The following is a 48,127-nucleotide window of genomic DNA, read 5'->3' as shown; positions in this document are numbered from 1 at the left end:
ACCTCACTGTTCGAACCCACCGGTGGTGGTCTCCTCGCTCGCCCTCAACTCAACGTTTCAAGAGTAGATCTTGCCTCTCATGATCTTGGCACAGAGGGGTTTGTGGGCTGTGGGCGACCGTAGGCGACGGCTGGGTTGGGTTGAGCCGTCGCGCATGGTTCGTCTGTGAGCCGAGGGCGACCCGGGGCGGCGGCTGAATCAGGGCTGGCTGTGGGGGCGTCGACGGTCGATCTCGGCCTGGACGTCCGGGTCCCAGCCGCCGCCCCAGTCCTCGGCCGCGACCGGAAGCGGCGCCGAGGCCCCCGCGACCGGATGAGGCGCCGAGGCCTCCGCCGCCGGATGAGGCGCCGAGGCCCCCGCCGCCGGATGAGGCGCCGAGGCCCCCGCCGCCGGGTGAGCCGTCGAGGTGGCTGCGGAGAGCACCGCGGAACGGCTGAGTGTCACCGCGCCGATCAGCGCTCCGATCCCGCCGAACCGCAGGACCATCTCGGCTGCCATTGCGGCTTCCAGGGGCGTCAGACGGTCGGGTACCAGGTACGACGTCACCATCAGCGCGACGCCGGCCACCAGGATCGCGTATCCGGCGAGCCCCGGTCCGGCGGCCCGCAGCCGGTGGGCGTTCACCAACCAGACGATCACCGAGATGAACAGGCCGACCACGCAGAACAGGACGGCCAGTCCGAGGAAGGCCGCCACCGCCGCGGCGATGGCCGGGATGTTCGGCCCGGTTGGTGACTGCGGTTCGCGCAGGGCCACCATCGCGGCGTAGCCGAGCACGCTGGCCAGCACGCCGAGGACGATGAAGGTCGTTCCGAAAGTGATCACCCGGCGTCCGGCCAGGTGGAAGGTGTCGTGCATGCGGTCTCCCCGTATCGATACGGGGGCATACGCTACTGCCTGCCCACCCGGCCGGATGCCCCTGACCGGAAGGGCCCGGCCGGACAAACGCGTACCCCGGAAGACGCGTACCCCGGAAGACGCGTACCCCGGAAAGGGTTTTCAGCGAAGCGGACCGACCGCGTCCTCGATCGCGCCCCGCAGAGCCGCCCCCGCGACCACCTCCCGGGTCTGTTCCAGAACCGGCGCCAGATAGAGGTCCGGCCCCGGCACTCCCGCGAACGGCTCCACCGCAGCCACCGCGGCCTGTCCCGCCGGCGACGGCTGCAGCGGCGCCCGTAGCTGGATGCCACGAACAGCCGACAGGAGTTCCACCGCGAGCAGGCTGGTCAGGTTGTCCAGGACGGTGCGGAGCTTCTTCGTCGCCGCCCAGCCCATCGACACATGGTCTTCCTGCATGCCGCTGGTCGGCAGCGAGTCGACCGAGGCCGGCGCGGCGAGGCGGCGGTTCTCCGCGACGATGCCGGCCGCCGTGTACTGGGCGATCATCAGGCCGGAGTTGACGCCGGCGTCCGGGGTGAGGAACGGCGGCAGGTCGCGGGAGCGGGTCACGTCGAGGAGCCGGTCGACGCGGCGTTCGGCGATGGCGCCCACTTCGGCGGCGGCGATCGCCAGGTAGTCGGCGGCGAATCCGAGGGGTGCCCCGTGGAAGTTGCCGGTGGATTCGACGCGGCCGTCCGGCAGGACCACCGGGTTGTCGACGACGGAGACGAGTTCGCGGTCGGCGACCTGGCGGACGAAGTCGAGGGTGTCGCGGGCCGCGCCGGCCACCTGCGGGGCGCAGCGCATCGAGTACGCGTCCTGCACCGCGTGTGCCAGGTCGTCCCGGTGCGAGTCCATGATCCTGGAGTTCTGCAGGAGCCGGTGGATGTTCGCCGCGGACGCGGTCTGGCCCGGGTGGGGGCGGATGCTGTGCAGTTCCGGCAGGAAGGGCCGTTCCGAGCCGAGCATCGCCTCGATGGCCAGGGCCGCGGTCACGTCGGCCATCGCGAACAGGTGGCCGGCGTCGGCGATGGCGAGCAGCAGCATGCCGAGCATGCCGTCGGTGCCGTTGATCAGGGCCAGGCCCTCTTTGGCGGCCAGTTCCAGGGGTTGCAGGCCGGCGCTGTGCAGGGCTTCGGCGCCGGAGGTGCGGGTGCCGTCCTTGCCGAGGACCGTTCCTTCGCCGAGTAGCACGATGGCGCAGTGGGCGAGCGGTGCCAGGTCACCGGATGCGCCGAGCGAGCCGTGTTCCGGCGCCCACGGGGTGATGTCGTGGTTGAGCAGGTCGACGAGGCCTTGGGCGAGGATCGGCCGGACTCCGGAGCGGCCCAGGGCGAGCGACCGGACCCGCAGCAGCATCATGGCCCGGACCACTTCGCGGGGCATCGGTGCGCCGATCCCGGCCGCGTGTGAGCGGATCAGGGCGTGTTGCAGTTCGGCGCGGCGTTCCGGGGCGATCGAGGTGTTGGCGAGCGCGCCGAAGCCGGTGGAGACGCCGTAGACGGGTTTGCCGGACGCTTCGATGCCGTCCACGATGGCGCGGCTGGTGGCCATGGCGTCGAGGGCGGCGGGGGAGATCTCGACGCGGGCGTTGTCGCGGGCGACGGCGATCACATCGGCGGGGGTGACGCCGGTGGGCTGGACGATGACGGTCACTGGAGCACTCCGTTGTGCACGACGGTGCGAACGAGGGGGACACCGGGCCGGTAGGCCAGGTGCAGGTGGGAGGGGGCGTCGAGCACGATCAGGTCGGCGCGGGCCCCGGGGGTGATCCGGCCGAGGTCGGGGCGGCGCAGGGCGGCGGCGGCACCGGCGGTTGCCGCGGCCACCGCTTCGGTCGGGGTCAGGTGCATTTCGCGTACGGCGAGCGCGATGCAGAACGGCATCGAGGAGGTGTACGACGATCCGGGGTTGCAGTCGGTGGCCAGGGCGACGGTGATGCCCGCGTCCAGCAGGCGCCGCCCGTCCGGGTACGGCGACCGGGTGGAGAATTCGGCGCCGGGCAGCAGGGTGGCCACGGTCTCCGACGAGGCGAGTGCGTCCACGTCGGCGTCGTCGAGGTGGGTGCAGTGGTCCACGCTGGCCGCGCCGAGTTCGACGGCCAGCCGGACGCCCGGTCCGGGTCCGAGCTGGTTGCCGTGCAGCCGGGCGCCGAGTCCCCGGGCCTGTCCGGCGGTGATGATCGCGCGGGTCTGGTCGGCGTCGAAGGCGCCCCGCTCACAGAAGACATCCACCCATTTCGCGTACGGTGCGACGGCGTCGAGCATCGGCCCGCAGACCAGGCTCACGTAGTCGTCCGGCCGGTCCCGGTATTCGGCGGGCACCACGTGCGCCCCGAGGAAGGTGGTCTCCGGTGTCAGGGTGGCGGCGATGCGCAACGACCGGGCCTCGTCGGCGACGTTCAGCCCGTACCCCGATTTGATCTCGATGGTGGTGGTGCCCTGCCGGAGGGCCTCACCGATCAGGCGCCGCGCGTTGTCGCGGAGGTCGTCGTCGCTCGCGGAGCGGGTGGCGGCGACCGTGGTCCGGATGCCGCCGCCGGTGTATGCCGCTCCTGCCATCCGCGCCCCGAATTCGGCCGCCCGGTCCCCGGCGAACATCAGGTGGGCGTGGCTGTCCACGAATCCGGGTAGGACCGCGGCGCCCCCGGCGTCGATCCGCTGGTCGGCGGCGGGCGCGCCGGCGGTGTCGCCGACCCAGACGATCCGGTCGCCGTCGATCGCCACCGCGGCGCCGGTGCGGATCTCGTCGCCGGTGAACAGCTCGCCGATGTCGGTGATCACCAGACTCACGACAGGACCTCCGTGATCGCGTTGTGCAGGGCGGCGGGCACGTCGATCGTCCGGTGCCGGCCGCCGGTGACCACCGGCCGTCCGTCCACGATCACGTCGGTGACGTCGGCCGCGGTGGCCGCGAAGAGGATCCCGCCGGGGTCGGTCCCGGCGGTGCGGACGCTGTCCAGGGCGACCGCGACCAGGTCGGCCCGCCGGCCGACGGCGATCTCCCCGGCGTCGGCCCAGCCGAGTGACGCCTGCCCGTCGGCGGTCGCCGCGGTGAGCAGTTCGGACGCGCTGAAGTGGCCGCGTTGCCGGGTCGCCAGCCGTTCGTCGAGTTCGGTGCCGCGCGCCTCCTCGAACATGTCGATCACCGCATGGCTGTCGCTGCCGAGGGTGAGCCGGGCGCCCGCGCCGGCCAGGGCCCGGCCCGGCCCGATGCCGTCGGCGAGGTCCCGTTCGGTCGTCGGGCAGAGGCAGACGAACCCGCCGCCGAGGGTCGTGATGTCAGTGTCGGACAGGTGGGTGGCGTGCACCGCGGTGGTCATCGGCCGCCAGAAGCCCGCGCCGTCCAGCAGTTCGGTGGGGGAGCAGCCGTGTACGGCCTGGCACGCCTCGTTCTCGGCCGGCTGTTCGGAGAGGTGGACGTGCACCGGCAGCCCGTCGGTCCGCTGGGCGAAGGCGGACATGCCGTCCACCGGGGCGGCCCGTACCGAGTGCAGGGCCGCGCCGATCCGCACGCCGTCGTCGTCGCGAAGCCGGTCGAACCGGCGGTGCCAGCCGTCGTAGTCGCCGTCGCCGAATCGCCGCTGCACGCCTTCCAGGGGTTTGCCGTCCACACTCGAGGTCAGGTAGACCGTGTCGAGCAGGGTGATCCGGATGCCGGCCTCGCGGGCGGCGGCGATCAGCGCGTTCCCCATCGCGTTCGGGTCGGCGTACGGTGTCCCGTCCGGCCCGTGGTGCAGGTAGTGGAACTCGCCGACGGCGGTGATCCCGGCCAGTGCCATCTCGCCGTAGACCGCGGTGGCCAGGGCGAAGTAGCTGTCCGGGTCGAGCCGGCCGGCGACCTTGTACATCAGTTCGCGCCAGGTCCAGAACGTGCCGCGGTCGCCGTGGGTACGCCCGCGCAGCGCCCGGTGGAAGGCGTGCGAGTGCGCGTTGGCGAAGCCGGGCAGGACGAGACCGTTGAGGGGATGGCCCTCGACCGGAGTGTCCGGGGTGACCTCGGTGATCAGTCCGGCTTCTTCTTTTATTCGGACATTTCTTTGGATCTTGCCGTTCATCACGGCGAGAGTCGCGTGGAAGACCGTCACCCCAGTTCCTCCAGGACCGTCGCCAGCGCCTCGATCCCCGCCTCGCAGTCCTCGTCGGACGCGTGCTCGGCCGGTGAATGCGACACCCCGGTCGGATTGCGGACGAACAGCATCGCCGTCGGGATGTGCGCGGACAGCACCCCGGCGTCGTGCCCGGCCCCGGTCGGCAGGATCGGCGCCCCGTCGAGCAGGTCCGACAGCCGCTTCGCCAGCGCCTCGTCGAACGCCACCTCGCCGGACACCGACTCCGGCGTCACGGCCAGCGCGGTGCCGTCCCGCCCGGCCCGCTCGGTAGCCTTCCGGACCACCTCGTCGACCAGCCGTTCCAGGGTGGCGGTGTCCGCGGCCCGGGCGTCCAGCCAGCCCCGGACCAGCGACGGGATGGCGTTGGTGGCGTTCGGTTCGACCTGTACCCGGCCCACGGTGGCGTGCGCCCCGGAGAGCCGGGCCTCCTTGTTCGCCGCGAGCACGGTGAACGCGAAGGTCAGCATCGGGTCGTGCCGGTCGGCCATCAGGGTGGTGCCGGCGTGGTCGCCGACGCCGGCGAAGTCCATCCGCCAGCGCCCGTGCGGCCAGATCGCGCTGGCCACACCGACCGGCACGGTCAGGGCCCGGCCCTGCTCGATGTGCAGTTCGACGAGGGCCGCGACGTTCGCGATCCGCGGGTCGTGTCCCCTCGGTGTGCCACCCAGGGCTTCGCCGAAGGTGATCCCGTCGCGGTCACGCAGGCTCGCCGCCTTCTCCGGTGTGATCGCGCCGGTGAGCAGCCGTGATCCGAGGCAGGGGACACCGAAGCGGCCGCCCTCCTCTTCGACGAACGCAGCGATCCCTATTTTTCTGGATTTATCAATCTTGTCGGCGGCGAGAAACGCGCTGACGATGCCGAGCGGACCGTCGTAGCCCCCGCCGTGCGGCACCGAGTCGAAGTGTGAACCGGTCAGCACCGTCCCCGGCGCCCACGGTTCGCCCCGCCACGCGAACAGGTTCCCGTTGCCGTCGTCGGTGACCCGCATGTCTCTTCGCGCGGCCTGCGTGCGGAACCAGTCGCGCAGCGTCAACTCGGGGGGTGTCAGCGCGTACCGCAGGTAACCGCCGCTCTCCGCCCGGCCGACCGGCGCGATCTCCGCCCAGAGTTCGGTGAAGTCGCTCATCGGGTCATCGGGATGTGCACGCCGGGCGCCGCCTGCGACTCGTAGCCCGCGTCGACGTGCCGCAGCACGCCCATCGCCGGGTCGTTGGTGAGCACCCGCTCGATCTTCTGGCCGGCCAGCGCGGTGCCGTCGGCGACGCAGACCTGACCGGCGTGGATGCTGCGGCCGATGCCGACGCCGCCACCGTGGTGGATGGACACCCAGCTCGCCCCGGACGCCGTGTTGACCAGGGCGTTCAGCAGCGGCCAGTCGGCGATCGCGTCCGAGCCGTCGAGCATCGCCTCGGTCTCGCGGTACGGCGACGCCACCGACCCCGCGTCCAGGTGGTCACGGCCGATCACCAGCGGCGCGCTGACCTCGCCCCGCGCGACCATGTCGTTGAACCGGACACCGGCCTTGTCCCGCTCGCCGTAGCCCAGCCAGCAGATCCGCGACGGCAGGCCCTGGAAGGCGACCTTCTCGCCGGCCATCCGGATCCACCGGGCCAGCGGGTCGTTGTCCGGGAACAGCTCCAGCACCGCCCGGTCGGTGGCCGCGATGTCGGCCGGGTCACCGGAGAGCGCCGCCCAGCGGAACGGGCCCTTGCCCTCGGCGAACAGCGGCCGGATGTACGCCGGGACGAACCCCGGGAAGTCGAACGCACGCTCGTAGCCGGCCAGCTTGGCCTCGCCGCGGATCGAGTTGCCGTAGTCGAACACCTCGGCGCCCGCGTCCTGGAAGCCGACCATCGCGGCGACCTGCTTCGCCATGCTCGCCCGGGACCGGTCGGTGAACTCCTCCGGCTTGGTCCGGGCGTACTCGGCCGCGTCCTCCAGCTCCACGCCGACCGGCAGGTAGCTGAGCGGGTCGTGCGCGCTGGTCTGGTCCGTGACGATGTCGATCTCGACGTTCTTGAGCAGCAGCTCGGGGAAGACGAGAGCGGCGTTGCCCACCACGCCGACGCTGAGTGCGCGCCGTTCCTTCTTGGCCTTCAGGGCGATCTGCACCGCCTCGTCGAGGCTGTCGGCGACGACGTCCAGGTAGCGGGTGTCGACCCGGCGCTGCAGGCGGGTGCGGTCCACGTCGACGACCAGGCAGACGCCGCCGTTCATGGTGACCGCGAGGGGCTGCGCGCCGCCCATGCCGCCGCAGCCGCCGGTCAGCGTCAACGTGCCGGCCAGGTCGCCGCCGTGCTTCTTGGCGGCCACGGCGGCGAACGTCTCGTACGTGCCCTGCAGGATGCCCTGGGTGCCGATGTAGATCCACGAGCCGGCGGTCATCTGGCCGTACATGGTCAGGCCCAGGTGCTCCAGCCGGCGGAACTCCGGCCAGGTCGCCCAGTCGCCGACCAGGTTCGAGTTGGCGATCAGCACCCGCGGAGCCCACTCGTGGGTGCGCAGCACACCGACCGGCTTGCCGGACTGCACCAGCAGCGTCTCGTCGCCCTTGAGCTCGTCCAGCTCACGGATGATCGCGTGATAGGACGGCCAGTTCCGGGCGGCGCGGCCGGTCCCGCCGTACACCACCAGGTCGTCCGGTCGCTCGGCCACGTCCGGGTCGAGGTTGTTCATCAGCATGCGCTTGGCGGCCTCCTGCGGCCATCCCTGCGCGGTGTACGCCGTACCTCTGGGCGCCCGGATCTCCGGCATGACTCTTCCTCCCCTTGCTGGTGTCACTCAAGCCATGAAGACGTGCCGACGTGCGGCCGTGGCCTCGAACTGCTCCAGACGCTGCTGCGCCAGGTCGGGTGCGGCGTCGCACATCGCCTGCAGCAGCACCATCGCCATCGCCATCGGCCCGGTGTGCAGGTCGAAGACGAGCTGGGTGCCGACCGCGGCGGGAAGCGTCACGTCGGCGGACTCGGCCACCGGGCTCACCGCCGAGTCGGTGATCGCGACCACCGCCAGGCCGGCCGCCTTCGCCTCCCGGACGGCCTCCACCGACTCACGCGGGTAGCGGGGGAGCACGATCGCCAGCATGGCACCGGCTCCGGCCGCGCGGGCCTGATCCAGCCGGTCCAGCAGGCCGGTGCCGCCGTCGTCGAGCACCCGCACGTCCGGGAAGACCTTGGCCGCGAAATACCCGAAGTACGCCGCCAGGGGCGCCGCCGCCCGCAGGCCGAGCACCGGCAGCACCGGGCTGCCGGCGAGCAGCGAGGCCGCGGTCTGGACGCTGTCCAGGTCGAGCAGCTGGTCGGCCAGGCGCCGCAGGTGCTCGGTCTCGGCGTGCACCGCGCGCTGCATCGCGTTCTGCTCGGTGGTCTCGCCGGGGCCGGCGCCGGCCAGCGCGCGCAACTCCCGGCGCAGCGCCGGGTAGCCGGAGTAGCCGAGCGCCATCGCGAACCGGGTCACCGACGGCTGGCTCACCCCGGCCAGCTCGGCGACCTCGGCGGCGGACAGGTAGGCGGCCTTCTCGGCATGCTCCACCAGGCAGTGCGCGATCCGCCGCTGGGTCGGCGTGAGGCGTGCGCCCTGGAAGAGGTCGAGTACCCGTCCAGCGGTCTTGACCACTCCGTCATTCACGCAAACAGCTTATGCATAAAAGATTTCAGAGAGCTAGACCCTTCACCCGGAGCAACGAGCCGGTGACACCGGCGGCAAGCCCCGTTCGGATTCGTTCGGAATTCGTCTACCAGCATGAATGCGCTGCCAGGCTGCACCGGAACCGAACGCAAGGAGAAGAACCCCATGAAGAAGCGCACGATCCAGGCGGTGCTCGTCGCCGGCGCCGCCCTCGCCTCGACCCTGACCGTCGCCGGCAGCGCGCAGGCCGTCCCGACCGGCTGCAAGCTCAACGTCACCCGCAACTGGGCTCAGGAGATCTGCACCGGGGGCAGCGGGTACCACTCGATCAACGTGCAGTGCAAGAAGATCTCCGGGCTGGGCACCACGACCTACTGGCGCAGCAGCGGCAAGATCCGCTACTACGACGACGCTCTGGTCTACTGCGACGGCATCACGCACTGGACCACCGGATCGGTGCAGCGGCTGCACACCAACAGCTGACGCGACCTCCCCGTGGACACGAAAAGGCCGGCGTTCACACGCCGGCCTTTGTCACGCGTACCAGAAGAGGCAGAGGAACAACGTCAGATCAGCAGCGGGACTCGCCCGCCGTCAGGTTGACCGGGGTGTCGGTGACCGGAGCGGCCTCGTCGAGGCTGGGGGCGATCGACGCGGGCGGGACCGGCGCGGCCGCCGCGGACGACGCCGCCGCGGCGGAGGAGGCCGCCGGGCTGGACGGAGTCGCCGACTTCGCCGACTTCGCGGCCGGGGAGGACGCCTTGGCCACGGATCCGGTGGACGACGAGCCGGACGAGGTGGCCGAACCGGACGAACTACCACCGGTCAGGCGGACGCTGGTCTTCTGGATCGAACCCGGGCTCATCTTGATGCCGGACAGGGTCGCCGTGTTGCCGTTCACGTCGGTGACCTTGAGCTTGTACGGGCCCGCGCCCGCCCCGGCGTCGATCAGCCAGTAGTTGTAATCGGTGCGGTAGGTGCTCTTGAAGACGCCGTTCGCGCCCGCCACCTTGACCGACTTCAGCAGGTTGCCGTGGTTGTCGATACGGGCCGCGAACCAGAAGTTCGACGCGCCCTCCTTGATCCGCACGGTCATGCCGGACGGCACCGACGGGTTGCTGACCAGCTTGTACTTGACGGCGATGATGCCGTCGATCTCCGCGCCGATCTTCTTGAAGGCGGTGCGGCTCAGGTCGATGTGGCCGGCCGGGCATTCGGGGCAGGAGTCGAACACCTTGACGCGGACCTTGCCCTTGGGGCCGCTGACGTCGAGATAGCTGCCGCAGGCCGCGCCCTCGGAGTACTCGGCCGGGCCGAGGGCGACGTAGAGGTCGTCGGCGGGCGTTTCGAACGAGCAGTTTCCGGAGCTGCCGGCCAGGTCGTAGAAGGTGGCCTTCCCGGATTTGGTGGTGGTGCTCGGGGGTGCGGCGCAGGCCGAGCCTCCGGTCTGCAGCAGCATGGCGACGCCGATGATTCCGGCGAGAACGGCGGCTCCGCCGGCGGCGAGCCATCGGGCGGGGAACGGGCGTCGATGAGCACTCACGATCAGGGATACTGCTCGGTGCCACCGGTATCGGCAAATTTCCTAAGGCTTTCGTAAGACAGTTACCTCGATAGGTATAAGTGGCCCCGAATGGGCTAGTCCAGAACGGTCAGGGAATCGCCGACCCGGACGAGCGCGATTTCGCCGGCGGCGAGGTCGGGGATGATGTTCACGGCGAACATCAGGCCGTTGCCGGATCGCCGGTGCTTCCCCAGGATCTTGAGAGGCTGCCGTCCGGTCTCGCCGGTCTCCTGGTCGATGGTGGTGACACGGCAGCGGTCGCAGGGTTTCGCCACCCGGAACGTGACGTCACCGATGCGGATCCGGCTGCCGAGCCACGCGTCCTCGGCCCACGCGGGCGCGTCGCTGACCTCGATGTTGGGGCGGAACCGGTGAATCGGGACGGGAGCGTCGCCCGCCTCGGCCAGCCAGCCGTTGAGGGCGTCGAGCGACGCGGTGTTGCCGAGCAGCACGGGGTACCCGTCGGCGAGGCTGACCCGGTCGCCGGGCTCGCCGAAGTCGGTGTCGACGGCACGGGTGGTGGGGTCGGACTGCCAGACGAGGCGGGCGTCGCGGCCCAGGAAGCCGCTGATCCACTCGCTCTCGGCGACCCGGGCCGGGACCGGGGTCTTGCTCTTGAAGACGCGCACGGCGATCTTGAGGCCGTCGGCGGGCTCGTCCAGATCCAGGCCGGGGAGTCCCGGTGCGGACAGCTGGAGGCCACCGGGCCGGGGCCGGGCGGTGAGCTGGGTGAGGCGGGCGGTGTCGCGCTGGGTGATGCCGACACCGTCGGCGTCGACGACCATCCAGCGGCGGTCGCCGGCGAGCCCGTGCGGTTCGACGCGGGCCTCGTCGTGGTCCAGGCGATGACAACCTTTGACGGGGTACGTGTGAAGCGCCGTGATCCGCATTTCCCCAGGTTCGCACAACGGCTGTGGCGGGCGCCGGGACACCGCCTCCGGTGACATTCGGATTGCTCGATCTAATCTGGTCGGATGATTGCACGGGTATGGCGGGGCTGGGTGGCGACGGAACGCGCCGGTGACTATGTGGCGTACATCGAGCGGACCGGTCTCGCGGCGTACCGGGGGACGCCGGGGAATCTGGGCGCGCAGATGTGGACCCGGGACCTGGGTGACGGCCGCAGCGAGGTGACCACGATCAGCTGGTGGAGGTCGCTGGAGGCGGTCCGCGGGTTCGCCGGTGACGACGTCGGGCGGGCGGTGTTCTTCCCGGACGACGACGGTTTCCTGCTGGGCCGGGAGGTCACCGTGACACACCACGAGGTCGCCCGCGACCTGGGTTAGCCCTCGTCGGGGTTGCGGGGCGTGCGGACCACCGCCACCGGGCAGGCGGCGTGGTGCACGAGGTGCTGGCTGACCGAGCCGAGCATCAGCCCGGCGAAGCCGCCGCGGCCCCGGCTGCCGACCACGATCAGCTGGGCCTCGCGGGACCGTTCGGTGAGCACCCGGCGGGCCGGTCCGGGGACGGTCTCGTGCCGGCCGGGCCCGGCCGTGGGGTCGTCGAGGGCACCGGAACCGGCGTGCACGGTGACGAGCTCGGCGCCGCGCAGCCGGGCCTGTTCGGCGGCGAAGGCGACGGTGGCGGCGGAGTGCGGGGAGCCGTCGACGCCGGCCACGACCGGACCGGTGTCGCGGGTCTCACCGCGGACCACCAGCACCGGGCAGGTCGCGTCGGTGACGACCTGGATGACGACGGATCCGGCGAGGAGCCCGGCGATGGCGCCCATGCCGCGGTCGCCGAGGACGATCAGGGCGTCGTCGCGGACCGGGTCCCGGGCAGCGTCCCGGGCTGCGGCCAGCAGCACCTGGGCGGGGGAGCCGGCGACCAGTTCGGTGGTGACCCGCAGGGCCGGCACGGCGGCGCGGGCGGCCCGTTCGGCGAGGACGAGTTCCTCCTCGGCCTGCTCGGCGAGGACGGACGTCGACGGGCGGGCGACACCGCCGGGACCGCCGATCTGCACGGTGGACCAGACGTCGGCGCGGACGATCCGTAGTGGACCGCCGCGCCGGGCGGCTTCGCCGGCGGCGACGACGACGGCGTCGAGGCTGCGGGGGGATCCGTCGATGCCGACGATCACGGGAGAGGTCATGGGGGTCACCTCCGGGTGCTCGGATCATCGATCCTGTCACGCCGGGGCCCGGGCGCGCGCCCCGGTGTCATCGGGTTCGACGCCCATCACACCGTTCACCGGTGTCGATGTCCAAAAACGACTCGGGTTTCGATCGGCGGGGCCGAGAACGGCTCCCCTGACTGCCCCCTGATACACCTCAGGCCCGATCGTGAGAACGGGCCTGAGAACACGTCTGGTGCGGAAGAGGGGACTCGAACCCCTATAGCCCCCCTGCTCAGGGGGTCAAGCTGCCTGTCGACCTGCCCATACGTCCCCGTCGTTCCCCGCTGATTCCCGTTGTTCCCCTACGGATTCCCCTACGGATTCCCCTACCAGAGACCCGAAGTCGACCATGGCCAGGGACTTCGACACCGCCACGATGATGTTCTCGCCGATCACCGGGAGCAGGTGTCCGTACATGTCGCTCGTGACCACGATCGAGCTGTGCCCGAGGCGACGCTGGATGCCCGTCAAGGGGACGTTGTCAGCGATCAGATGCGATGCGTGCGTGTGCCGCATGTCGTGGATTCTCACCCCCTCCAAGTCGGCCGCCGCGGTGGCTCGTAGCCAGACGCTCTTCCAGAACTTGCGCTGTCGAAGCTCGCGCCCATCCGGCGCGGTGAATAGCCATGCGTCCCGGTGGCGCATGGAAACCACCGGCACCAGCATGTCGGCGACCTCCTGAGGGAAGGTGACCGACCGGCGCGAGTGCTTCGTCTTCGGCGGCCCAACCACCAGAGGCGAGCCACCGGTCAACTCGTGGCGGGTCTGCTCGACTCGCAGCACGCGCGCCAGGACGTCGACGTCCTTCACCCGCAGCCCTGCCGCCTCCGACCATCGAAGACCGGTAGCGATCATCAAGACCGCCTGGGGCCGCCAGTGGGCAGGAAGTGCGGCGACCAGCCGGCCGATCTCAGCCTCGGTGAGGTACCGCTGCTCTCGGAGATTCACCCGTGGCAGACCGGTCCTATAGCACGGGTTCTGCCGGATCAGCTTGTCGTCGACTGCGGCCTGCATCAGCGCGTACAGCACGCCATGCGCGTTGCGGACCGTCTTTGCGGCCAACGGCTGGCGGACCGTTTCGTCGTCGGGTTCTGGCTCTTCCTCGCCAAGTCCCGCGCTGCCGGTGAGTATGCAGGTTACCCAGCTCCGGACAACCAGCCGGGTGATCTCCTCGAGGCGGTATTCGCCGAGAAGCGGGATGATGTGGTTCCTGAGCCGGGCTCCCTCACTCTTGACCGATCCTGGCTGGAGGCTGGTCTGGTGAGTTTGCCACCAAAGCGGAGCCCACTCGCCGAGTAGCATCCGGCCGCCGCGCGGGTCGACATAGGTGCCGGTGATCTGTTCAGCTTCGAGTACCTTTTTGACCTTGGTGGCCGCCGTCTTGGTCGGAAACCCGGCCTGGATGGTGGTCTTCTTGCCATGAACCAGGTCGCGGATGCGGTAGGTGGGTCCGTTCTTCTCGACCCACATGGTCAGCCCTCCGTGCGCTTCGGCGCGACGTCGATCATGTCCTGCCAGGTCTGCAACCGTCGCAGCTTGTCCTCTTCTCGACGCTGGCGAAGCTTCTGCAGCATCACCTGCTTGAGATCGTCATCGACGGGCGCTCGCATAATCAGCGCGACCTCCTCATCCTGCTCAACGGCAGTCGCGTCGTCGGTCTTGCTGCTGGCTGCACGCAGAGCGTTCTCGGGGTCGTCGCCGAGCGCCAGGGCGATGCGGCGGACGCTGTCGATCGTCACACCGACGTCACCCTTGATCCATCCGAAGATGGTGGCGCGGTGAATATTCGATTCTCGAGCGAGCTTCGCGACGCTCCAGCCGGGCCTCTTGGTCATGCGGCGGAGGTAGGCAGGCCAGTCTTCGGCCGGCACGGATGCGTCGCTCATAGGCGCACGGTATGCGGTATCTGAGCTGCATGAATAGTTTCGCGGGCGTCGCCTTTTGGCGTCGCTCTGATGCGTCGCCTGTCTACGACGGTGCTTCTGCGTGCTCGATAGAAAAGCCCCGGTCCTGCGTTGTGCCATGACTTCAACCCCCTTGAATAACGTCGCTCTAGTGCGACGGTACCGGCCCAAAGGTCGTGATCACATCTCATCCGTTCGGTCATAGACGTCGCCTTCAGGCGTCGCCCCTTGCGTCGCCTACAGGCGACGGTCTACGTTCGTGACCATGGAAGCGACGACAAAAAGCGACGCACCGTCGCCTGAGGGCGACGATGTGACCGCCCGGCTCCGCGTCGAGGAATACGACCGGCTCGCCGAGCAGAAGGGCATCACCACGATCGTCGCGGCCGCCAAGCTGCACGGACTCAACCGCGCCCTGCTGTTCGGTTACCGCTCCGGTCGCAAGAGTCCGCACCTGTCGACCGCAATGAAGATGGCCGCCGACCTGGACACCACGGTCGAGAAGATCTTCGAGCTGCGGCCGGACGGTGAGGACCGTGGCTGAGGGCCTGCGCAACGTCAAGGAGGCTGCGGCCTACCTGGGCATCTCGCCGAAGACTCTCTACGCGATGACCGCCGCTCGCTCGGTGCCGTTCACCCGGCCCGGCGGTGGGAAGCACATCCGCTTCAGCCAGGCGCACCTCGACGCGATCGTCGCGGCGGGTGAACAGCAGGTGATCCAGCCGCCGGCACTGCGCGTTGCCGGCACTGCGGCACGGCTTGTGGGCACGCACCCGCCGTCCGGGCCGCACACGCCCCCGCCGCCGAGCGGACCGAAAGTCCCCCGGCCTCAGCCGGGCTCGGCGAGCACCGACACGGTCCCGCCGACCTGCCCGACGCCGCCGTACCCGCGGCCCTCGGCCCGACGGCCGGTCACCTCGCCGACGGTGCCGCCACCCCTGCCGCCGATGTCGCCCGAGCGCCCCAAGGGCCGGCTCGCGGCTTCCTGAAATAGCTGCGCGCTCCCGGCTGCAACCGAGAGCGCGCTGATCACCGGATCACCAACCGCGAAGAAAGGCATCCGATGAACGACACGACTCTACCGACCCACAAGCCCGCAGCCGAGCTCACGCCCGGCACCTGGGCCGCCGAGATCCTGGACGGCGACCCGTGGGGCGGGCCGAAGCACGCCCGGGTCCTCAGCGCCCACCCGTACACCGACTCGATCGACACCAAGCGGGTGCTGCTGGTCGTCGCCGAGTCCGACACGGTCGCGCCCAAGTCGGTCCGGCTCGCGGCCGACACGCCGGTCCGACTGCTGACCGAGGCGGAGCGCGCCGAGGCACGCAGGCAGGCCGACCGGGACAGGTTCATCGACGGCCTGCGGGAGTTCGCCGATTGGCTGCAGGCGAACCCGTGGGCGCCGATCACGCGGGACAGCGGTTTCGTCCAGGAGGCCCGGCTGCAGATCGACCTGCACGGTGCAGACGAGGACGCCACCGCCGAGACTGTCGCCCGGGTTCGCGGGTTCGCCGACCGGCTCGGCGTGAAGATCCGCGAGAACCTGGACGACCGGACCGACGCGAGCGCCACGATCGGTTCCGTCGCGTACTCGGTGATCGCCTGGCACCGTGATGGCCGACCGGCCGAGCCGGAGCCGGAGCCGGAGCCGGAGCCGGAGCCGGAGCCGGAGCCGGAGCCGGAGCCGGAGCCGGAGCCGTCGCCGGAGCCGGAGCCGGAGCCGGAGCCGGAGCCGTCGCCCGAGGCGGTGGCCGACCTGGCCTCGATCCATGAGACGGCTGGCGAGATCCGCGACCTGGGCCTGACGTACTCCCGCGAGGACGACAACCCGCAGATTATCCGCCCGACTTCGCCCCGGGTGCCGGCACACTGGGCCGCGCAGGTCAGCGGCGGTGAATTCGTCGACGAGACCGAGAAGGCCCGGCACTTCAAGGCTCGTGGGTGGAAGGGCGAGGACCCCGGCACCTGCGGCGTGGAGTGCGCGTGCGGCGTCGGCTTCGACGGCTTCGACAGCCTCGCGGAGGCCGACGAGCTGCTGAAGGGCCACATCGCCAACCCGGTCGACGCGGGGCCGGTGACCGTCTACTTCAGCTTCGGCCACGGCCAGACCGACCCGGACACGGGCAAGGACCTGCTCAACCGCTACGTGACCATCATCGGCCCGTCGCACGAGGCCTGCCGCGAGGCGATGTTCGCCAGCCGGTTCGGCAACCGGTGGGCGTTCGACTACATCGCGGGCACGCCCGTGGCCGACGAGTGGATTCCGCGCTGGACCGAGCACGAGCGGATCGACCTGACCGCCGAGACGGTCGCGGCCGAGCTGGTCGACGACGGCCCGGTCTGCCTTGGCACGATCGACGGCTTCGAGGCGGACTGCGGCTCGGCCACCGCGCACGGCCGGCACTCGATGTCGGTGGGCGGTACCCGCTGATGACCCACCGCCGCCGTCACTCCCTGGTGCTGGAGCCGCCTGCACCGTTGGCCGCCTCGGGCCCGTGCAGGGCAAAGCGCCTGGCCGAGCTGACCCTGCCGCCGGACCCCCGGCGGGCGTACGCGCCGGAGTGCCCCTCGCTGGCCAGCCGGCGCGTCCAGGTCGGCCTGGACATCGTCGCCAACGTCTGCCTGTGGCACTCGCTGCGCGCGACCCAGCAGCTCGACGCCTACCTCGTCCGCGTCTCCACCTGATCTCCCCTCCGGCCGGGCCCCGCGAGGGGGTCGCGGTCCGGCCACCGCCCGGGGCGGGCGCGACTTCCCCGCCGCCCGCCCCGGCACCCCTCTTCCTTCTCCTTCTCACCCGGAGCTTCCAGTGCAGATCCGCATCCACGTCGACGGGCTCGACGGCATCGACCTCGCCACGGTGGTCAACACCGAGGCCTACTACGACGACGAGCGGGACGAACGCGTCCCGGCCGCTCGCACCCTCGGCGAGGTCGTCGCGGAGAAGATCTCCGCACGGCTGACCGCTGATGATCAGTGGCCGACTCTGCGTTCGCGGTTCCTGGAGCTGCGCGACGAGGCGATCCGCGAGGCCATCGTGCCGATCGTCCAACAGGCCATCGCGCAGCCGCTGACCAAGACCAACACGTACGGCGAGCAGACCGGCCAGACCATCACGATGACCGAGCTGATCATCGAGGAAACCACCAAGTACCTGAACAAGCCCGCCGACAGCTACAGCCGCAACGGCGAGACGACCCTGCAGAAGTGGCTGCGCGATCAGGTCGCCACCGTCCTCGGCAAGGAGCTGGCCGCGGTCATGGCCGCCGAGAAGGCCAAGGTCGTCGACGCCGTCCGAGCCAAGGCCGCCGACCTGATCGCCGAGGCGATCAAGCAGGGCCTCGGTGCCCGGTGACCACGACCGTCCGCCCCGCCGACACCGGCGAGATCGCCCGCGACATCGCCGAGATCCACCGGGTGGTCCACGAGGCCACCCAGGTACTGCCGACGGTCCCTCCGCGGACCACGCACCGGCGGCCGGCGCCGTACATCGGCCGGCACCGCGTCCAGGAGCCGCCGCGGGACCTCGTGACCGAGCGGCGGGCTCGCGGGTTCCACTCGGCGCTCGTCCGGTCGCGGTCCGCGCTGCAGGTGCTGCGCCGCGGTGGTGCCCAGTGAATAACTCCGACGAGCGCGACTTCCTCGAGGAGAACGCCAACCGGGCCGAGATGCAGGAGCCCGACCACTGCATCCCGGCCGACTGCATCCAGTGCTGGTGCTGCTGCCCCCGCATCCACGACGGTGCCGGCACCGTCCCGAACGCCGGGAGCGCGTCGTGATCACGATCGAACCGACGCCGGTGTACGTGTCCCGGTTCCCGACCTGGGACGCCACCAGAACGCGCCTCGGTCACTGGGACTGGCGGGTCACCGACGGCCACACCGGCCCGGTACTCGCCTCCGGCACCGCCCACACCCGGCGCGGCGCTGACCGGGCGATCGAGCAGGCGTTCCGCAGCTACCGGTTCGTCCGCGGCGACCACCGCGGTGACCGGCCGGTGCTGCGCCCGCTCGACCAGTTGGGCGCCTCCCTGCTGACCTGGCGGCTGCAGCTGCGCGGCGTGGCCGTGACGGTCCGGGTCGACGGCCCGGGGCACGTGGTGCTGTGGCCGGTGTTCGCGCTGACGCCCGAGCAGGAGGCGCTGACGCTGCACCTGGTGCTGCGGGCCACAGACGCACCGGTGCGCTGGGCGGGGGTGGCCTGATGATTCGCAGCCTGCTCTACGCCATCATCTGCGACCTCTGTGGCGCCGAGTTCAAGCAGCGCGGGGCCAACCAGTTTCTGCTCGAGGACACCGCACGTCAGAGCGGATGGTGGTTCCGCCGGCGAAAGGACGGCCAGTACGCCAGGCGCGGCGGCAAGGACTACTGCCCCAGCTGCGCCAGGACGGCCGGGTTCACGGTGGCGGGCGGTGACGCCCGATGAAGGCCAAGCACCAGGTCATCCGCTGGGAGAACCCGCCGCCCTCGAAGGTCACCGTGCCCGCGGGCCGTCAGCCGGGATCGCAGTACGACGACATCGCCTCACTGCTCCGGGACGAGCCGGGGCGGTGGGCCGTCATCCACGAGTACAAGGAGAAGGCCCGCGCCACCAGCGCCTCCACCACCGTCAAGCAGGCCCAGGTGCTGTGCTTCGCTCCGGCCGGCTCGTTCGAGGCCGTGGTCCGAAGCATCAACGGCGTCTCGGTGGTCTACGCCCGCTTCCTCGGGGGTGGTGGCCCGTGGTGATCTTCCCCGGCTGGCGGCTGGTGGGCCTCGCGCTGCGGTGGGCCCGGCGGCAGGCCGACATCCACCGCGAGGCGATCGACGACCAGGGCCACATCGACGAGTGGGTGTGGCGCCGTGAGGGCGTACTCGTCGCGCTGACCCGGCTCGACGACGACACCCTCACCCTGACGATCAACCTCGACCCGAGCGCCGAGATCACCACCGAGGACCTGACGGCCCTGCAGATGCTGCAGATCCTCGGCGGCCTCGCCCTGGTGCCCCGCGAGATCGCGCACGCCCCGGACGAGATCTACGCCCGGTGCGTGGTCTGCCGCGGCCTGGCCGTCTGGGCCGACGGTCACGAGTTCTGGCACGGCCGGTGGACCCATCTCGCCCACCCTGGCCCAGACCTGGCGGACTGGCACCTGGCCATCCCGGCGCAGGCCGACGGGTGCCGCTGCACCTGGCTCGGTGTCGGCACGCCGGCGCACGAGCGGTCCGGCCTGTGCCTGCCGGAGGTCGCGGCGTGACCGAGCAGAAGATCAGCGCACGGCGGGTCACCCCGACCGCCGTGCGCGTCCTGCCCGCCGACGCCAGCCGTGAGGCCTGGCTCGCCGCCCGGCGCGAGGGCATCGGCTCGAGCGACGTCGCCGCGATCCTCGGCGTGGCCGACCGCAACACCGCGGTACACGTCTACCGCGACAAGCGCAGCGAGCTGGTCGACGACGCGGGCGAGGCCGCGCTGTGGGGCCACCTCCTCGAGGAACCGGTGGCCCGGGAATGGGCGCGGCGCCAGCGCTCGGTCGTGCAGCGCGTCGGCCTGGTCGCCCACCAGGACGAGCCGTGGATGCGGGTCAGCCTGGACCGGCAGGTCCTGGAATGCCCGATGGACCGATCGGTGCGTACCCGGTGCGCGCTGGAGGTGAAGTGCCGCAGCGCGTTCAAGGCGCAGCGGTTCGCCAACGCCAGCGTCCCAGACGACGTGCTCGCCCAGACCGTGTGGCAGATGGCCGTAACCGGCTACGACCACATCCACGTAGCCGTGCTGATCGGCGGTAACGAGCTGCGGCTGACCACAGTCTTCCGCGAGGCCGAGCTGGAGGCGTTCGTGGTCGGCGAGGTGCGCCGCTTCCGCACGGAGAACCTGCTGGCCGATGTCGAGCCGGAGTGGGACCTGTCCAAGGCACAGGCGCTGATCGACATGGACTCGCTGATGCACCCGGCGCGGGTCGGCGAGCTCGACCTGTCGGAGATCGACGCGGTCATCGAGTACGCCGAGCGGTCCGCCGCGAAGGGCGCGGCCGAGAAGGCACTGAAGCAGTCCGCCGCCACGCTGCGGCGGCTCGCGGCCGGCGCCCAGCTCGTCAAGTTCGCCGACGAGCTGGCCTACGAGTACACGCCGGTCACCAAGCGCACCTGCGACCTCGACGAGCTGCGCGCCCGGTTCCCCGAGGCGTACGCGGCCTGCGTCACCGAGAAGACCCACGACCAGATCCGGATCTCGACTGAGTTCCGGCGACTCTCTGGAGGTGCCAAGTGAGCCTGCGCGAACGCGCGGCCTCTGCCGGCCACGACGACCAGCCGTCCGACACGGCACCCGCGGTATCCGGCCCGGTGTCCGAACCGGACGTGCTGCCGGACATCGAGTACACCGACCCGATCACCGACGTCGATCAGGTGCCGGTGCACATCGCGTGGACGCGGGTGATGCGCGACGTCAAGGCGGTCCGCAAGGACAAGGTCGCGGACATCAAGACCGACAAGGGCGGCTACCGGTTCAACTTCCGCGGCATCGACCAGGTGCTCAACGCAGTCGGCCCGGCCCTGCGTCGCCACGGGGTGTCGGTGCTGCCGGTCGACATCGACCTGACCCGCTCCGGCGGGCGGATGACCGAGTCGCTGGTCAAGGTGACCTACGAGATCACCGGCCCGATGGGCGACACCAAGACCGTCAAGTCCGCTGGCGAGGGCCTGGACGTCGGTGAGCGAGGGCTGGCGAAGGCGCTGACGACGGCTTACCGGAACCTGCTCATCGTCGCGCTGACGATCCCGACCGATGACCCGAAGCTCGACCCGGACCGGGTGAACGTCGAGCGGCCCGAGCCGATCACCGCTGACCCGAACGCCTACCGAGACGAGATCACCAACCCGCACACGTCGCTCGGCCGTCTGCGACAGATCTACGGCGAGCTGGGCCAGCACCGCATCGCGGGCGCAACGGTCGTCAACGAGGTCGGCGACGACGAGGTGCTGGGGAAGCTGTACCAACGGATCGTGGCGGAGCGCCGCGCGGTCGGCGGTGACCAGTGACCGCCGTCATGCACTCGCCGTTCGCACCGGCGGACCCATTCACCACGGCTGACGCCGCGGGCCTCGCCTCCGCGCTGCGGGTCGTCGCGGACCCGACCCGGCTGCGGATCCTCGCGCTGCTACACCGGCACGGGCCGCTACTCGTCACCGAGCTGGTGCCGGACCTCAATCTCAGCCAGGCGACCGTCAGTCACCACGTCAAGGCGCTCACCGCGGCCGGCCTGATCCGTGAGGAGCCGGTGAGCGGCGCCCGGGAGATCGTCGTCGATGCGGTCCGCGCGCTCGTCCAGCTGATCGACCCGGCCCGGGATGGCCATCGATGAGGCCGCTGCGGGTGGTCGGCCTCGATCTGAGCCTGACCGGCACGGGCATCGCCGCGACGCACACCGGCGAGGGCACGCCGCGGCTGTGGTGTTCGACCGTCACGCCGCGGCGCCGCCCGACCCTGACGCGCATCGATCACGAGCGGCTGCACGAGGCGGTCAGCGTGGTGATGGGCGCGGCCCGGTGCCGGCCGGACCTGGTGGCGATCGAAGAGCCGCTGGTGACGGGCACCGGGAACGTGCCGCTGCGCCTGGCCGAGCTGCACGGGGCGGTCAAGCACTGGCTGTGGTCCAGGAGCATCCCGTACGTCGACGTGCACCCGTCCAAGGTCAAGACGTACGCGACCGGCAACGGCGGCGCGAAGAAGGACGTCGTCCTTGCATCGATGATCGCCACGTACGGCACGGTCGGCGAGCACGGCGTGCACATCGGCTCCGACGACGAGGCCGACGCGCTGTCGCTGCTCGCGATGACGCTCGATCAATACGGACAGGCGCTCGTCGACCGGCCCGAGTCGCATCGACGCGCGTTGTCCGGGGTCCGGTGGCCGCTGATCGATCTGGCCGATCGGGCGGTGGCCTGATGTATCAGGTCGAGAGTCACCGCCCGACACCGGTCGATGCCGTATTCGTCCGTCCCGCGCGGGTGCTGGATCAGCTCCGGGCGGAGGACGTGGCCCGGCTGCGTACTGACCTGCGCGGTGCCCGTGAGGCCCGGCTGATCGACCACATCGCCGAGCTGGAACACCGGCTGGACGAGGCCCGGCACGCCGCCCCCGGTCCCGATTCCGGTCGGGGGTGGCTCGTCGCCCGCCGACCGATCGGGCGATGCCCGCGGTGCTCGGACCCGCTGGTCCGCGGCCAGGCGATCCAGCCGTGCGGGGCCGAGGGCCGTTGGGAGCACGTGCACTGCCCCGATCCGCCTGGCTGATGAGCCCGCCGCCGAGCGCCCGTCAGGGTGCCGCCCGTCATGGACCGGGTGATCGGAAGCGCGGGTTCGAGTCCCGCCGGCGGCGCTGCACCACCCCCGATCTCTTCGAGCAAGGAGCACCACCCCAGATGACCGCAGTGAAGCTGAAGGGCACGTTCTCCAAGAACGAGCGCGACTCGAACGGCCTGGAGGACATCTCCCTGGACCTCGTGAAGAACGAGTTCGCCCGGTACGTCGTCGTCGGCATCGTCGAGCAGCACAAGGTGACCAAGGAGCCCGGCGAGGCCCCGATCCCGACGGCCCGGTTCGTCGCGATCGAGGTCGCCCAGGACGCCGACGAGGCCGTCGCGCGCGGCATCCTCGACCGTGCGCGGAAGGGCCGCGGCCTGGCGGACATCGCCGACACGCTGTTCACGGTGCCGCGCGACGGCTACGACTTCGACGGTGCCGACGGCGAGGGCTCGCCGGTCGAGTCGAAGACCAGCGCGGAGCTGGACGGTCAGGAGGAGCTGCCGATCCGGACCGGGCCGGACGGTGACTACCGGGTGCCGCCGCCCAGCGCCGAGGAGCTCGCCGCCGAGCAGGCCGAGAACGAGGAGCGCGAGCGGATCGCGGCCGCGAACGAGGCCGAGGAGAAGCGCGGCCGGATCAAGGCGAAGCGCGCCGAGGCCGATGAGTCCGTCCCTGCCGCGACGTTCTCGGGCGGTGCCGCGTGATCGGCATGGAGAGCGTCGACACCGCTACCCACATCCGGGCCGCGGCTCTGGAGCTGGCCGCCGGGGTTTTCGACCGCGACACCATCATGGTTCCCGCGACCCGGGCCCTGCCCGCAGCCGAGGAGATCGTCGAGACCGCCCGGGTCTTCGAGGCGTACCTGCGTGGCGAGACGGGCGACGCCCCGGCTCCCACGGCGCGGCCCGGTGGCCCGATCGGGCTGACGCTCGGCGAGTTCGTCGGCCTGCTCGCGGGTCCGGCCCGCGACGAGCCTGACGCCGACGATCTGGATCACCTGGCGAAGTGCTCCGGCTGCAGGCAGCGTGCCATCGCCCAGGGGAAGCCGGTCCCGCCGTGGCTGGGTGGCCGCTCCGGTGGCTGATGCCTTCCGCCGCCTCGCCCTGGTGTCCGCCGTCGCCGCTCCGGCCGCGGTGGACACCAGGGCGCTGCTCACCGCGCTGACCGCGGGCTGTGCGCTCGCGACCGTCGCGCTGTGGCGGTGGGGCTGGTGACACCGCGCCACCGCCTGATCGACCGCCACCGCGCGAGCGCCGCGCTGTGGCAGGTACTGCCGTCTCCAAGCCGCTCGGAAGGAAGACCGATGAACGCCCCCTCCGGCATCCCGAACCTGGCCGAACTCGACGCCGTTCAGCGGAACGTCATGGCTGTCAGCCGCCGGGTTGACGAACTCGTACGTGCGAAGCGCCCCGCGACCGGCGACCAGGTGGCCGATGTGCTCGCCTTGGCATCCGGGCCGGTCGTCGATGCCATGATCTCGCTGAGTAGGCGCGGCGAGGAGGCCGAGGCGGCGATCGCACTCGGCGCCGAGATGCTACGTCGCCTGCAGTCCCCCGGACGCGCTGCCCAGGTGGGCTACGAGCAGGCGATCGCCACGCTGCGCGACGTCGCTCAGCGCACCAGCAGCCCGGCCGCGACATGGGCCGCCGACTACCTCGCGGTCGACCCGGACCGGCAGTCGCCGGCCGCGAAGGGTGGCCGTGATGCGTGACCGTCTGCGCTACCGGATCGCCCGCGCCCTCAACCGCCTGCCGAGCCAGTGCTCCGTCGACCTGGCGCTGTGGGCGACCAGGGCCACCCCGCGAACCTCGCCCTGGTCGCCGATGTCGCGCGGCTGCCAGGCCATGTGCGTCACCGAGACCTGCCGGGCGATGGCCGACCGGATCGAGGCGTCCGGCGACACGCCGGGGGCCACCGCGACGGGTGGCGAGCCGCGTGGGTGACTCCATCACAACCCGGCTCGGGCTGCCGTACGCCCAGCAGCCCGAGACCCGGGCCGCCGCGGTTGCTTACCTCGCGCGCACCAACAACGCTGATCTGCTCGAGGTTCTCGGCCTGATCGATGCCGAGCCGTCCCAGTTCGCCGAGGACGGCCGGCGGCTCTGCCCGGCCTGCGAGAAGCCGCTGCCGGGCGACGGTCGGGCGGGGTGCCGTCGCAACGCGTGCGAGGTCGGCCCGGCAGCCCGCGGGGTGACGCGGTGATCCCGGTGACCGCCGAGATGCAGATGGCCGGCTACCGGGCGGCACGGTCCTGGGCGCTCGATCACCACCACCCGCAGCCCGACGACCGCATGGTCGACGCCGCCGTGACCGCGGTGCTCGCGATCGTCGAGCGCCAGCTGGTCATCGCAGCGCCGGACCGGTGCTCGGCCTGTAGCCGGTCCGCCCGCCACCTCACCCCGGTCACTGAGCTGGTCGACGGCCGCACCACGGTCGTCGCCCGGCTCGGGCCGTCCTGCCACCGCGACCACCTGCGGGCCGGTCACGGCCGCCAGGCGCTCCCGATTGGTGGTGGCGCGTGAGGGAGTGGACCCGAAACACGATCGGCAGCTGCGAGCCGTGCGGGAAGGTCAACTACGCCTCGCGGAAGGCTGCACGCCGTGCCGGCCGCGACTTTCACCCGGGGCAGCACATCGCCGCCTACGCCTGCCCGTCCGGCCCGTTCTGGCACCTCGGCAACCTCACGCCGGGTGTGATCTGCGGCCGGGTCAGCCGCGGCCAGGCGTACAAGCGGGCGTCATGACCCAGCAGCCGCTCATCCCGCGCCCGCCCGGTCAGCACGGCCGGGCGGGCATCTGGTCTCGCCTCAAGGACACCCAGGGCGCCATCGACCAGGCCGCCTGGACGCATCACCGCGACACCCGGCAGCACGTCGGCCTGTGTCACTGCGGCCAGCCGCTGCACCCCGGCGAGCCGTACAAGGCCGGCCCGCGCGACGAGTACCCGGCGATGTGCGCCAGTCGGCACGAGGTCGTCGCGCACGGCCCCCGCCCCTCCAGAAAGACGAAGGATTCAGCATGAGCGACGACCCCGAAGCCCGGCTCGCGTACGGCATCACCCTCTACAGCGGCGAAGCCGCGCGTGTCGCGGAGGTCGGCAAGTGGGGCGAGATCACCGTCGGCTGGTACGACAGCGACGCCGGTGGGCTGTCCGAACAGTTGTTCAGCCGCCTCTACGACCTCATCCCGGACGCCCCGGCCCTCGAATACGCATGGCAGAAGGAAGACCCCGCCCGCGACCACTGGGGCGTCGACCTCGTCCGGTCCGGCACCTGGGATTACTCGGGCTGGATCCTGGTCGCTACTCGCGGGCCGGGCGAGACCTACCCGTACGCGTCCGTCGAGTGGTCCGACGTCATGGAACTCGACCTCGACGCCCTGGCCCACGAGGACCGACTGCCCGACTGGGACGCCCGGATCACCGCTGCGATCACCGCGCTGGAAATCACGCCGACCCAGACGACGCCGAAGTGGCTGGTCTTCCCCTTCTACGGCTGACGCGCCCCGCCCCAAATCCCCACCCGCACCACCCGAGAAAGGGTCACACGACCATGGCCCAGCACAACGCCGGCGACACCGTCGAGCAGATGCACGCCACCGTCCGAGAGTGGACGGAGCTGCTGGCGCGCATACGCTTCGGCACGGTCAAAGTCGCTGGTAAAAGCCTTGCCGGAGCGCGTATCAAGGCCGTCGCCTACCGGCTGGCCAACTACGCCGACAGCGACGGCACCCGGGTACGCCCCGGCATCGCCCGGGTCGCCGTCGATGTCGAGGTCGACTACCACACCGCCCGCCGCGTCATCGCCCTGCTCCGCAAGCTCGGCCTGCTCCGCCTCGTCCGCGCCGGCGGCCGCAAGGGCGTTGACGAATTCCGGCTCACGCTGCCCGTCGACCTGCTCGACCGCGACGACCTGGAGGTGTGGTCCCCGTCCCGCCAGCGCCTCGAAATCGAGCGCGTCAGCGGGTCCCACCGGGGCACGCCGAAGGGTCCCGAGGGGCCGGGCGGTGGCGAATCAAAGGTCCCTGAGGGATCAGCGAACGACACCGGATCGCTAGTCCCTGAGGGATCAGCGATCGAGGACGAGGACACCGGTTCGCTGATCCCTGAGGGATCAGCACAAGGCCCCGAGGGGGTAGCGATCGCTGATCCCTCAGGGACCACGAAAACCCCGATCGCTGATCCCTCAGGGACCCGATCGCTGATCCCTCAGGCACCACTTACCCACCATGACCTAGACACAACTACGACCCACCAACCGGCAGACGAGGTTCGTACGGCCGTCACCGATTCGCGCGTGACCGGCCCCGCGACGAACCCCGATTTTCCGACTCGTCCCCAGCGATGCGATCACGGCTTGCCCGGCGGCCACCGCCGTGACGGCAAGCTCGCCTGCGCCCTCTGCCGCGTCGCCGCCGATCGGGCTACTGCCGGACCGCCCTCCGCCCCGGCGCCCCATACGCCCCTCGCCGACGTCATCCAGTTCCAGCCCCGGAGGGTCTCGTGATCCGCATCCGCACCAAGCTCGACGCCCAGCTCGTTCACCGCGCCCTGCGCACCGCCTCCGGCCTCACCCCGGCTCAACTCGCCGAACGGCTGAGGATCTCCCAGAACACGGTCCACACCCGCGAAGCCGGCCGAAGCGGATTCAGCATCGAGGCCCTCGCCGATCTCGGCGAACTTTTCGGGTTCGACTTGGTGCTCGTACCCCGGCGCGACGCCGATCAGGGTTGCTGCGAGCACTGCCGCCGGGCAGCCGCGGTGGTCGAGGAGCGCCGGGACTGGCGGGCCAGGTCGCAGCTCGGCGGCGCCTGGAACGCGCTGTACGACGGGATCGCCGCGGCCCTGGGGCGGCGCGCGTGAGCGACCTGATCTGCGTAATCTGCGAGCAGCCCACCGCGGATGGGTACGGCTGCCACCGGTGCGCGACCCGGCGGGCCGAGCTGCTGCGCGAGATCGCCGACATGGTCACCGCGGCCCGGGACGAGGCCCACGGCGTCGCCCAGCACGGCGGCTCGGTCGGTGGCGGGGGCAAGCCCGGCTCGCGGCCACCGCTGGACTTCACCGCGACCGCCAAGCTTGACGGGGTGCAGAACGAGATCACGACCTGGCTGCGGCACATCGGCGAGACGCGCGGCCCTCACGTCGTTGCTGAGGCGTTGAACCCCCGTTTGCACCCCGACCCCCTCGGGAGGGCCTGTCTGGCGCTGAGCCGCAATCTGGAGTGGGCTAGACACCGCCCTGAGATCAACGATCTTGTGGCCGACGTGGACGCCGCGCACCGCATCGTCCGGGGAATCGCCCGCGGGCCAGCCGCACAGCGGTACCTCGGGCCATGCGGGGCCGTTCGCATCATCGAGCGGTCCCAGCTCAGCGCGCCGCCCGGAGCGCACCTGGTCGAGGCCGCGATGTGCAGCGATCCGTGCGAGGGCGACGTCTACGGGCCCGACGGCGGTCGTCTCGGCTGGTGCCGGACCTGTGGCGAGGCGTACGACCAGGGCGAGCGGCAGGCTGAGATGGCCAAGCTGACCCACGGCAAGGCCTACCAGGCCCAGCACATCGCCGCTGCTCACGGCATCTCCGCCGACACCATCCGGAGCTGGGCCCGCCGCGGCCGGCTGCGGTCCTGGTGGTGGGACGGCGAGGAGATGCAGCTCTGGATCGATCCCGCCGTCGCGAAGGGCCTGAATGACGAGCAGCGCGCCGCCCGGGAGGCGGAGATCGAGGCCGAGATCCGGGTGCGCGGGCCGCGGCTGCACGTCGTGGCCGACGTCCTGGAGCTGGCCGAGCAGGTCGCCCAGCAGCGTGCGGCGGCCGAAGCGAGACGAGCGGCGCAGACCGCCGAGATGGGAGTGTGACGCGCATGGCGAGAGACCCGATGTCCGACGAGGATTTCCGGGGCGAGGTGTGCACCTGGCTGAAGGCCAACGGCATCGACCCCGATCAGGTGCCGTCCGACCCCGGTGCCAGCATCGGAGATGATGGGCAGCTTACGATCCGGCGAGCGGTGACCAGCCCACTGACCGGCGCGTGGCAGCTCGACCCCGCCAACCCGAACCGTGTGCTAACGCAGGTCCTCACCGTGCGGGTGCTGGTCGAACCGTCAGCCGACGTGGCCGAGTGGCTGTGGCCCAAGTGCCCGACGTGCGGAAGGTGACCACCATGGACGACCTGATCGCGTTCCTGCGCGCCCGACTCGACGAGGACGAGCGGGTGGCGCAAGCATCCGATCCGGGGCCATGGGAGGTCGGTCCCAGCTTCGGCGGGAAGGATTCACGGGTCTACGTCCAGGAGACCGACCATCCAGGAATCGACACCATCGGTACCTGTGTCATCGCTGGCCAGGTCGCTAACAAGACTCGATTCAGAGAGAACGCCCAGCACATCGCCCTCTGGAATCCAGCCCGTGTGCTGGCCGAGGTCGAGGCCAAGCGGCATTTGCTGGACGCCATTAGCACCCTCAAGCGGTCCACCAGCCGGGTAGAGCGGGTCGACCAGCACGGCCGGCCCGGCGCCTGGAACGCGCGTCCGACCGGACCGGACCCGCGTGCGCTGCTCCTGCCGCTGCTGCTCCTGCCGTACGCCGGCCACCCGGACTACCGCGAGGAGTGGCGTCCCGCACCCGCTGCTTGACGGTCGCCGTCAAGGGTGCAATGCTCTGGCCGTTGCTGACGAACGCTGCCCGGAAACGGGAAGCGCGTCGGTTCAGACCACGATCAAGGCCCTCGCTTCGGCGGGGGCTTTCGTCGTTTCCGGGGGGGTGCGGTGGCTGTCCGGGTGTGCGCCTGCGTGGGATGCGCGGCGCACCCCGGCAGCTGTCCCGAACTCGTCGGATCCCGGCACTGCGGGCCGTGCGCCACCGAGCGCGAGAAGGCGCGAGGCAGCAGGCAGCAGCGCGGGTACGGGCCTGAGCACGAGGCGGTACGGGCGCGGCTGATCGCCCGGTTCATCCCCGGTGCTCGGTGCCCCAAGTGCGGCACACCGATGTGGGATCCCGACCAGCTCGACGCCGGCCACAGCATGGACCTGCGTGATGACCCGACCGCGGTGGCCGACCAGCTCGAACACCGAGGATGCAACCGCGGTTGGAGACGAGACGAGGCGCGAGGGGCCGGGCGGACCGGCCGGTCGCACGGGTAAATGGACGAGCACCAGATCCGCCCCTCGCGCCTTCCCCGCCACCGTCACGGCACGTGACGAGGGGTGGGGGGTGACCCCCAAGGCGCCAGAGCCGCCGGACCGCCGGGGAGGGCTCTCTCCGGTCGGCCAGGTTGAAGAACTTCGGTTCGTCACGCAAGGTGACGGCCACCGACGCCGCGCAAGGCGGCCGAGGAGATCGCAATGCCCGGACCACCCCCGGATCCCGAGGCTCTGCGCCGGGACCGAAACTCCGACGAGGGCTGGCACGTCCTGCCTCTCACTGGCCGTCCCGGCCCGGCGCCGGACTGGCCGCTTACGCCAGCGTCGAACCGGGAGAGTCACCACTGGGTGCGCCTCTGGAAGACGCCACAGGCCACCCGCTGGGAGGTGCTCGGCCAGCATGTTCAGGTCGCCATGTACGTGCGCCGCCTGGTCGCCCTCGAAGACCCCGACGCGACCGCGGCGCTCGGCAACCACGTGATCCGGCTGGAGGAGGCTCTCGGGTTGAGCATCCCCGGCATGCGCCGCAACCGGTGGCAGATCGGCTCGCAACAGAGCATGCAGCCCGCACCGCCGCAGGCACCGACCGGCACCGACGGGGCGCCAGCCGCGCCCACCAGCTCGGCGCGCGGCCGCATGCTGCGTGCCGTGCCGAACGATGGAGCCTGACCGGTACGTCGTCGACTTCCTGACACTGTGGATCGTTCCCGACTGGATCGAACGGCACTGCCCGCAGCCCGACCGGTTCGGCCGCGGCGGGCCGATGCGGCTGTACGAGAAGCAGCTCTGGTGGACGGTCAACCACTACCGGGTCAAGCCGACGGCGCTGTGGGTACCAGAGAACCCGATCCTCGGCCCGGCGTTCCACTACCGCCGATCCCAGATCATCGGGCCGCAGAAGATCGGCAAGGGGCCATGGACGGCAGGTATCTGCCTGGCCGAGGGCGGCGGCCCGGTGCTGTTCGCTGGGTGGGCCGAAGTGGGCGACGTCTACCGGTGCGAGGACAACGGCTGCGGCTGCGGGTGGGTGTACCACTACGAGCCGGGCGAGCCGAAGGGCATGCGCTGGCCGACGCCGCTGATCCAGATCACGGCGACGTCCGAGGACCAGACGGACAACATCTATCGGCACATCAAGGCGATGATTCGGCTCGGGCCGCTCAGCGACCTGATGCGCGTCGGCGAGGACATGGTCCGGATCGGTCTTGAGGGCGAGATCGACACGGTCACGACCGGTGCACTGTCGAAGCTCGGGAACCCGGTCACGTTCGCAGCGCAGGACGAGACGGGTCTCTACAACGACAGCAACAAGCTGCGGAAGGTCGCCGAGACTCAGCGCCGCGGTGCCGCTGGCATGGGCGGCCGGTCGATGGAGACGACGAACCCCTTCGACCCGGCCGAGGATTCGGTGGCTCAGCGGACGTTCGAGTCTGCGGCGGAGGACGTGTTCCGGTCGTACGAGCCGCCGCCGGCGAACCTGTCTTACCGCAATAAGCGAGAGCGGCGGAGGATCCACGCGTTCAACTACGCGGGGTTCCCGCACGTGAACCTTGACAGCATCGACGCTGAGGCGGCCGAGCTCGCGGAGAAGGATCCAGAGCAGGCCGAGCGGTACTACGGCAACCGGATGGTCTACGGCCAGGGCACCTGGCTGGACGGCGACAAGTGGCAGGCCCGTGCGGTCACCGTGCCGCGGCTCGTCCCGGCCGGCACGGCGGTGGTCCTCGGGTTCGACGGTTCCGACGTCGACGACTGGACCGGGATCCGGGCCGAGACCGAGGACGGCTTCCAGTTCACCCCGACGTACGGGCCCGACCAGCTGCCGACCATCTGGAATCCGGCCGAGCACCGTGGCCAGGTGCCCCGTCTCGAGGTCGCCGCGGCCGTCGACGAGCTGTTCGCCCGGTACACGGTGGTCCGGATGTACGCGGACCCGCCGGACTGGAAGAGCGAGATCGACGCATGGGCTGCCGAGCACGGCGAGAAGGTCGTCATCCGCTGGGAGACCTACCGGCTGACGCAGGTCCACTCGGCGAACGAGCGGCTGCACAAGGACGTCACCAAGGCCGACGCCACGTTCACGCACGACGGCTGCGGGCACACGTTCACACACGTCAAGAACGCCCGGAAGCTGGCCCGGCCCGGGAAGCGGTACATCCTCGGCAAGCCCAGCCAGACCCAGAAGATCGACCTGGCCATGTGCTCGGTGCTCGCCCACGAGGCCGCCGGCGACGTCACCGCCGCGAAGGCCTGGCCGAGCCCGGCCGATGACCTGATCTACACCGCGTCGACGACGCGCTACGGCCGGAGGTGAGCTGGTGGCCCCGGTCGACGAGGCACTCGCGCAGGTGAGCACGCTGTCCGCGGAGCTCAACAAGCGGCGCCCGGACATCACCGCGAACCTGGACGCGTACCGCGGCAAGCACAAGCTGCGGTTCGCGTCGCCGGAGTTCTCCGCCTACTTCGCGGAGCGGTTCGAGGGGTTCTCCGACAACTGGTGCAACCCAGTGATTCAGGCGACGACCGAGCGCATGAACGTGCTCGGCATCGAGCTGGGCGGGGCGCGCCGGGCCGATGAGGACCTGTCGCGGGTGTGGAAGGTCAACGGCTGCGAGGCCGCCTCGTCGAAGGCATGGGTGGTCGGCCTGGCCGCCTCCCGCACCTTCGCCCTGGTCTGGGGCAACACGGCCGACGAGACAACACCGCGGGTCACCTGGGAGCACCCGGAGAACTGCGTCGTCGGCTACGACCCGGACACCGGCGAGGCGGTCGCCGCGCTGAAATTCTGGTCGGGCGACGGCATCGAGTACGCGACGCTCTACCAGCGCGACCTGGTGTGGAAATTCCAGCGGCGATCGACCTCGGACACCGCGGCGATCTGGCTGCCACCCCGCTCGGCGTATTCCGGCGGGTGGGAGCCGCGCCAGCCTGCCGGCGACGACGTCTGGCCGCTGCCGAACCCGATGGGTGAGGTCCCGGTCGTCGAGTTCCGCAACCAGGATCTCCTCGACGACAAGCCGATCTCGGACATCGCCGGGGTGGCCGCGATGCAGGCCGCGATCAACCTCGTGTGGGCGTACCTGCTCAACGGCCTGGACTACGCCACGTTGCCGCAGCGGGTAGTGACCGGCGCCGACATGCCGAAGGTGCCGATCCTCGACGAGCAGGGCAAGGTGATCGGCTCCCGGCCGCTGGATCTGAACCTGCTGGCCCACGAACGGGTGCTGTGGATCCCGTCGAAGGACGCCAAGGCCTCCGAGTGGTCTGCGGCGAATCTGCAGGCCTTCGACGTCACCCTCGACCGGGCCGTCAACCACGTCAGCGCGCAGACCCGCACCCCGCCGCACTACCTGGTCGGCAAGATGGCCAACCTGAGCGCGGACGCGCTGACCGCGGCCGAGACCGGCCAGGTCGCCAAGGCCGGCGAGCGGGTCACCTACTTCACGCCGTCGATGCGCCAGCTGAACCGGCTGATCGCACTGGCCCAGGGCGACCGGACCAAGGCGGACGCCTGCCGGTCCGGCACGGTCCGCTGGAAGGACATCCAGTTCCGGTCGCTGGCGCAGAAGGCCGACGCGTTTCAGAAGTTGAAGGAGATCGGTTTCCCCTTCGAGTGGATCGCCGAGCAATGGGGCCTCGGCCCCGACGACGTCACCCGGGTACTCGCGATGCGCAAGCGCGAGCAGGCCGAAGACCCGATCGGAGCGCTGACCCTCGCCGCCGGCCGCGGCCTGCCGGACGACCCGGCGGGCGGCGACCCGGGCAGCGAGGAGTAGACGGTGGCGGTCGAACCGATCGCCGCGCTGCACGCCGACCGCCAGGTTGCCCTGGCCCGACGGGCCTCCCGAGACCTCGGCGCCTTGTGGCGCCTGGTCGACCCGCTGAACATCGCGGCGAGCTGGGGACGGCTGCTGCCTCAGGCGCTGGTGCTGCTCGGCACCGCCCAGGGCACAGCAGCGGCGGCCGCCGACGACTACGTCAGCGCGGCACTCACCGCGCAGGGCGCCGCTCAAACGGCCCAGGGCCGGATCGCCGCCGGCGCGTTCGCCGGGATCGCCTCGGACGGACGGCCCCTCGCCTCCCTGCTGCTGCAGCCGGTGACCACCGCGCTGCGCCAGATCCAGGGCGGCCAGACCGCGCCCCGGGCGCTCGCCTCGGGCCGGTTCCTGCTCGACCTGATCACCCGGACCCAGGTGGCCGACGCCGGACGCACCGCGGTCGGCACATCGATTGCGGCCCGCCCGCAGGCGACCGGCTACGTGCGGATGATCGTCGGCAGGACCTGCTCGCGGTGCCTGATCCTGGCCGGCCGCCGCTACCGGTGGAACCAGGGCTTCCGGCGGCACCCGCGCTGCGACTGCCGACACGTGCCGGTCGCCGAGGACGTACCCGGCGACGTGCGCACCGACCCACGCGCGCACTTCGACAGCCTCGACAAGGCCGAGCAGGACGAGCTGCTGGGCGCCGCCGGCGCGGAAGCGGTCCGGTCCGGCGCCGACCTCGCGCAGGTGGTCAACGCCCGCCGCGGCATGCAGACCACCGTGTTCGGCCAGCAGGCGCTGATCACCACCGAGGGCGCCACAAGTCGGGGCCGGTCCGGCGTGCTGATCGGCAACACCCGCGTGCGGCTCATGCCGGAACAGATCCTGCGCGATGCGCGGGACCGCGACGACGCGATCCGGCTGCTGCGGCTGCACGGCTACATCCGCTGACCTCCCCGCGCGCAAGGCCCGGGGACCACCCGCAACGGGAGTGCACGCATGAACATCCGCCTGGCCGACCCCGGCCTTCCCGTCCACCCGTTCACCCGCCTGCAGGCGATCGGCTTCCGCCGCAACGGCGCCCCGATCTGGCCCGTCAAGGGCGGTTCCGGCGAGGGCGACGACGGCTCGGGCGACGACGGGGACGGTGGCGGAGACGACGACGCCGACCAGCTCGGCGACGCCGGCAAGAAGGCGCTCGACGCGATGAAGGGCAAGTGGCAACGCGAACGCGACGCCGCGAAGCCCTGGAAGACGCTCGCCCGCGAGCACGGCGTCAGCACCCCGGAGGAGCTGCTCGCCAAGCTGTCGGGCAAGAAAGACGACCACCAGCAGGCCGACGCCGACAAGATCCGGCGTGAGGCGGCCACCGAGGCCACCGCCGCGGCGAACCGGCGCATCGTGCGCGCGGAGGTCAAGGCCGCCGCCGCCGGGAAGTTCGCCGACCCGGCCGACGCGATCGCGTTCCTGGACCTCGACGAGTTCGAGGTCGACGACGAGGGCGAGGTCGACGCCGACGCGATCACCGCGGCGCTGACCGAGCTGCTCACCAAGAAGCCCCACCTGGCTGCGCAAGGCGGCAGGCGGTTCCAGGGCGGCGGCGACGGCGGCCACCGGGGCGGCTCCACCAAGGAGTCCACCCCCGGGCTCGGCCGGCTCCGCGACGCCTACGCCCAGACCAACAAGTAATCCCACTCTGAACAGGAGAAAGCCACCATGGCTGTCACCCTCGCTCAGGCCGCCCTGCTCTCCGAGAACGATCTGCAGCGGGGCGTCCTCGAGGTTTTCGTGCAGGAGTCTCCGGTCCTGGACCGGCTCCCGCTCATGTCCATCGAGGGCAACGCGTACGCCTACAACAAGGAGGCGACGCTCCCGGGCGTGGCCTTCCGCAGCGTCAACGAGGCGTACGTCGAGTCCACCGGCACCGTCGTGCAGGCGACCGAATCCCTGGTTATTTTTGGTGGTGACGCGGACGTCGACCGGTTCATCGTCCAGACCCGCGGCAACCTCAACGACCAGCGCGCCGTCCAGACCCGGCTCAAGGTCAAGGCCGCGTCCTACAAGTTCCAGGACCACTTTTTCAACGGCGACGTCACCGTCGACACCAAAGGCTTCGACGGCCTCAAGAAGCGCCTGACGGGCGCCCAGGTCATCTCGGCCGGCACCAACGGCATTCCGGTCCTCGGCAACGGCGGCACCGACAGCCATGCGTTCGCTGACAAACTCGACGAGCTAATCGCAGCGGTGCCCGGCATCAACGGCTCCAACGGCGCGATCTACGCCAACGCCGCCGTGCAGGGCAAGTTCCGTTCGGCGGGCCGGCGCATCGGCGGCGTTGAGATGATTCGCGAGGACCTGACCGGAAAGCGGATCTTGACGTGGAACGGCATCCCGTTTCTCGACCCCGGTAGCAACCTGGCCGGCGGCCTGATCCTGCCGCAAACCGAGGTCCAGGGTTCCAGCTCGGTCGCCTCCTCGATCTATGCCGTGAAGTTCGGCGACGACGAGACCGAGCAGGCCGTCACCGGCCTCACCAACGGTGGCGTCATGGTCGACGACCTCGGCCAGCTCCAGTCGCAGCCGGCCTACCGGACTCGCATCGAGTTCTACTGCGGCCTGGCGACGTTCGGCGGCCGCGGCGCGGCCCGCCTGACCGGCGTCCTCGCCTCCTGATTCCGGAAAGGATCTGATCACCATGGCGACCAGCCGCAGCAAGACCGCCGGGACCAACCCGGAGCAGACCCGGCTCGACGAGCACACCGACGCCCCGTCGACCACCGCACCCGGCGACGGCCCGGCCGATACCACCGACCCGACCGAGCGCGCCTCGACTGTCGAGCCGGACAAGACCACCGCCGCGGCGGCCGGCCACCTGACCGTCAACGCGGCCGTCCCGGTCGACCCCGACCGCCAGCTCGCCGGCGTCGCGATCAGCAAGGCCACCGGCGGCGAAGACGACGACCGCGAGGACCGGATCGAGGAGTACGACGCGACCCGACCGGACGGCTCGACCGTCCGGGTCCGCCACAACCTCGAGACCGGCGACACCGAACTCGTCTGACCGAGGAAGGAGGCCGCCATGGTGCAGCTGGCAACGGCGGCCGAGCTGGCCTCCGAACTCGGCATCGACCTGGCCGACCTGGACCAGGGCAAGGCGGACCGGAAGCTGGCCAGCGCCAGCGCCGCCGTCGAGTCGATGACCGGCATGGCCTTCACCACCCGGACCGCCACGCTCCGACTGCCCGGCTCGGCCGCACTGGAGCTGGCGCTGCCGGTCCGGCCGGTCCGGCAGATCACCGCGGTCAGCATCGGCGGCCGCGCCTACACGGACTTCCGCCTCACCGCGACCGGCGCGCTCTGGCGCGCCCGCGGCTGGCGGACGGTCTGGGGCCCGGAGACCGTGGAGATCACCGTCGAGTACGGCCTGACCGCCATCCCCGACGACATCAAGGGCCTGGTGCTCGAGATGGCCGCCGACACGTACGACGGACGGGTGGTCATGGAATCGATCGACGACTACCGCGTTCAGTACGCCGACGGCGGCGGCCTGTCCGCAGAGGCCGCCCGCACACTCGCCGCGTACGGCGGCGGCGCCGCAGCACTCGCGATGCGGACCTACCTGTGAGCCGCGAACGAGTGCTGGCCCGCGGCCGCCGCGCCGCCGAGGCCGGCATGGTCGACACCTGCACCATCCGCCGCCAGACCGGCGTGGTGACCAACCCGGACGCCACCACCTCGCCGGTCTGGGACGTGATCTACAGCGGGAAGTGCCGCCTGCAGCAGCCCGACACGCAGGCCGGTCAGCACGACGTCGGCGAGGATCACCAACTGCTGGTGCGCCTGGAGCTGCAGATGCCGATCGCGGTGACCGGCGTCGAACCGAGCGATCAGGTGCTGATCACCGCCTCCCGCGATCCCGACCTCATCGGCCGGGTACTGCTGGTCCGCGACCTGGCGCACGGCACCGACAAGACAGCCCGCCGGATCGGTGCGACCGAGAGGACGGACTGATGTCGGCCGACACCTCCGAGGTCCGCGGCCTCGCCGAGCACCTGATCCGGATCGCCGACGCCGCCCCGGCCGACGTCCGTCAGGTCGTCGCCAAGGGCTGCCTGAACATCAAGACCGACGCCCGGCGCCGGGTCGAGGGTCTTGCACACGCCCCGCACTACCCGCGGTCGATCACGTACGAGACGGCACAGACGCCGACGGGCGCGACCGGCGAGGTCGGCCCGGACAAGGAGCGGCGCCAGGGCGCGCTGGGCAATCTGATCGAGCACGGATCTATCAACAACCCGCCGAAGCCGCACATGGGCCCGGCTGGCGAAGCCGAGGCTCCCCGGTTCGCGCGCGCGCTGGTCGACCTCGGCGCCGAGCTGATCGAGCAGGACCGGCGGTGACCGCGGCCGACCACGCGGCCGCGGGTCTGGTCCTGCTGGCACCGCCGACGGTGTCGGTCCCGGTTCACGACGGCAGGGTGCCACCGAAGGCCGTCCCGCCGTACGTCCTGGTCTACACGTTCGTTCAACGGCCGACCGGCCTGGTCGCCCCCGGCCTGCTCCGGTTCACCGGCGAGAGCCGGGCGATCGAGATGCGGCTCTACTGCCACTGTGTCGGCGCAACCGCCGCCGCGGCCCGACTGGTCCAGGACCAGGTGGCCGCCGCCCTTCTCGACGCGATCCCGACGGTGGACGGCCGGATCTGCCTGCCGATTCGCTGGCTGGAGGGCTCGCAGTCGAGCACCGAGGAGCAGACCGGTGCGGCGTACCACGACGCGGTCGACGTCTACGGCTGGTCGTCGGTGCCGGCGTAACCCTCCCAGGCCCGCGCGGCGAGCCAGAGTCCGAACCACGTTGCGACGGCCGCCCAGAACGCCAGGATCTGGGCGCCTGCGGCGATGGCAATGAACGCCACCACGAGCGTGATCACGCCGCGCAGGTAGTAGTTCGTCAGCCAGGCGCCGCGCGGTTTCGCGCTCGTCGATGTCATGGCTCGCCACTGTACGGCCTGCGCGCGCGTGATCACTGTCCGCCGTTCGGCGGATCATCCACATCGAACGGAGAGGTGCGTCATGACGCTCCAGTCCGCGCAGACGCCGACTCAGATCGCGGCTGCGCCTGTCCCGCTCACCCCAGCCGCCTCGGACCAGATCCCCGAGTCCAGCTTCGGTGGGGCCGGCGTGCTCATCCGCGTGATCACCACTGGCACCGCGACCAGCGTAAGCGTGCTTGATCCCGGTGCGACGCCGCTGAGCAACCCCGGCACGGTCACGCCGCAGGTGATGCCGGCGACCGGCACCCGAGTGTGGCTGATTCCGCGGTCAGCAATCAGCGCCAGCACCGGCGTCGCAACGGTGACCTTCAGTTCGCAGGCCGGTGTCACGTACGAACTCACCCGCGCCTGAGGAGGCCCGAGAAATGACCGAACCCACCCCTGAGCCGCAGCCCGGCCCGGTCGGCTACTGGATCCGCTCGATCACCGGGGTCTACGCCCTGGTCGCCACCGAGGCGGAACGCGACCTGTGGACCGAGGTCCGCGGTTGGGCCGTGGCCGACGAGCCGCCGCCGGCCGCCCAGATCTGCATAGTGCACGCGGAGACGCAGCAGACCGGCTGCATCCCGTACGAGGCGCTCGACGGTGCCTGGTCCGGCCTCGGTTGGGCTGCCGGGCCGCCGCCGGAACCGCTCGACCCGGCCAACGATCCCGTGCTGGTCGACCCGCCGCTGACCGAGCCGGGTCCGCCAGGCCCGGGCCCGGAGCTGGCCCCGGCGAAGACCGCGACCACCACGACCACCAAGGCCGCCGCCAGCGGCGCGAGGACCAAGGAGTAACCGGCCATGGCCGACATCATCAGCGATGGCATGACCCGGGTCGCCTGGCTCGCGAACATCGCCAACATCGGTTCCGTGACGCTCGCCGAGCTGTCTGTCGGCATCCTGCTGCACGACACCATGACGCCGACCGGTCTGGCTTCGTTCCAGCCGGCCACCGCGGCCGTGGCCACCGGTAAGTTCTCCAGCCGGTTCGACACGAACAAGCCGGGCCGCGTGTCGTACAGCGACCCCAAGCTGCAGTTCTATCGGCAGGACGGCGTCGACACGATCTGGAACACGCTCGCCTACGGCACCGTCGGTTTCGTCGTGGTGCGCCGCTCGCTGGCCGCCGAGACGGCCTGGGCCGCGACGCAGCGCATCCGGGTGTACCCGGCAACGTGCGGGGAGAGGATCGAACTCGATCCGGAACCCAACACGTTGGAGCGCTGGGAGTCCCCGCTGTTCGTGCACAGCCAGCCGAACCTGAACGCGCTCGTCGCAGCCTGACCGCGCGCACCATCATCCGCCATCCCGATCCGGGGTGGCGTTTTTCGTGCCCGGCTGGCGCACCCCGACGCTGGCCGGGCGCCCCATCGGGGTTCGGGGTGGAGAGATCATGACCACGATTCAGGAGAAGCTCGACGCGGCCCGGCTGCCCGAGCGCACCATCTCGATCTGCCTGCGCGGTGACCTGGTCGCCGAACACGAGATTGCGGACGCCGAGCTGGAGCAGCTGCAGAAGCAGCCCGTGCAACGGCTCGGCGGCGACGGCCGCGCCGCCCTGCGGGAGCGGATCCGGGCACTCGAAGCCGAGATGGCCGAGGCAACCGAGGTGTTCCGGCTGCGCGCTCCGACCCGGCGTCAGTACCGCGCCCTGGTCGCCGCCCACCCGCCGCGCCGCAACGAGAAGGACGAGGTCGACGAGGCCGACCAGGTGATGGGCCTCGACCGCTCGACGTTCTTCGAGGCACTGATGCGAGTTTCGACGATCAGCCCCGACATGGGTGTCGACATCGAGGCGTACTTCAAAGAACTGATCGAGGCCCAGGACGCGGGCGCCGACCTGCCGAAGCCGCCCCAGGGTGACTGGCCGAAGCTGATCGATGTTCTCACCGACAAGCAGTACGGCGACTTCACCGACGCGGCGTGGTACCTGAGCAGGGGCGAGATCAAGATCCCTTTCTCGCGCGCCGCCTCGCTGACGAACCCGAGTACCGCGCGCGAGTAGAACTCGCTGACCGGCACGGCCAGCCACCGTCACGGCTGGACGGCCGCGAGCCGGTCGAGGTCACCGAGTACGAGCACGACGACACCGGCCGGATCGTGCGGGCGGTCACCACCCGGGAGCCGCTCTACACCGAGCAGGACCGGGCCGAGCTACTCGCCCTCGATGTCTACCGCGCTGGCCTGTGCCCTCTCTGTGGTCGCCCCCGCGAGGTCTGTACGGCGCCGGAGGGGACGTACCAGATCGACACGGTCTGGGAGGTCTGCCAGGCCACCCGTGCGGTGGCCGAAATCCAAGCCGGCACCTACACCGACGACAACTACCCGCATCGCCGCGCACACCTGTGGGGTGCCCGGCTGACCCGGAGGTGAGCGGTGCGCACCGTTGGAGTCAGGCTCACCGCAGACATTGCCGCCTACAAGGCGAGGATGCGCGAGGCTGGCGGCGAAGCCCGCAAGTTTGCCGGCGAGATGGACGGCGCGGCCAAGGCGGGCCGCCTGGACTCGGTCGCCGACCAAGCAGCGGGGCTGGGCCTCGTGCTTGCGGGCGCGGCCGGCGGCGCGGTCAAGCTCAGCATGGACTTCGAGAAGTCCATGAGCGGCGTCAGCGCGGCGACGCACGCCAGCGCGGAAGACCTGGAACGGCTGCGCCAGGCGGCCCTCGAAGCCGGTGCCGACACGCAGTACTCGGCGACCAAGGCGGCCGACGGAATCACCGAGCTGTCCAAGGCGGGTATCGAGACCGCCGACATCCTGGGCGGCGCGCTCGATGGCGCGCTCGACCTAGCGGCGGCTGGCCAGCTTGACGTGGCTGAGGCCAGCGAGACAGCCGCGTCGGCCATGGTGCAGTTCAAGCTGGACGGTAAGGACGTCCCCCACATCGCCGACCTGCTCGCCGCCGCGGCTGGCAAGGCGCAAGGCAACGTCCACGACATGGGGATGGCCCTTAACCAGGCCGGATTGGTGGCGTCGCAGACCGGCCTGTCGATCGAGGAGACCGTCGGTGGCCTGGCTGCGTTCGCTTCGGCCGGCCTGATGGGCTCGGATGCGGGCACCAGCTTCAAGCAGATGCTGTTGATGTTGCAGGCTCCGAGCGACGTCACGCGCAAGCTCATGGACTCGCTGGGCATCTCGGCATACGACGCCAGCGGCGAGTTCATCGGCCTGTCCGCGCTCGCGGGCCAGCTTCGGACCGAGCTGGGCGATCTCACCCCCGAGTTGAGGGCGAACGCGCTCGCGCAGATCTTCGGGGCGGACGCGGTTCGCGGCGCGAGCATCCTCTACGAGCAGGGCGCCGACGGGATCCAGGCATGGATCGACAAGACGAACGACGCCGGGTACGCCGCCGAGACCGCAGCCAAGCTGACCGACAACCTGGCCGGCGACGTCGAGCGCCTGACCGGCTCAGTGGAAACCCTGGCGATCCAGGCAGGCAGCGGAGCGAACGGCGGCCTGCGGGTTCTTGTCCAGATGGCGGGGGCGCTCGTCGACCAGTTCAGCCAACTACCCAGCTTCGCGTCCGGCGGCCTTACTGTGCTGGCGGGCGTAACCGGTGTTGCGCTGCTCGCTGCCGCGGCATGGGTCAAGATGCGCCGGGCGAACGCCGAGGCGCTGGACGAACTCCGCGCGACCGGCCCGGCCGGCGAACGCGCCGCGGGCGCACTGCAGACGACCTCGCGGTGGGCGGGCCGTGCCGCCGCCGGCTTCGTCGCCCTGGAGGTGGCGGGCGCCGCGGTGAGCGCGATGGCCGACGACATGAACCCGCAGATCGAGGCGCTGGGTGTCGGGCTGGAGCGATTCGCCTCGACCGGGGACGTCAGCGGCGAGACTGCCCGGATTCTGGGCGGCGACCTGGGCAAACTCGACAGCGCTCTCAAGGGTGTTGCCGACACCGGGATGTGGTCCAGCTTCACTCGCGGCCTGGCTGGCACGATCGAGCTGATCCCGGGCCTCAGCGAGATGGACGATAGCCTGGCGAACTCCCGACGGCGCCTCGAAGCTGTCGACCAGTCGTTGCAGCAGCTGGTTGCGAGCGGCAACGCAGCCGAGGCCGCTCAGGTCTTCGATGCCCTGGCCAAGCGGGCGGCCGAGCAGGGCGTATCCGTGAACGAGCTGAAGAAGGTGCTGCCCGGATACGCCGGCGCGCTGGAGGCGGCGGCAGCGCAGGGCACCGAGACGTCCGACTCGATGACCGAGATGGGCGAAGCCGCAGAGATGTCCGCGGACCAGGTCTCGGCTCTCCACAAGGAATTCGAGGATCTGTTCAACGAGCAGCTCGGCGCGGACAGGGCGCTGATCAAGTACGAAGAGTCGCTGACCAGCCTGAACGAGGAGCTGACCAAGGGCGCACGCACCCTGTCGGTGTCGTCCGAGGAGGGGCGCAAGAACCGCACCGCGGTGCTCGACCAGCTCGACGCGATCGAGGACCTTCGGGAGGCGCGCGTTCAGGAGGGCATGACCCTCGACGAGGCGAACCGCAAGTACGGCAAGGACGTCGACGCGCTGGCCAAGTCGATGCGCCAGGCCGGATTCACGGAGAAGTCGATCGAGGAGCTGATCGGCGCGTACAAGCGGATTCCGCAGCAGGTGCCGACCAGCATCTTGACTCCAGGTCTCAACGTCGTGCGCGAGGGGATCAAGGGCTACGACAAGCAGCTCGACGGCCTCGCCCGCAAGGTCCAGACCGAGGTCACGGTCACCGGCAAGGACAAGGCGTACCGCGAGCTCGAAACCTTGCTGGTCGCGCAGCAGGCGGCAAAAAAGGGCATCACGATCTCGGAGGCCCGCGCCGCGTTCCGCAAGAACGCCGGATACCACGACGGCGGCTGGACCGGCGCCGGCGGCGAGTGGGACGAGGCGGGCATCGTGCACGCCGACGAGTTCGTGATCAAGAAATCGGCGCGCCAACGGATTGAGCAGGCGCATCCGGGCCTGCTCGACGAGATGAACGCAACCGGCCAGCTTCCGGGTTACGCCGGCGGTGGTCACGTGCTGCAGATGCCGTTCCGCGTAAATGCTTCGGTCACAAAGATCATGTCAATGGCGGAGGCGCTGGCCAAGGTCGCGCCCGAGTTCGGGAACTGGCCGAGCAGCCCGTCGGCGCAGCGCGGTGATTCCGGCGTCTGGCGCAAGATCATGTCACTGGTCAAGGCGTCCGGCATTCCGTACGACTTTGGCAACGCGTACAGGCACGGCGATCCGAAGTGGCACGGTTCGGGGCGCGCGATCGATTTCATGGGCTACAACCAGGATCGCCTGGCGCAGTTCTTCATGTCCCGGCAGTCCCAGGTTCTGGAGCTGATCCACCGGACGAAGAACCGGGACTACGGCCTCACCCGCGGCCACTACAACGCGATGCCCACCCAGTGGCCGTTGCACCGTAACCACCTGCACGTCGCGATGGCCGAGGGCGGCGTGATCCGGGAGCCGGTCTACGGCATCGGCGCGTCCGGCACCAGCTACTCGTTCGGTGAGGGCTACCGGCCGGAAAGAGTGACGCCCCTGACCGGCTCGGCGAGTGCGGGCGTCGGCGAGCACCGGCTGACCATCGACCTGTCCGGCGCATCGGTCGACCTGTTCGGGCAGCTGCTGATCAACACGCTGAGAGTGAAGCCCGGGGTCCGGGGCACCGTCACCCAGCTCGTCACCAAGAGGAGCTGACGGTGGACATCAGTGATCGCGCGCGGTTCTACATCGCGCCCGGGGCCGATCTCTCGGTACGCAGGAACTGGGCGTGGGAGGACCGGTCGCAGGACGTCCGGCACGTCGAGAACGACATCACCGCCACCGGCGGCCGGGCCGACGAGGTCAGCCAGATCGAGGCCGGATCGGCTCAGTTGTCGGTGGACAACGCGGGCGGGCACTACTGCCCGGACAACCCGCTCGGCCGCTGGTACGGACGGTTGTCGATCAACTGTCCGGCGCGGTGGGGCGTGGTGACCGGCCGGGCCTCGTTCGATACCCCGGCGGCCGGCGGGTGGGGTACGCCGGAGCTCGGCCAGCGATGGTCTCTGGAGGGATCGGCGGGTGCTTGGGGCGCGTCGGGTGGCACCGGTCAGCGGGGGTTCGCCGCGGCCAACCAGTCCGCGGGCGCGGTGCTCATCGGCGCAGATGCCCGCAACGGGAGTGCGGTCATGACGATCGTGGCCCCGCCGGTACCGATCACCGGCGCCCCGCTGCGGTACAGCGTCATCGCCCGCCGCAGCATGACCACCCTGCAGTACCTGATGTTCAGCGCTGAGCTCACCCCGGCCGGCCAGGTCGAGCTGGGTATCTCTCGCTACAGCGACGGCATCCTCGTGGGCCTCGCCGCCGGGACCTCGATCCCGTACGTCCCGGGCCAGCGCATCCGGGTGCGTGCCCGATGGGACGGCCCGGCGCTGTACTGGACAGCGTGGCCGGAGGGGTCGCCGCCGCCGTTGGAGTCGGAGCTCTACACCTGGGAGACCGTCTGCGCCGGGTCGGCGGTCGGTGTCCACCTCTGGCGGTTGGCCGCCAACGCCAATGACGGGGTGCCCCTGACCATCGACGATCTCGAGGTCGAGGCCGTCGAGATCTCTGGGTACATCCCGGCGTGGCCGACCGAGTGGGACGAGACGGCACAGGTGTCGTGGGCGCCGATCGAGATCTCCGGGCCGATGCGGATGCTCTCGCAGGGCGATCAGGTACTCGCGTCACCGCTGCGCTCGCTGCTCTCGTCTACCGATCCGGTCCTCGCGGTCTCGGCCCGCCAAGGCTATTGGCCGCTGGAGGACGGCGCCGACGCGACCAGCGCCTCGTCCGAACTGCCGCGCGGCCTGGCCGCCACAGCAGTCGACGTCTCGTTCGGCGCCACCGACTGCCCGCCGGGCGCGTCGGCCGCTGCCGTGCTCAACACGATGGGCAGCAGCCGGATCGTCGGACGGGTGCTGTCCTGGCGAATCCCGCAGACTGGCTGGTCGGCGCTCGCGTACTTCAAGCTGCCATCGATGCCGGTTGCAAATACGGCGATCATGGAGATCAGCTGCATGGGTACCGCCACCCGGTATCTGATCTTCGCCGGTGCCAGCGGGTTTTCCGTGATGGGCACCGATGCCGACGGCGCGGGCGTCTTTTCCTCGGCCGTCGTCCCGTACTCAATCACGCCGGGACGGTGGTTCGGGCTGAACTTGCGGACGACGGACGCGGGCGCCAACGTCAACTGGACGCTCATCTGGCACCAGGTGGGATACCCGTACGGCTCGTACTACTCCACATCCGGATCCTTCGCCGGTGGAGTGGACCGCGCGGGGCAGGTCATCGCGCACGCCCCGGTGGCGGGCAGCCTGGCCTCGCACCTCTGGATCGGGTCCCGCGACACCTCGTTGCTTGCCGGTCCCTACCGGCAGGTCAGCAGCGGATGGGCTGGCGAGCTGGCCGGCGTCCGGATCAATCGGCTGGCCGACGAGCAGGGCCTGGACCTCGGGGTCGAGGACGAGGCGATCTACAGCTACAGCGACGTCACGACCGAGCCGATGGGCCGCCAGGCCCCGGCGACTGCGGTTGACCTGCTGCGCGAGTGCGAGGCCGCCGACGGTGGTGTGCTGTATGAGGACAGCCGGTGGATCGTCTACCGGCCCCGCCGATCCCGTTACAACCAGGACGTCTGGCTGACAGCCCGGATCGCGCCGGACGGCGACGTCGGCGACGTGCCGCGGCCGACCCACGACGACCTGCGCACGCGCAACGTGTGGACAGTCAGCCGGACCGGCGGCGGCGAGGCCACCGCCCAGGACGCCGCCAGCATCACCCGAGTCGGCCGGCGACCGGACTCGGCGCAGATCAATATCGTCGACGACGGGCACCTACCCGACCATGCGGCCTGGCGGGTGCACCTCGGCACGCAGCCGGAGTCCCGCTGGCCGCGGATCACGCTCGACCTGACCGACCGTCCGGAGCTGCTCGCGCGGTGGCTCGGCCGCCGGCACGGCATGCGGATCCGGCTGACCGGCGTGCCGTCGCAGGGCCCGATCGGCGAGGACCCGGAGCTGATCGTCGAGGGCTGGACGCAGGAGATCACCTCGGACTCCTGGCGGGTGACGCTGGCATGCTCACCGGCCCGGCCGTGGGACGTCGGAGTGATGGGCCACGGAGGCACCCGGGCCGACTCGGCGAGTACCACGCTGGTCGCCGACCAGATTGCAGGGTCCGACGTCTGGACGATCACCACCGCGAACCCGCGCGAGACCTGGTCGACCAGGTCGACGCCGTACGACTGGCGGGTGGCCGGCGAGCGAGTGACGGTCACCCGCATGTCGACACCCGGGTCAATCACCGGAGCGCTCGATGGTTCCTTTGAGGGCGGCGTGACCGGCTGGACGCCCACCGCGGCGACCTTCGTGCAGTCGTCAGCGCAGGCCGCTCACGGCTTCTACGCCGGGCTGCTCACCGTCGTCGGCACGCCCTCCCAGGCGTACGTCCGGCCGACCACCGGGTACGCGGTCACGCCCGGATCCAGCTACCGGGTCACGATGTGGGCCTACTCGCCCACCGTGACCAGCGTGGTTGTCGCCATCGACTGGTATACGACCTCCGCCTACCTGACCACGACGTCGGTTGCTGTCCCCATTCCGCCCGGGGTGTGGACACCGATCAGCGCGGTGCACGTCGCCCCGGCCACCGCGGCGACCGGCCGACACGGCCCATCGCTGACCGGGTCCCCGGCGACCGGCGCCCAGCTATGGATCGACGACATCGACATGGGTCTGGTCGGGTCGACTGCGCAGACCGCGAACGTCACCCGGGCCGTCAACGGCATCGTCAAGCCGCAGCTCAGCGGTGCCCAGATCCGCCTGGCCAATCCGGCCCGGACCGCACTGTAGGAGGGCCTGTGGCTGCTGGCGACATCATCACCGCGGCGGACATCGCCACCCGAGTCGGGACGACGTCTGTGGTGGCCGACTCGGGCAACATCACCACCGCCCAGGTCGTCACGATGACCGTCACCGCGTATCTCGAAACGAACCGGGCCTACGCGATTACCGGCCTCGCCCGGATCTCCTCGACCACGGCTGGCGACAGCGCCATTTGCCGGATCCGCGAGGACTCGCTGACCGGCACCGAAATCGCCTCCGGGCAGGTCTACGCCGCGACGAACTCGACGGTCGGCTACTCGGCGCCACCGCTATACGCCCAGTACGTCGCGATCGCGACCGGTAACAAGACGTTCGTCTACACCGTGATCCGCAACCTAGGCGGCGGCAACTGCCAGCAACGCGCGTCGGCGGTCAGTCCCGGTTGGCTGCTCGTCGACCTGATCCCCGAATAGGAGAACCCCATGGCCAGCTGGGTTCTAGTGCCCTGTCTCGTGCAGCTGCGGGCCGAGCTCGACCTGATCGCGCCGGCCCGCAGCAAGGCCTCGGACGGCACCATCGGCGACGAGGCCCACCAGGCCTCTGTCTCCGACCACAACGACGACGAGGTCGGCCGGGTGCCGATCCGCGACGCCGACTCCAAACACGAGGTGCACGCGTTCGACGCCACCGCCGACCTGCGGACGTCGAACCTGACCATGGAGAAGGTGGTGCAGCACATCCTCGGCCGCTGTCGCAGCGGTGCCGAGAAGCGGCTGCGGTACATCATCTTCAACCGCCGGATCTGGGAGGCGTCGAACTCCTGGCGGCAGAGCTCGTACAACGGGGCCAGCCCGCACACCGAGCACGCGCACTTCTCCTCGTCGTACGAAACCGCACGC

The 48,127-nt window shown here is 70.7% G+C and carries 65 protein-coding genes and 2 pseudogenes; 54 read left to right on the top strand and 13 right to left on the bottom strand.

All coding sequences use genetic code 11. The features are described 5' to 3' along the window. Window positions 1-198: 198 nt before the first annotated feature. The 7 genes from WH85_RS35245 to WH85_RS35215 form a co-directional block, all read right to left on the bottom strand. Window positions 199-858 carry a hypothetical protein gene (locus tag WH85_RS35245; RefSeq protein WP_045746438.1) on the bottom strand — a complete coding sequence of 220 codons (660 nt, stop codon included), beginning with the start codon at window positions 856-858 and terminating at the stop codon, window positions 199-201. A 141-nt stretch (window positions 859-999) separates the two neighbouring features. After that, window positions 1,000-2,535 (bottom strand): histidine ammonia-lyase, encoded by a 1,536-nt coding sequence (hutH, locus tag WH85_RS35240; RefSeq protein ID WP_045746437.1) that lies wholly within the window; start codon window positions 2,533-2,535, stop codon window positions 1,000-1,002. Beyond that, a complete protein-coding gene (hutI, locus tag WH85_RS35235) occupies window positions 2,532-3,671 on the bottom strand; it encodes an imidazolonepropionase (protein WP_045746436.1) in 1,140 nt (379 codons plus the stop codon). The genes hutH and hutI overlap by 4 nt, the downstream gene beginning before the upstream one ends. Continuing rightward, a complete protein-coding gene (locus WH85_RS35230; RefSeq protein ID WP_083449487.1) occupies window positions 3,668-4,966 on the bottom strand; it encodes a formimidoylglutamate deiminase in 1,299 nt (432 codons plus the stop codon). The genes hutI and WH85_RS35230 overlap by 4 nt, the downstream gene beginning before the upstream one ends. After that, a complete protein-coding gene (locus WH85_RS35225) occupies window positions 4,963-6,117 on the bottom strand; it encodes an allantoate amidohydrolase (protein WP_045746435.1) in 1,155 nt (384 codons plus the stop codon). Before WH85_RS35225 ends, WH85_RS35230 begins: the two co-directional genes overlap by 4 nt. Beyond that, on the bottom strand, window positions 6,114-7,745 hold the full coding sequence (hutU, locus tag WH85_RS35220; protein WP_045746434.1) for a urocanate hydratase: 1,632 nt from the start codon (window positions 7,743-7,745) through the stop codon (window positions 6,114-6,116). The genes WH85_RS35225 and hutU overlap by 4 nt, the downstream gene beginning before the upstream one ends. Before the next feature lie 27 nt (window positions 7,746-7,772). After that, window positions 7,773-8,618 (bottom strand): MurR/RpiR family transcriptional regulator, encoded by an 846-nt coding sequence (locus WH85_RS35215; protein ID WP_045746433.1) that lies wholly within the window; start codon window positions 8,616-8,618, stop codon window positions 7,773-7,775. Between the two features lie 165 nt (window positions 8,619-8,783). On the opposite strand from WH85_RS35215, the gene WH85_RS35210 reads away from it, so the two are divergent. Then, the gene (locus WH85_RS35210; protein ID WP_157411408.1) at window positions 8,784-9,101 is read left to right on the top strand and encodes a hypothetical protein; all 318 of its coding nucleotides are present in this window, start codon (window positions 8,784-8,786) and stop codon (window positions 9,099-9,101) included. A gap of 88 nt (window positions 9,102-9,189) precedes the next feature. Here the strand turns inward: WH85_RS35210 and WH85_RS35205 are convergent, their stop codons facing one another. Together WH85_RS35205 and WH85_RS35200 are read right to left on the bottom strand one after the other, a co-directional pair. Then, entirely contained in the window at window positions 9,190-10,161 is a 972-nt protein-coding gene (locus tag WH85_RS35205) for an expansin EXLX1 family cellulose-binding protein (protein WP_052721024.1), read from the bottom strand. A 95-nt stretch (window positions 10,162-10,256) separates the two neighbouring features. Next, a complete protein-coding gene (locus WH85_RS35200) occupies window positions 10,257-11,072 on the bottom strand; it encodes an MOSC domain-containing protein (RefSeq protein ID WP_045746430.1) in 816 nt (271 codons plus the stop codon). Between the two features lie 84 nt (window positions 11,073-11,156). On the opposite strand from WH85_RS35200, the gene WH85_RS35195 reads away from it, so the two are divergent. Continuing rightward, entirely contained in the window at window positions 11,157-11,468 is a 312-nt protein-coding gene (locus WH85_RS35195) for an antibiotic biosynthesis monooxygenase family protein (protein WP_045746429.1), read from the top strand. Here WH85_RS35195 and WH85_RS35190 read toward each other — a convergent pair. From WH85_RS35190 to WH85_RS35180, 3 genes are all read right to left on the bottom strand, one after another. Continuing rightward, window positions 11,465-12,274 (bottom strand): universal stress protein, encoded by an 810-nt coding sequence (locus tag WH85_RS35190; protein WP_045746428.1) that lies wholly within the window; start codon window positions 12,272-12,274, stop codon window positions 11,465-11,467. The two genes, WH85_RS35195 and WH85_RS35190, sit on opposite strands and share 4 nt — an antisense overlap. A 264-nt stretch (window positions 12,275-12,538) precedes the next feature. After that, window positions 12,539-13,768, bottom strand: coding sequence for a tyrosine-type recombinase/integrase (locus WH85_RS35185; RefSeq protein ID WP_045746427.1), 1,230 nt, complete (start codon window positions 13,766-13,768; stop codon window positions 12,539-12,541). Window positions 13,769-13,770: 2 nt separating this feature from the next. Then, window positions 13,771-14,184 carry a helix-turn-helix domain-containing protein gene (locus WH85_RS35180; protein WP_045746426.1) on the bottom strand — a complete coding sequence of 138 codons (414 nt, stop codon included), beginning with the start codon at window positions 14,182-14,184 and terminating at the stop codon, window positions 13,771-13,773. A 283-nt stretch (window positions 14,185-14,467) separates the two neighbouring features. On the opposite strand from WH85_RS35180, the gene WH85_RS35175 reads away from it, so the two are divergent. The 43 genes and pseudogenes from WH85_RS35175 to WH85_RS34975 all read left to right on the top strand — a co-directional run bounded on the left by WH85_RS35175 (window position 14,468) and on the right by WH85_RS34975 (window position 38,192). Continuing rightward, complete coding sequence (locus WH85_RS35175; protein WP_157411406.1) at window positions 14,468-14,746, top strand: hypothetical protein; 279 nt, start codon at window positions 14,468-14,470, stop codon at window positions 14,744-14,746. Further along, entirely contained in the window at window positions 14,739-15,191 is a 453-nt protein-coding gene (locus WH85_RS35170) for a helix-turn-helix domain-containing protein (RefSeq protein WP_045746424.1), read from the top strand. Before WH85_RS35175 ends, WH85_RS35170 begins: the two co-directional genes overlap by 8 nt. 74 nt (window positions 15,192-15,265) lie before the next feature. Beyond that, window positions 15,266-16,633, top strand: coding sequence for a hypothetical protein (locus WH85_RS52485; protein WP_052721023.1), 1,368 nt, complete (start codon window positions 15,266-15,268; stop codon window positions 16,631-16,633). Then, entirely contained in the window at window positions 16,633-16,887 is a 255-nt protein-coding gene (locus WH85_RS35160) for a hypothetical protein (protein ID WP_045746423.1), read from the top strand. The genes WH85_RS52485 and WH85_RS35160 overlap by 1 nt, the downstream gene beginning before the upstream one ends. Window positions 16,888-17,008: 121 nt before the next feature. Further along, on the top strand, window positions 17,009-17,554 hold the full coding sequence (locus WH85_RS35155; RefSeq protein ID WP_045746422.1) for a hypothetical protein: 546 nt from the start codon (window positions 17,009-17,011) through the stop codon (window positions 17,552-17,554). Beyond that, window positions 17,551-17,817, top strand: a complete 267-nt coding sequence (locus WH85_RS35150) for a hypothetical protein (RefSeq protein WP_045746421.1) — start codon at window positions 17,551-17,553, stop codon at window positions 17,815-17,817. Before WH85_RS35155 ends, WH85_RS35150 begins: the two co-directional genes overlap by 4 nt. Then, window positions 17,814-17,978: a hypothetical protein gene (locus WH85_RS50965; RefSeq protein WP_157411405.1), complete on the top strand. Its 165-nt coding sequence runs from the start codon at window positions 17,814-17,816 to the stop codon at window positions 17,976-17,978. Before WH85_RS35150 ends, WH85_RS50965 begins: the two co-directional genes overlap by 4 nt. After that, window positions 17,975-18,403, top strand: coding sequence for a hypothetical protein (locus WH85_RS35145; RefSeq protein ID WP_045746420.1), 429 nt, complete (start codon window positions 17,975-17,977; stop codon window positions 18,401-18,403). Before WH85_RS50965 ends, WH85_RS35145 begins: the two co-directional genes overlap by 4 nt. Continuing rightward, window positions 18,403-18,624: a hypothetical protein gene (locus WH85_RS35140; protein WP_045746419.1), complete on the top strand. Its 222-nt coding sequence runs from the start codon at window positions 18,403-18,405 to the stop codon at window positions 18,622-18,624. The genes WH85_RS35145 and WH85_RS35140 overlap by 1 nt, the downstream gene beginning before the upstream one ends. Continuing rightward, window positions 18,621-18,926, top strand: coding sequence for a hypothetical protein (locus tag WH85_RS35135; RefSeq protein ID WP_045746418.1), 306 nt, complete (start codon window positions 18,621-18,623; stop codon window positions 18,924-18,926). The genes WH85_RS35140 and WH85_RS35135 overlap by 4 nt, the downstream gene beginning before the upstream one ends. Further along, a complete protein-coding gene (locus WH85_RS51840; protein ID WP_045746417.1) occupies window positions 18,920-19,435 on the top strand; it encodes a hypothetical protein in 516 nt (171 codons plus the stop codon). Before WH85_RS35135 ends, WH85_RS51840 begins: the two co-directional genes overlap by 7 nt. Beyond that, entirely contained in the window at window positions 19,432-20,445 is a 1,014-nt protein-coding gene (locus WH85_RS35125; RefSeq protein WP_052721022.1) for a YqaJ viral recombinase family nuclease, read from the top strand. Before WH85_RS51840 ends, WH85_RS35125 begins: the two co-directional genes overlap by 4 nt. After that, entirely contained in the window at window positions 20,442-21,215 is a 774-nt protein-coding gene (locus WH85_RS35120; RefSeq protein ID WP_052721021.1) for an ERF family protein, read from the top strand. Before WH85_RS35125 ends, WH85_RS35120 begins: the two co-directional genes overlap by 4 nt. Further along, a complete protein-coding gene (locus WH85_RS35115) occupies window positions 21,212-21,538 on the top strand; it encodes an ArsR/SmtB family transcription factor (RefSeq protein ID WP_052721020.1) in 327 nt (108 codons plus the stop codon). The genes WH85_RS35120 and WH85_RS35115 overlap by 4 nt, the downstream gene beginning before the upstream one ends. After that, entirely contained in the window at window positions 21,535-22,122 is a 588-nt protein-coding gene (locus WH85_RS35110; RefSeq protein WP_045746415.1) for a crossover junction endodeoxyribonuclease RuvC, read from the top strand. The genes WH85_RS35115 and WH85_RS35110 overlap by 4 nt, the downstream gene beginning before the upstream one ends. Beyond that, complete coding sequence (locus WH85_RS35105; protein ID WP_045746414.1) at window positions 22,122-22,469, top strand: hypothetical protein; 348 nt, start codon at window positions 22,122-22,124, stop codon at window positions 22,467-22,469. Before WH85_RS35110 ends, WH85_RS35105 begins: the two co-directional genes overlap by 1 nt. Window positions 22,470-22,476: 7 nt before the next feature. Next, window positions 22,477-22,554, top strand: a pseudogene (locus WH85_RS50960). 43 nt (window positions 22,555-22,597) lie between these two features. Then, complete coding sequence (locus WH85_RS35100) at window positions 22,598-23,185, top strand: hypothetical protein (RefSeq protein ID WP_045746413.1); 588 nt, start codon at window positions 22,598-22,600, stop codon at window positions 23,183-23,185. A 5-nt stretch (window positions 23,186-23,190) separates the two neighbouring features. Then, on the top strand, window positions 23,191-23,565 hold the full coding sequence (locus tag WH85_RS35095) for a hypothetical protein (RefSeq protein ID WP_157411404.1): 375 nt from the start codon (window positions 23,191-23,193) through the stop codon (window positions 23,563-23,565). Continuing rightward, the gene (locus tag WH85_RS50955; RefSeq protein ID WP_157411403.1) at window positions 23,558-23,695 is read left to right on the top strand and encodes a hypothetical protein; all 138 of its coding nucleotides are present in this window, start codon (window positions 23,558-23,560) and stop codon (window positions 23,693-23,695) included. Before WH85_RS35095 ends, WH85_RS50955 begins: the two co-directional genes overlap by 8 nt. 89 nt (window positions 23,696-23,784) lie before the next feature. Further along, the gene (locus WH85_RS35090) at window positions 23,785-24,192 is read left to right on the top strand and encodes a hypothetical protein (protein ID WP_157411402.1); all 408 of its coding nucleotides are present in this window, start codon (window positions 23,785-23,787) and stop codon (window positions 24,190-24,192) included. After that, window positions 24,185-24,424 carry a hypothetical protein gene (locus WH85_RS50950; RefSeq protein ID WP_157411401.1) on the top strand — a complete coding sequence of 80 codons (240 nt, stop codon included), beginning with the start codon at window positions 24,185-24,187 and terminating at the stop codon, window positions 24,422-24,424. Before WH85_RS35090 ends, WH85_RS50950 begins: the two co-directional genes overlap by 8 nt. Continuing rightward, window positions 24,417-24,683, top strand: coding sequence for a hypothetical protein (locus tag WH85_RS35080; RefSeq protein WP_045746409.1), 267 nt, complete (start codon window positions 24,417-24,419; stop codon window positions 24,681-24,683). Before WH85_RS50950 ends, WH85_RS35080 begins: the two co-directional genes overlap by 8 nt. Then, window positions 24,680-25,003, top strand: a complete 324-nt coding sequence (locus tag WH85_RS35075) for a hypothetical protein (RefSeq protein WP_157411400.1) — start codon at window positions 24,680-24,682, stop codon at window positions 25,001-25,003. The genes WH85_RS35080 and WH85_RS35075 overlap by 4 nt, the downstream gene beginning before the upstream one ends. Then, window positions 25,000-25,224 (top strand): hypothetical protein, encoded by a 225-nt coding sequence (locus WH85_RS35070; RefSeq protein WP_045746407.1) that lies wholly within the window; start codon window positions 25,000-25,002, stop codon window positions 25,222-25,224. Before WH85_RS35075 ends, WH85_RS35070 begins: the two co-directional genes overlap by 4 nt. Beyond that, window positions 25,221-25,502, top strand: coding sequence for a hypothetical protein (locus tag WH85_RS35065; RefSeq protein ID WP_045746406.1), 282 nt, complete (start codon window positions 25,221-25,223; stop codon window positions 25,500-25,502). Before WH85_RS35070 ends, WH85_RS35065 begins: the two co-directional genes overlap by 4 nt. Beyond that, complete coding sequence (locus tag WH85_RS35060) at window positions 25,499-25,978, top strand: hypothetical protein (RefSeq protein WP_045746405.1); 480 nt, start codon at window positions 25,499-25,501, stop codon at window positions 25,976-25,978. The genes WH85_RS35065 and WH85_RS35060 overlap by 4 nt, the downstream gene beginning before the upstream one ends. Window positions 25,979-26,031: 53 nt before the next feature. Further along, the gene (locus WH85_RS50945) at window positions 26,032-26,985 is read left to right on the top strand and encodes a hypothetical protein (RefSeq protein WP_045746404.1); all 954 of its coding nucleotides are present in this window, start codon (window positions 26,032-26,034) and stop codon (window positions 26,983-26,985) included. After that, window positions 26,982-27,341, top strand: a complete 360-nt coding sequence (locus WH85_RS35050) for a helix-turn-helix transcriptional regulator (RefSeq protein WP_045746403.1) — start codon at window positions 26,982-26,984, stop codon at window positions 27,339-27,341. The genes WH85_RS50945 and WH85_RS35050 overlap by 4 nt, the downstream gene beginning before the upstream one ends. Then, window positions 27,338-28,336, top strand: coding sequence for a hypothetical protein (locus tag WH85_RS35045; RefSeq protein WP_045746402.1), 999 nt, complete (start codon window positions 27,338-27,340; stop codon window positions 28,334-28,336). The genes WH85_RS35050 and WH85_RS35045 overlap by 4 nt, the downstream gene beginning before the upstream one ends. 20 nt (window positions 28,337-28,356) lie before the next feature. After that, window positions 28,357-28,635, top strand: coding sequence for a hypothetical protein (locus tag WH85_RS35040; protein ID WP_045746401.1), 279 nt, complete (start codon window positions 28,357-28,359; stop codon window positions 28,633-28,635). A gap of 5 nt (window positions 28,636-28,640) precedes the next feature. After that, complete coding sequence (locus WH85_RS47675; protein ID WP_157411399.1) at window positions 28,641-29,111, top strand: DUF6221 family protein; 471 nt, start codon at window positions 28,641-28,643, stop codon at window positions 29,109-29,111. Between the two features lie 708 nt (window positions 29,112-29,819). Next, window positions 29,820-30,287, top strand: a complete 468-nt coding sequence (locus WH85_RS35025) for a hypothetical protein (RefSeq protein WP_045746399.1) — start codon at window positions 29,820-29,822, stop codon at window positions 30,285-30,287. Beyond that, on the top strand, window positions 30,277-31,932 hold the full coding sequence (locus tag WH85_RS35020) for a hypothetical protein (protein ID WP_045746398.1): 1,656 nt from the start codon (window positions 30,277-30,279) through the stop codon (window positions 31,930-31,932). The genes WH85_RS35025 and WH85_RS35020 overlap by 11 nt, the downstream gene beginning before the upstream one ends. Window positions 31,933-31,936: 4 nt before the next feature. Beyond that, complete coding sequence (locus WH85_RS35015) at window positions 31,937-33,394, top strand: phage portal protein (protein ID WP_045746397.1); 1,458 nt, start codon at window positions 31,937-31,939, stop codon at window positions 33,392-33,394. A gap of 3 nt (window positions 33,395-33,397) precedes the next feature. After that, window positions 33,398-34,330, top strand: a complete 933-nt coding sequence (locus tag WH85_RS35010; protein ID WP_157411398.1) for a VG15 protein — start codon at window positions 33,398-33,400, stop codon at window positions 34,328-34,330. A 48-nt stretch (window positions 34,331-34,378) separates the two neighbouring features. Next, window positions 34,379-35,068 (top strand): hypothetical protein, encoded by a 690-nt coding sequence (locus WH85_RS35005; protein WP_045746396.1) that lies wholly within the window; start codon window positions 34,379-34,381, stop codon window positions 35,066-35,068. 27 nt (window positions 35,069-35,095) lie between these two features. Beyond that, entirely contained in the window at window positions 35,096-36,052 is a 957-nt protein-coding gene (locus WH85_RS35000; RefSeq protein WP_045746395.1) for a major capsid protein, read from the top strand. Between the two features lie 22 nt (window positions 36,053-36,074). Then, the gene (locus tag WH85_RS34995; RefSeq protein WP_045746394.1) at window positions 36,075-36,440 is read left to right on the top strand and encodes a hypothetical protein; all 366 of its coding nucleotides are present in this window, start codon (window positions 36,075-36,077) and stop codon (window positions 36,438-36,440) included. A gap of 18 nt (window positions 36,441-36,458) precedes the next feature. Then, the gene (locus WH85_RS34990) at window positions 36,459-37,004 is read left to right on the top strand and encodes a hypothetical protein (RefSeq protein ID WP_045746393.1); all 546 of its coding nucleotides are present in this window, start codon (window positions 36,459-36,461) and stop codon (window positions 37,002-37,004) included. Beyond that, window positions 37,001-37,390, top strand: a complete 390-nt coding sequence (locus tag WH85_RS34985) for a DUF6093 family protein (RefSeq protein WP_157411397.1) — start codon at window positions 37,001-37,003, stop codon at window positions 37,388-37,390. The genes WH85_RS34990 and WH85_RS34985 overlap by 4 nt, the downstream gene beginning before the upstream one ends. Further along, window positions 37,390-37,779, top strand: a complete 390-nt coding sequence (locus tag WH85_RS34980) for a hypothetical protein (protein ID WP_045746391.1) — start codon at window positions 37,390-37,392, stop codon at window positions 37,777-37,779. Before WH85_RS34985 ends, WH85_RS34980 begins: the two co-directional genes overlap by 1 nt. Then, the gene (locus WH85_RS34975) at window positions 37,776-38,192 is read left to right on the top strand and encodes a hypothetical protein (protein ID WP_045746390.1); all 417 of its coding nucleotides are present in this window, start codon (window positions 37,776-37,778) and stop codon (window positions 38,190-38,192) included. Before WH85_RS34980 ends, WH85_RS34975 begins: the two co-directional genes overlap by 4 nt. Here WH85_RS34975 and WH85_RS34970 read toward each other — a convergent pair. Beyond that, complete coding sequence (locus WH85_RS34970; protein ID WP_045746389.1) at window positions 38,165-38,368, bottom strand: hypothetical protein; 204 nt, start codon at window positions 38,366-38,368, stop codon at window positions 38,165-38,167. The genes WH85_RS34975 and WH85_RS34970 overlap by 28 nt on opposite strands. Window positions 38,369-38,558: 190 nt before the next feature. On the opposite strand from WH85_RS34970, the gene WH85_RS34965 reads away from it, so the two are divergent. The 9 genes and pseudogenes from WH85_RS34965 to WH85_RS34925 all read left to right on the top strand — a co-directional run. After that, on the top strand, window positions 38,559-38,783 hold the full coding sequence (locus tag WH85_RS34965; RefSeq protein ID WP_157411396.1) for a hypothetical protein: 225 nt from the start codon (window positions 38,559-38,561) through the stop codon (window positions 38,781-38,783). Between the two features lie 13 nt (window positions 38,784-38,796). Next, entirely contained in the window at window positions 38,797-39,210 is a 414-nt protein-coding gene (locus WH85_RS34960) for a hypothetical protein (RefSeq protein ID WP_045746387.1), read from the top strand. 6 nt (window positions 39,211-39,216) lie between these two features. Then, window positions 39,217-39,699: a phage tail tube protein gene (locus WH85_RS34955; RefSeq protein WP_045746386.1), complete on the top strand. Its 483-nt coding sequence runs from the start codon at window positions 39,217-39,219 to the stop codon at window positions 39,697-39,699. Between the two features lie 109 nt (window positions 39,700-39,808). After that, a complete protein-coding gene (locus tag WH85_RS34950; RefSeq protein ID WP_045746385.1) occupies window positions 39,809-40,420 on the top strand; it encodes a hypothetical protein in 612 nt (203 codons plus the stop codon). Further along, window positions 40,339-40,788, top strand: a complete 450-nt coding sequence (locus WH85_RS50940) for a hypothetical protein (protein ID WP_157411395.1) — start codon at window positions 40,339-40,341, stop codon at window positions 40,786-40,788. Before WH85_RS34950 ends, WH85_RS50940 begins: the two co-directional genes overlap by 82 nt. 3 nt (window positions 40,789-40,791) lie before the next feature. After that, entirely contained in the window at window positions 40,792-44,076 is a 3,285-nt protein-coding gene (locus WH85_RS34940; RefSeq protein ID WP_157411394.1) for a phage tail tape measure protein, read from the top strand. A gap of 2 nt (window positions 44,077-44,078) precedes the next feature. Continuing rightward, the gene (locus WH85_RS34935; RefSeq protein ID WP_045746382.1) at window positions 44,079-47,255 is read left to right on the top strand and encodes a carbohydrate binding domain-containing protein; all 3,177 of its coding nucleotides are present in this window, start codon (window positions 44,079-44,081) and stop codon (window positions 47,253-47,255) included. Window positions 47,256-47,263: 8 nt separating this feature from the next. After that, window positions 47,264-47,701 (top strand): hypothetical protein, encoded by a 438-nt coding sequence (locus WH85_RS34930; protein WP_045746381.1) that lies wholly within the window; start codon window positions 47,264-47,266, stop codon window positions 47,699-47,701. Between the two features lie 9 nt (window positions 47,702-47,710). Next, window positions 47,711-48,127, top strand: a pseudogene (locus WH85_RS34925) (peptidoglycan-binding protein); the annotation flags it as partial.

It is taken from the genome of Actinoplanes rectilineatus (genome assembly GCF_000962825.1).
GTDB classification, from domain to species: Bacteria; Actinomycetota; Actinomycetes; order Mycobacteriales; family Micromonosporaceae; genus Actinoplanes; species Actinoplanes rectilineatus.
Note: the sequence above shows the minus strand (reverse complement) of the source record. Positions and strands in the feature narration are given on the sequence as shown.

Coding starts and splice junctions, on each gene's coding strand:
- WH85_RS35245 (WP_045746438.1), bottom strand. CDS start 858: ATGCACGACACCTTCCACCTGGCCGGACGCCGGGTGATCACTTTCGGA.
- WH85_RS35225 (WP_045746435.1), bottom strand. CDS start 6,117: ATGAGCGACTTCACCGAACTCTGGGCGGAGATCGCGCCGGTCGGCCGG.
- hutU (WP_045746434.1), bottom strand. CDS start 7,745: ATGCCGGAGATCCGGGCGCCCAGAGGTACGGCGTACACCGCGCAGGGA.
- WH85_RS35210 (WP_157411408.1), top strand. CDS start 8,784: ATGAAGAAGCGCACGATCCAGGCGGTGCTCGTCGCCGGCGCCGCCCTC.
- WH85_RS35200 (WP_045746430.1), bottom strand. CDS start 11,072: ATGCGGATCACGGCGCTTCACACGTACCCCGTCAAAGGTTGTCATCGC.
- WH85_RS35195 (WP_045746429.1), top strand. CDS start 11,157: ATGATTGCACGGGTATGGCGGGGCTGGGTGGCGACGGAACGCGCCGGT.
- WH85_RS35190 (WP_045746428.1), bottom strand. CDS start 12,274: ATGACCTCTCCCGTGATCGTCGGCATCGACGGATCCCCCCGCAGCCTC.
- WH85_RS35185 (WP_045746427.1), bottom strand. CDS start 13,768: ATGTGGGTCGAGAAGAACGGACCCACCTACCGCATCCGCGACCTGGTT.
- WH85_RS35180 (WP_045746426.1), bottom strand. CDS start 14,184: ATGAGCGACGCATCCGTGCCGGCCGAAGACTGGCCTGCCTACCTCCGC.
- WH85_RS35175 (WP_157411406.1), top strand. CDS start 14,468: ATGGAAGCGACGACAAAAAGCGACGCACCGTCGCCTGAGGGCGACGAT.
- WH85_RS52485 (WP_052721023.1), top strand. CDS start 15,266: ATGAACGACACGACTCTACCGACCCACAAGCCCGCAGCCGAGCTCACG.
- WH85_RS35160 (WP_045746423.1), top strand. CDS start 16,633: ATGACCCACCGCCGCCGTCACTCCCTGGTGCTGGAGCCGCCTGCACCG.
- WH85_RS35140 (WP_045746419.1), top strand. CDS start 18,403: ATGATTCGCAGCCTGCTCTACGCCATCATCTGCGACCTCTGTGGCGCC.
- WH85_RS35135 (WP_045746418.1), top strand. CDS start 18,621: ATGAAGGCCAAGCACCAGGTCATCCGCTGGGAGAACCCGCCGCCCTCG.
- WH85_RS35110 (WP_045746415.1), top strand. CDS start 21,535: ATGAGGCCGCTGCGGGTGGTCGGCCTCGATCTGAGCCTGACCGGCACG.
- WH85_RS35105 (WP_045746414.1), top strand. CDS start 22,122: ATGTATCAGGTCGAGAGTCACCGCCCGACACCGGTCGATGCCGTATTC.
- WH85_RS35100 (WP_045746413.1), top strand. CDS start 22,598: ATGACCGCAGTGAAGCTGAAGGGCACGTTCTCCAAGAACGAGCGCGAC.
- WH85_RS35095 (WP_157411404.1), top strand. CDS start 23,191: ATGGAGAGCGTCGACACCGCTACCCACATCCGGGCCGCGGCTCTGGAG.
- WH85_RS35090 (WP_157411402.1), top strand. CDS start 23,785: ATGAACGCCCCCTCCGGCATCCCGAACCTGGCCGAACTCGACGCCGTT.
- WH85_RS50950 (WP_157411401.1), top strand. CDS start 24,185: ATGCGTGACCGTCTGCGCTACCGGATCGCCCGCGCCCTCAACCGCCTG.
- WH85_RS35065 (WP_045746406.1), top strand. CDS start 25,221: ATGACCCAGCAGCCGCTCATCCCGCGCCCGCCCGGTCAGCACGGCCGG.
- WH85_RS35060 (WP_045746405.1), top strand. CDS start 25,499: ATGAGCGACGACCCCGAAGCCCGGCTCGCGTACGGCATCACCCTCTAC.
- WH85_RS50945 (WP_045746404.1), top strand. CDS start 26,032: ATGGCCCAGCACAACGCCGGCGACACCGTCGAGCAGATGCACGCCACC.
- WH85_RS35040 (WP_045746401.1), top strand. CDS start 28,357: ATGTCCGACGAGGATTTCCGGGGCGAGGTGTGCACCTGGCTGAAGGCC.
- WH85_RS47675 (WP_157411399.1), top strand. CDS start 28,641: ATGGACGACCTGATCGCGTTCCTGCGCGCCCGACTCGACGAGGACGAG.
- WH85_RS35025 (WP_045746399.1), top strand. CDS start 29,820: ATGCCCGGACCACCCCCGGATCCCGAGGCTCTGCGCCGGGACCGAAAC.
- WH85_RS35020 (WP_045746398.1), top strand. CDS start 30,277: ATGGAGCCTGACCGGTACGTCGTCGACTTCCTGACACTGTGGATCGTT.
- WH85_RS35005 (WP_045746396.1), top strand. CDS start 34,379: ATGAACATCCGCCTGGCCGACCCCGGCCTTCCCGTCCACCCGTTCACC.
- WH85_RS35000 (WP_045746395.1), top strand. CDS start 35,096: ATGGCTGTCACCCTCGCTCAGGCCGCCCTGCTCTCCGAGAACGATCTG.
- WH85_RS34995 (WP_045746394.1), top strand. CDS start 36,075: ATGGCGACCAGCCGCAGCAAGACCGCCGGGACCAACCCGGAGCAGACC.
- WH85_RS34990 (WP_045746393.1), top strand. CDS start 36,459: ATGGTGCAGCTGGCAACGGCGGCCGAGCTGGCCTCCGAACTCGGCATC.
- WH85_RS34980 (WP_045746391.1), top strand. CDS start 37,390: ATGTCGGCCGACACCTCCGAGGTCCGCGGCCTCGCCGAGCACCTGATC.
- WH85_RS34970 (WP_045746389.1), bottom strand. CDS start 38,368: ATGACATCGACGAGCGCGAAACCGCGCGGCGCCTGGCTGACGAACTAC.
- WH85_RS34960 (WP_045746387.1), top strand. CDS start 38,797: ATGACCGAACCCACCCCTGAGCCGCAGCCCGGCCCGGTCGGCTACTGG.
- WH85_RS34955 (WP_045746386.1), top strand. CDS start 39,217: ATGGCCGACATCATCAGCGATGGCATGACCCGGGTCGCCTGGCTCGCG.
- WH85_RS34950 (WP_045746385.1), top strand. CDS start 39,809: ATGACCACGATTCAGGAGAAGCTCGACGCGGCCCGGCTGCCCGAGCGC.